This window comes from Ciceribacter sichuanensis, assembly GCF_024055605.1.
GTDB lineage: Bacteria > Pseudomonadota > Alphaproteobacteria > Rhizobiales > Rhizobiaceae > Allorhizobium > Allorhizobium sichuanense.
The window spans coordinates 1-49173 of record NZ_JAMXLX010000015.1 but is presented as its reverse complement, the minus strand read 5'-3'; the positions used below and the strand labels follow the sequence as shown (position 1 = coordinate 49173).

At 58.3% G+C, this 49173-nt stretch carries 44 protein-coding genes and 1 pseudogene; 28 read left to right on the top strand and 17 right to left on the bottom strand.

The window, feature by feature from the left end:
• Positions 1–110 (top strand): annotated as a pseudogene (locus tag NBH21_RS25365) (IS5-like element ISNeu3 family transposase); the annotation flags it as partial.
• Here NBH21_RS25365 and NBH21_RS25360 read toward each other — a convergent pair.
• Together NBH21_RS25360 and NBH21_RS25355 are read right to left on the bottom strand one after the other, a co-directional pair.
• Positions 59–982 (bottom strand): WD40 repeat domain-containing protein, encoded by a 924-nt coding sequence (locus NBH21_RS25360; RefSeq protein WP_250914753.1) that lies wholly within the window; start codon positions 980–982, stop codon positions 59–61. The pseudogene NBH21_RS25365 and the gene NBH21_RS25360 sit on opposite strands and share 52 nt — an antisense overlap.
• A 49-nt stretch (positions 983–1031) precedes the next feature.
• On the bottom strand, positions 1032–1709 hold the full coding sequence (locus tag NBH21_RS25355) for a hypothetical protein (protein WP_250914754.1): 678 nt from the start codon (positions 1707–1709) through the stop codon (positions 1032–1034).
• A gap of 243 nt (positions 1710–1952) precedes the next feature.
• Here NBH21_RS25355 and NBH21_RS25350 point away from each other — a divergent pair, with 243 nt between their 5' ends.
• Positions 1953–3752: an ATP-dependent nuclease gene (locus tag NBH21_RS25350; protein ID WP_250914755.1), complete on the top strand. Its 1800-nt coding sequence runs from the start codon at positions 1953–1955 to the stop codon at positions 3750–3752.
• Entirely contained in the window at positions 3749–5512 is a 1764-nt protein-coding gene (locus NBH21_RS25345) for an ATP-dependent helicase (protein WP_252759597.1), read from the top strand. Before NBH21_RS25350 ends, NBH21_RS25345 begins: the two co-directional genes overlap by 4 nt.
• Before the next feature lie 525 nt (positions 5513–6037).
• On the opposite strand, the gene NBH21_RS25340 is transcribed toward NBH21_RS25345, so the two are convergent.
• The 3 genes from NBH21_RS25340 to NBH21_RS25330 form a co-directional block, all read right to left on the bottom strand.
• Positions 6038–7462 carry an argonaute/piwi family protein gene (locus tag NBH21_RS25340; protein ID WP_250914757.1) on the bottom strand — a complete coding sequence of 475 codons (1425 nt, stop codon included), beginning with the start codon at positions 7460–7462 and terminating at the stop codon, positions 6038–6040.
• Complete coding sequence (locus NBH21_RS25335; protein WP_250914758.1) at positions 7459–9204, bottom strand: SIR2 family protein; 1746 nt, start codon at positions 9202–9204, stop codon at positions 7459–7461. The genes NBH21_RS25340 and NBH21_RS25335 overlap by 4 nt, the downstream gene beginning before the upstream one ends.
• A 319-nt stretch (positions 9205–9523) precedes the next feature.
• Complete coding sequence (locus NBH21_RS25330) at positions 9524–10090, bottom strand: recombinase family protein (protein ID WP_250914759.1); 567 nt, start codon at positions 10088–10090, stop codon at positions 9524–9526.
• Positions 10091–10267: 177 nt separating this feature from the next.
• Here NBH21_RS25330 and NBH21_RS25325 point away from each other — a divergent pair, with 177 nt between their 5' ends.
• The 4 genes from NBH21_RS25325 (at position 10268) to NBH21_RS25310 (ending at position 12109) form a co-directional block, all read left to right on the top strand.
• Complete coding sequence (locus tag NBH21_RS25325; RefSeq protein ID WP_250914760.1) at positions 10268–10621, top strand: hypothetical protein; 354 nt, start codon at positions 10268–10270, stop codon at positions 10619–10621.
• Positions 10621–11361 carry a hypothetical protein gene (locus NBH21_RS25320; protein WP_250914761.1) on the top strand — a complete coding sequence of 247 codons (741 nt, stop codon included), beginning with the start codon at positions 10621–10623 and terminating at the stop codon, positions 11359–11361. The genes NBH21_RS25325 and NBH21_RS25320 overlap by 1 nt, the downstream gene beginning before the upstream one ends.
• A gap of 80 nt (positions 11362–11441) precedes the next feature.
• Entirely contained in the window at positions 11442–11789 is a 348-nt protein-coding gene (locus NBH21_RS25315) for a type II toxin-antitoxin system RelE/ParE family toxin (protein WP_250914762.1), read from the top strand.
• Positions 11786–12109 carry a helix-turn-helix domain-containing protein gene (locus NBH21_RS25310; RefSeq protein ID WP_250914763.1) on the top strand — a complete coding sequence of 108 codons (324 nt, stop codon included), beginning with the start codon at positions 11786–11788 and terminating at the stop codon, positions 12107–12109. The genes NBH21_RS25315 and NBH21_RS25310 overlap by 4 nt, the downstream gene beginning before the upstream one ends.
• Here NBH21_RS25310 and NBH21_RS25305 read toward each other — a convergent pair.
• Positions 12104–13372, bottom strand: a complete 1269-nt coding sequence (locus NBH21_RS25305) for a relaxase/mobilization nuclease domain-containing protein (RefSeq protein ID WP_250914764.1) — start codon at positions 13370–13372, stop codon at positions 12104–12106. The genes NBH21_RS25310 and NBH21_RS25305 overlap by 6 nt on opposite strands.
• Positions 13369–13782 (bottom strand): hypothetical protein, encoded by a 414-nt coding sequence (locus NBH21_RS25300; RefSeq protein WP_250914765.1) that lies wholly within the window; start codon positions 13780–13782, stop codon positions 13369–13371. Before NBH21_RS25300 ends, NBH21_RS25305 begins: the two co-directional genes overlap by 4 nt.
• A 283-nt stretch (positions 13783–14065) precedes the next feature.
• Between NBH21_RS25300 and NBH21_RS25295 the strand changes: the two genes are divergently transcribed.
• The 3 genes from NBH21_RS25295 (at position 14066) to NBH21_RS25285 (ending at position 16992) form a co-directional block, all read left to right on the top strand.
• Positions 14066–14608 (top strand): hypothetical protein, encoded by a 543-nt coding sequence (locus NBH21_RS25295; protein ID WP_250914766.1) that lies wholly within the window; start codon positions 14066–14068, stop codon positions 14606–14608.
• Entirely contained in the window at positions 14605–15258 is a 654-nt protein-coding gene (locus NBH21_RS25290; RefSeq protein ID WP_252759596.1) for a hypothetical protein, read from the top strand. The genes NBH21_RS25295 and NBH21_RS25290 overlap by 4 nt, the downstream gene beginning before the upstream one ends.
• Positions 15259–15354: 96 nt before the next feature.
• Positions 15355–16992: an AMP-binding protein gene (locus tag NBH21_RS25285; RefSeq protein WP_250914768.1), complete on the top strand. Its 1638-nt coding sequence runs from the start codon at positions 15355–15357 to the stop codon at positions 16990–16992.
• 47 nt (positions 16993–17039) lie between these two features.
• Here NBH21_RS25285 and NBH21_RS25280 read toward each other — a convergent pair whose 3' ends face one another.
• The 3 genes from NBH21_RS25280 to secA all read right to left on the bottom strand — a co-directional run bounded on the left by NBH21_RS25280 (position 17040) and on the right by secA (position 22676).
• Positions 17040–18317 (bottom strand): GNAT family N-acetyltransferase, encoded by a 1278-nt coding sequence (locus NBH21_RS25280; protein WP_250914769.1) that lies wholly within the window; start codon positions 18315–18317, stop codon positions 17040–17042.
• 2 nt (positions 18318–18319) lie between these two features.
• On the bottom strand, positions 18320–19723 hold the full coding sequence (locus NBH21_RS25275; RefSeq protein ID WP_250914770.1) for a lipopolysaccharide biosynthesis protein: 1404 nt from the start codon (positions 19721–19723) through the stop codon (positions 18320–18322).
• Between the two features lie 247 nt (positions 19724–19970).
• The gene (secA, locus tag NBH21_RS25270; protein WP_250914792.1) at positions 19971–22676 is read right to left on the bottom strand and encodes a preprotein translocase subunit SecA; all 2706 of its coding nucleotides are present in this window, start codon (positions 22674–22676) and stop codon (positions 19971–19973) included.
• Between the two features lie 242 nt (positions 22677–22918).
• Here secA and NBH21_RS25265 point away from each other — a divergent pair, with 242 nt between their 5' ends.
• The 6 genes from NBH21_RS25265 to NBH21_RS25240 all read left to right on the top strand — a co-directional run bounded on the left by NBH21_RS25265 (position 22919) and on the right by NBH21_RS25240 (position 26943).
• Entirely contained in the window at positions 22919–23779 is an 861-nt protein-coding gene (locus tag NBH21_RS25265) for a peptidylprolyl isomerase (RefSeq protein ID WP_250914771.1), read from the top strand.
• A 63-nt stretch (positions 23780–23842) separates the two neighbouring features.
• Positions 23843–25084, top strand: a complete 1242-nt coding sequence (argJ, locus tag NBH21_RS25260) for a bifunctional glutamate N-acetyltransferase/amino-acid acetyltransferase ArgJ (RefSeq protein ID WP_250914772.1) — start codon at positions 23843–23845, stop codon at positions 25082–25084.
• Positions 25085–25092: 8 nt separating this feature from the next.
• Positions 25093–25872 carry a GNAT family N-acetyltransferase gene (locus tag NBH21_RS25255; protein WP_250914773.1) on the top strand — a complete coding sequence of 260 codons (780 nt, stop codon included), beginning with the start codon at positions 25093–25095 and terminating at the stop codon, positions 25870–25872.
• Positions 25869–26282: an 8-oxo-dGTP diphosphatase MutT gene (mutT, locus tag NBH21_RS25250; protein ID WP_250914774.1), complete on the top strand. Its 414-nt coding sequence runs from the start codon at positions 25869–25871 to the stop codon at positions 26280–26282. The genes NBH21_RS25255 and mutT overlap by 4 nt, the downstream gene beginning before the upstream one ends.
• Positions 26283–26390: 108 nt before the next feature.
• Positions 26391–26708, top strand: coding sequence for a hypothetical protein (locus NBH21_RS25245; protein ID WP_099059441.1), 318 nt, complete (start codon positions 26391–26393; stop codon positions 26706–26708).
• Between the two features lie 61 nt (positions 26709–26769).
• Positions 26770–26943, top strand: coding sequence for a Flp family type IVb pilin (locus NBH21_RS25240; protein ID WP_250914775.1), 174 nt, complete (start codon positions 26770–26772; stop codon positions 26941–26943).
• A 9-nt stretch (positions 26944–26952) separates the two neighbouring features.
• Here NBH21_RS25240 and NBH21_RS25235 read toward each other — a convergent pair whose 3' ends face one another.
• Positions 26953–27834 (bottom strand): methyltransferase domain-containing protein, encoded by an 882-nt coding sequence (locus NBH21_RS25235; RefSeq protein ID WP_250914776.1) that lies wholly within the window; start codon positions 27832–27834, stop codon positions 26953–26955.
• A 92-nt stretch (positions 27835–27926) separates the two neighbouring features.
• On the opposite strand from NBH21_RS25235, the gene NBH21_RS25230 reads away from it, so the two are divergent.
• From NBH21_RS25230 to NBH21_RS25215, 4 genes are read left to right on the top strand one after another with little or no spacing between them, the layout of a single operon-like run.
• A complete protein-coding gene (locus NBH21_RS25230) occupies positions 27927–28688 on the top strand; it encodes a ComF family protein (protein WP_250914777.1) in 762 nt (253 codons plus the stop codon).
• A 56-nt stretch (positions 28689–28744) separates the two neighbouring features.
• Entirely contained in the window at positions 28745–29002 is a 258-nt protein-coding gene (gene grxC, locus NBH21_RS25225) for a glutaredoxin 3 (protein ID WP_250914778.1), read from the top strand.
• Between the two features lie 11 nt (positions 29003–29013).
• Entirely contained in the window at positions 29014–29874 is an 861-nt protein-coding gene (locus tag NBH21_RS25220; RefSeq protein WP_250914779.1) for a carbon-nitrogen hydrolase family protein, read from the top strand.
• The gene (locus tag NBH21_RS25215) at positions 29871–30299 is read left to right on the top strand and encodes a DUF1178 family protein (protein ID WP_250914780.1); all 429 of its coding nucleotides are present in this window, start codon (positions 29871–29873) and stop codon (positions 30297–30299) included. Before NBH21_RS25220 ends, NBH21_RS25215 begins: the two co-directional genes overlap by 4 nt.
• Before the next feature lie 37 nt (positions 30300–30336).
• On the opposite strand, the gene NBH21_RS25210 is transcribed toward NBH21_RS25215, so the two are convergent.
• Together NBH21_RS25210 and ubiG are read right to left on the bottom strand one after the other, a co-directional pair.
• Positions 30337–30888 (bottom strand): DUF924 family protein, encoded by a 552-nt coding sequence (locus tag NBH21_RS25210; protein WP_250914781.1) that lies wholly within the window; start codon positions 30886–30888, stop codon positions 30337–30339.
• Positions 30885–31658, bottom strand: coding sequence for a bifunctional 2-polyprenyl-6-hydroxyphenol methylase/3-demethylubiquinol 3-O-methyltransferase UbiG (gene ubiG, locus NBH21_RS25205; RefSeq protein WP_250914782.1), 774 nt, complete (start codon positions 31656–31658; stop codon positions 30885–30887). Before ubiG ends, NBH21_RS25210 begins: the two co-directional genes overlap by 4 nt.
• Positions 31659–31972: 314 nt before the next feature.
• Between ubiG and NBH21_RS25200 the strand changes: the two genes are divergently transcribed.
• Positions 31973–32692 carry an SH3 domain-containing protein gene (locus NBH21_RS25200; RefSeq protein WP_250914783.1) on the top strand — a complete coding sequence of 240 codons (720 nt, stop codon included), beginning with the start codon at positions 31973–31975 and terminating at the stop codon, positions 32690–32692.
• A 236-nt stretch (positions 32693–32928) separates the two neighbouring features.
• Here the strand turns inward: NBH21_RS25200 and NBH21_RS25195 are convergent, their stop codons facing one another.
• Together NBH21_RS25195 and mprF are read right to left on the bottom strand one after the other, a co-directional pair.
• Positions 32929–34293 (bottom strand): AcvB/VirJ family lysyl-phosphatidylglycerol hydrolase, encoded by a 1365-nt coding sequence (locus tag NBH21_RS25195; protein ID WP_280924285.1) that lies wholly within the window; start codon positions 34291–34293, stop codon positions 32929–32931.
• Positions 34290–36911 carry a bifunctional lysylphosphatidylglycerol flippase/synthetase MprF gene (gene mprF, locus NBH21_RS25190; protein WP_280924975.1) on the bottom strand — a complete coding sequence of 874 codons (2622 nt, stop codon included), beginning with the start codon at positions 36909–36911 and terminating at the stop codon, positions 34290–34292. Before mprF ends, NBH21_RS25195 begins: the two co-directional genes overlap by 4 nt.
• A gap of 290 nt (positions 36912–37201) precedes the next feature.
• Here mprF and NBH21_RS25185 point away from each other — a divergent pair, with 290 nt between their 5' ends.
• From NBH21_RS25185 to clpB, 7 genes are all read left to right on the top strand, one after another.
• Complete coding sequence (locus NBH21_RS25185; protein WP_099059430.1) at positions 37202–38476, top strand: aspartate kinase; 1275 nt, start codon at positions 37202–37204, stop codon at positions 38474–38476.
• Between the two features lie 90 nt (positions 38477–38566).
• A complete protein-coding gene (gene ptsP / locus NBH21_RS25180) occupies positions 38567–40834 on the top strand; it encodes a phosphoenolpyruvate--protein phosphotransferase (RefSeq protein ID WP_250914785.1) in 2268 nt (755 codons plus the stop codon).
• Positions 40835–40859: 25 nt separating this feature from the next.
• Positions 40860–41939: a peptide chain release factor 1 gene (gene prfA, locus NBH21_RS25175; protein ID WP_250914786.1), complete on the top strand. Its 1080-nt coding sequence runs from the start codon at positions 40860–40862 to the stop codon at positions 41937–41939.
• Positions 41936–42829, top strand: a complete 894-nt coding sequence (prmC, locus tag NBH21_RS25170; protein WP_250914787.1) for a peptide chain release factor N(5)-glutamine methyltransferase — start codon at positions 41936–41938, stop codon at positions 42827–42829. Before prfA ends, prmC begins: the two co-directional genes overlap by 4 nt.
• A 103-nt stretch (positions 42830–42932) precedes the next feature.
• Positions 42933–43151, top strand: coding sequence for a hypothetical protein (locus tag NBH21_RS25165; protein WP_250914788.1), 219 nt, complete (start codon positions 42933–42935; stop codon positions 43149–43151).
• A gap of 7 nt (positions 43152–43158) precedes the next feature.
• Entirely contained in the window at positions 43159–43815 is a 657-nt protein-coding gene (locus NBH21_RS25160) for a DUF4167 domain-containing protein (protein WP_250914789.1), read from the top strand.
• Between the two features lie 216 nt (positions 43816–44031).
• Positions 44032–46632 (top strand): ATP-dependent chaperone ClpB, encoded by a 2601-nt coding sequence (clpB, locus tag NBH21_RS25155; protein WP_250914790.1) that lies wholly within the window; start codon positions 44032–44034, stop codon positions 46630–46632.
• A gap of 137 nt (positions 46633–46769) precedes the next feature.
• Here the strand turns inward: clpB and NBH21_RS25150 are convergent, their stop codons facing one another.
• Together NBH21_RS25150 and NBH21_RS25145 are read right to left on the bottom strand one after the other, a co-directional pair.
• Positions 46770–48713: a M23 family metallopeptidase gene (locus NBH21_RS25150; RefSeq protein WP_250914791.1), complete on the bottom strand. Its 1944-nt coding sequence runs from the start codon at positions 48711–48713 to the stop codon at positions 46770–46772.
• Between the two features lie 277 nt (positions 48714–48990).
• Positions 48991–49173 (bottom strand): hypothetical protein (locus NBH21_RS25145; RefSeq protein ID WP_252759595.1); only part of this gene is annotated, 183 nt, incomplete at its 5' end.

The following is a 49173-nucleotide window of genomic DNA, read 5'->3' as shown; positions in this document are numbered from 1 at the left end:
GCTTTAACCGAATGAAGCACTTCCGTCGGCTTTCAACCCGATACGACCGCAGAACCATTCATTTCAAAGGCGTCATCCATCTCGTTGCCGCTATGCTTTGGCTCCGATGAATGTCGATTCGTCCTAGCTGACCATCTTTTGTGCTCCATACCCGTATATGGCCGTCCCAAGCGGCCGTAATCGCGCGTTCGCCGTTTGGCGAAAATGATACCGTCGTTGCGCGATAATCATGGCCGAAGCGTGGATACTGCGGACCATTTTCTATATTAGAGTTTTGCAAACCACCAGCATCATCCCATGCTACGCTTGCTATCATTTCGCCGTTCGGCGAGAAACAACCGTACGCCGGTGAGTTGGGATAAGTGGCTATCTCAAGACGAGAACTGCTGGCACTAAGATTGTGGGTAGGCCAAACAGCGATTTCCCCGCTTTTTGTTGCTGTTACGATCCGGTCTCCTCGCGCCGAAAACTGAACGCACATCACACTTGAGGCATGAGGAAGGCGAATGGGCGCAGATACGGATATTGTACTTGTATGCGCTTCCTGAGCCGATTTGCGTTCGGGCAACTCAACGGGCATTATCGGCCCAGAACGTTTCTTTGCTTTCGCATTCCCGCCGGGCGTTTTTGGATAGAGCCGAAAGGGGAGACCGCAACTGTTATAAAATTGGGTGGCTTCACGCTGATGGTAGTAAGCTAACCATCCGAGTAGGACCGGAATGGTCCACGGTGAAGTTTTCTTGGTACAACCATCCCTCAAATATTCATACAAACCCTGATCATCATCACGAAGACTTTCTACGTGCTCGGGAGCGAAGTCATCCTTTATAAGCCGTATCTGTCTGTACGTCTTCTGCTTTGCAGCGCTGTCTTTGCCATGCAAACCTCTAACGAGGCTCTGTAATGCGTTTAAATTTTCTTTTTTTTTCTTGATATGTTTGGCGTCATTTTCAAAATCTTTCGCGACCGCTTCCAGCTTCACGAGCTTTCTCCAATCGAAGAGCCAAATTTTCGGCGAAGGGCGCTTCCCGCTATGGTTTCGGCCCTGCACGCGAAGATTGATTGAAATCGCGTTGAGAGTCTACTCGGTTCCCCTCGAAAAACATTTCTTCGACCGACGTTATGGCTCCTGTGTTGGGATCGCGGAAAATGACCGCCGGACCGTCTTGTCGATATGATCCACCCGAGGAAAGCCACTCTTCGTGAAAGACCACTCCCGTTTGTGGATCGCGCTTTATAAAAGCGGGACCGTCATTGCGGTCCTGTATTCCGTTCAAATACCAGACTTCATCTGTCGCAATGCCCGTTGCGCCGTCGCGGAAAACCACGGCTGGTGCTCCTTCACGGTGTATATGACCGTCCTTATACCACGCTTCCTGAGTAACGACTCCCGTACGGATATCCACGACTCGGGCCGACGGACCGTCCAGCCGGTGTTGTTTTCCGCGTCTCCAATATTCTTCAGAATGCGTTGCCCCTGATACATCGCGCCAAATTCTGGCGGGGCCTTCATCACGATGCAGCTTACCGTTCTCGTAAAACTCCTCGACAAAAACCTCGCCCGTCTTGCGATCGCGGACGATGACCGCCGGTCCTCCCGAACGGTGTGCCTTTCCGTCCTTCATCCACTCTTCGCGAATGCATTGACCTGAACTGGTCTCAAGCCTTTCATCCTCGGATATTTCAACTGTATAGGTATCTAAAATCATGGCTTCCTGAAATAATGTATTTTTACAATAACATAATACATATGTAAGTTATTACTTACAATATTTCCGTCTATGCCTTTGTTTCAGTTAAAGCTTTCAGCCCTCGAAGTGACAAGCACCGCATGCAATGGCTGTATGGGGAACCCACCCTTTCGCAGACCTAAGGGGCAATTCCGCTATATAGCCAAGATTGCATTTCGGCAGTATATGTCCACTATTGGGTGTCGTCGCGGGGGGAAGAAAATGCAACTTAGCCGTATCGTTGTTAAGGGATTTCGGTCTCTAGGTTTTGTTGATGTACCGGTGGTAGCCCTAGCAAGTTGCGTTATAGGTGAGAATAACACCGGAAAGTCCAATCTGATTCAAGCGCTGCGCTTGTGTCTGGATGTCAACTTACCATCCAGCTATCGTGCCCTCCTGAAGGAGGATGTTCATTGTGCGATCGATCAAAGCAAACCGTTTCAAGTCTTGATTGGCGTTGAGTTTAAGGGATTCGAAGGCGACGATAATGCTGTCGCAACGCTCTACAATGCACGCACGCTCGGCGATCACGCCCGTATCTTTTACAGATTCCGACCGAAACGTCAGGTGCGAGAAGCTCTCGAAACTGGTGAGCGCGCATCCGATAGCTTAACAATCGAGGACTACGGCTGGGAGTTGAGCGGCGGCGGTGATCCATCCAAGGATTTGGCGGATATCGAATGGAATCATGATAATGATTCGTTCGGTGCAACCAGCGTGGGCTTGCAATATTTGCAATCCTATTTGGTGGTCTATCTACATGCGCTTCGAGATGTCGAGACTGATTTGCAACAGCCGCGACGCTCTCCTCTTGCCCGCCTGATCGAAGCCAGCAATATTGATCAGGCTGAACGGCAGACGCTTATAAATGCGATAAAGACGGCCAATGATCAGATTGAGAAGACCCCTACAATTAAGTCGATTGCGCAGGCCGTGGACAGCGCCTTTAAAGAGGTAACGGGGCCTGCATTTAGCTTGGACGTTGATCTCGGATTATCTGCGCCGACATTTGAAGCTATTATTCGAAGCATCAATATATTGATGAGCGGGAACGCCATGAAAAATTTCGACCCTCGGCGAAACGGCCTCGGGTTGAACAACATTCTCTACATTTCGATCCTCATTGAATATTTTCGCAAGCGAGCAGCGGCAGGTAAGGCGGCAGGCGAATTGATTCTGATTGAGGAGCCGGAGGCACATTTACATCCGCAATTGCAATTAACATTGCTGGAAGCGTTACGCGCTTTGCCGTTTCAATCCATCGTGACCACTCACAGCACGCAAGTCACCTCGAAAGCTCCGATGGACGCCTTTGTCCTGCTAACAAACACGGGGGCAGCAGCACCGCACGCATCCACAATCTCGCAAATCCCAAGTCTTACTCCAAATGATGTCTCGGACTTGGAGAGATATCTAGATGCAACAAAATCTAATCTTTTATTCGCCAGAAAGGTTATGTTGGTGGAAGGGCCAGCCGAGGTTTTCCTGATTCCGCCGATGGTCAAATCAATCATGGGAATTGATCTGGATCGCGAAGGTATCTCAGTCGTCGCAATTCACGGCGTCCATTTCGGACCATTTACCAAGCTGTTTAATGAACACGGTTTGCCTAAACGTTGCGCGATTGTGGCGGACGCCGACTTTGTTCCCGCTGATGCAGACATTGCAGACGATGATGAAGATGATGTGGATGAGCCCGCAAAGCCAGACATCACAGCGTTGGAGGGAACTTATGTAAAGGCTTTCTTGGGTAAAACGACTTTTGAGCGAGAAATCACGCTCGATGGAAATGAAAAAATGCTCGAAAAGGCCTGCCGTGAGGTTGGAGCGCCTAAAATTGCGAGCAAGCTCGAATTGGCTGGAATTTTAGGGGTTGATGAGGCCCTTAAGAAAAGTGTTCTGAATACCGCTAAAAGGTTTGGAAAGGCCCGGTTTGCGCAAACTGCTGCGAAACATGCGGGCGATGCAGGCAAGCTTCCAGACTACATCGAAAAAGCCGTCGAATGGTTGATGGAGACATGAGTCTTACGGCGCAGCAGAAAGCAGCCGTTGCGCATGACGGCAACCTCCTTCTCCAAGCTTGCCCCGGAAGCGGCAAAACACGGACGATTGTTCAGAGGCTAATAAAGGATATAGAAGGTATCCGCGAGACGCCTTTCGCGGTGGCGTGCATAACCTATACCAATGCAGCTGTGCAGGAGCTTGAACATAGGATCAGCTCCGATCTTCAGCCCGGCGATGAGCGACACTACGTTATTTCGACTATCCATGCCTTTTGTCTCAATGAGATATTGAGGCCCTTTGCCTTCCGAATTCCTGGCTTCAACGGTTCTATGAAAGTTCTCACTCGCGATCGAGCGGAATTTCAGGAGATCGCAGAATATGCCGCTGACGCCGTGGGGTGGCATAATCTTAACTATTGGGATTTTGAAGGTTTCGCGGGATTAAATCTTGGCGTCAACGGCGAACTTATCGGAACGGCGCTCAATAATGAGCCGTTGAAAGCAGCGGCCCCAATTTTCTGGAGTCGTGCCAGTGATTTGGGATTCATCGATTTCGCTAACATAATTTATAAAACATACTGCTTGCTGCGGGATCAGCCAGAAGTCGTGCGCACCGTTGCTACCCGTTTTCGTGCCTTCCTGCTTGACGAGTTTCAAGACACGACAGAACTGCAAATAGAAATTTTGAAGCTCATTTACCTTGAGCATCGGTCACGATTTTTTATCGTTGGTGATCCCGCGCAGTCAATTTTCGGATTCACGGGTGCAAGGCCTGAATTGATTGATCCTTTTGCCGCTTTTATCAAGGCACGTACGGATATTGTTTTATCCAGCAACTTCAGATCGAATCCTCAAATAGTCGCAGACGCTAACAGGCTCTTCAAACGAATACCGGCAATGACGAGTGAGGGCAAGACTCGCCTCTGTACACAGCAGACGGTTTATCATCGCGTCAACGGGACATTCCCAGCGATAACTGACAATTTTTTACCTTTGTTGACAGACTTGGGTATCCCGTATGGTAAGACCGCAATTCTAGCACGTAACTGGACACCATTATTTCCGCTCTCGCGAAAGTTGCGCGAGTTTGGCGTCCCGGTGGTCGGTCCCGGCGCGCGTCCATATCGACGGTCACGGTTATTTGCGACGCTGGCGGAGCAACTTTGTGGTGCGATTATTGATCGAGCGTCCTTTAATATACGCCAGTTGGAACGCGCTATTTTTTTCGCGGTTCAAGATATTACGGCAAAACCTCGTGCCGAAATATTTAGCTATGAAGGACGGGTCGTCGTGGTCCAGCTAATTCGAAAAGCATCTGCGCTTGCGGAACAACTTGGAGCGATAGACTGGCTGGAGCAAATGTCAGAGGTCACGGGAAAAATTTTGGCCGGGGTCGGTTGGATCGATCAGGGACAGATTATGTCTTTTCGTTATTCTGTCGAGGAAATGAAGCAGGATATGATTCAAAGCAATATCGATCTACCAAACCTTGGAATCGAGGACTTGGGTCTCTTTGCGAGCCCAAGCAAAGCAATGCGTTTAATGACTGTTCATAACTCAAAAGGATTGGAGTTCGATGCAGTTGCATTCATCAACCTGAGAGAGAGAACTTTGCCAGATTATCGCGCTGTCGGTCCGGCGGAAATTGCAGATGAGAAGCGCCTTTTTTATGTTGGCGTGACGAGGGCGAAGCGTCTTCTAATGTACATTTCGGAAATAGACAATTGGAACAATGCACCAACCCGTTTTCTGAATGCCAATGGCGTCGGTAAAATTTGAACTCGTCCATATGACCCATGGCTGCATTTAAGATGAAAGAACCTGCGCACTCTAATATGGGTACTTGCCAGATGTGCGGTGAACCGCCGTGTGCCAGATGTGCGGTAAACCGCCGTGTGCAAGCTGTGTTCTGCAATGCAAATTTGCTCCGCAAATGTCCATTGCAAAACGCTTGGCAAAGGGAAACCCGCTGGCGCGTTTCCCGTTTGCAATCCCTTCCGGCCGTGGCGTTCATCGGCCTTGAGCCTCTTCACGCCATCCAATCGTATCGCCGATTGACCACTCGCACCGTATGGCCGCTGCATCACCAATTAGGGAGCGTTCCTGCTGCCCCAATACCCCATGACCAACCCTGCGCAGATTGGATGCCGCCATCGTCTTTCCGCTGGACCACGCGCAGGCGAGATATCGCTCTCCCTGCACCCATCGACCAATGGGCGTTTTCTGCCCCTTGGAACCCTGACGATTGCGCTCTCATCTCCCAACCGCAGCAGAGACGGCGATGGCTGCATGCTTGTGGGTCCCCTACATAAAAAAACGAAACTGGTATGGCGCTGTTCCGAGCCCCGTCATTCGCTTCACCACCCTTGCCAGCACATGGGCATAGCTCATGGTAACGGGGAGCGGATCGTATAGTGCGTCATTGTTCCAGTTCATTTTTGACAGCGCTAATATTGATCGAGCCGTATCGTCCCAAGCACCATGTCCCGCGTGCCGAACTAATCGGATGGGCTTGGGCGTGCTACGTGCACCTTGGAAATAATTCCCTTTTTCGGTTACCCCGCCGACACTGCCATGCATCCAGAGAAGACATTCTTTTTCCCCAAGAGGTAAAAGGCTTCCTCGCATGACGGGAAAATTTGCCGGATTGCCTTTCCTGCCTCCAGATTGATCTTTATCGATCCGTATGCCGCGCCAACCGACATCTTCCACAATTTGTATCAGATCGACTGTTTCACACAGGTGAAACGCTTCCATGCATCCAGATGTCTCTTCCGGTTTGAACTCCGTCGATTTGTGAACAAAAACTCGCCTCGGTGATTTCCCCGCGTGTCTACGCCTGTAAAGCTCCAGCGACCTTGTCATCACTCGAAACATTTCCGTTCGAGACAGGTAGGGGTTATCGCGCTGCACTTCGACATCATGCGCGTCGTAGGCCACAAATTCCAAGCCCGCACCGTCAGCATCGAAAACCTGACTGCAACATGTCACGAAGCGCGGCTTGTCAGAAGTCGTGGGACGAAGTGCGTATGAAAGTCCGATATATGCTGTTTCAGTGTCAGTTTCAGCGAGTTTCCAAGGAACACCACCGGCCTTTGCATACAGGGCTAACCCTAGTCTCCACATGACGCTTGCTCTATGAGGATAAGAAATGGCCTTGTCTTCTCGAACAAGTTGTATAGGAATTCTTCGAGTGGCAGCGATTGCCTTTAGATGATCATGAAGGTCGAAATCATCGCCGGGGGCACCTGAGTATGCCGGTGCCCATCTGGTCGGAACATAGATGAATACGACATCAAACGATGTCCTGTTGCTTTCGAGACTATGTAGCGCCCTCGTGAGCCTATCCACTAAAAGCAGGTATGGAATTTCGGAGGATGCCACCTCTCTGTCAGCTTCTTTGCCGATTAGCACATGACATGAATTTTCCGCTGCCCGCATATGGACATTAAATACTTTGGAGAAGCCCGGCCACTTTGGGATGAAATCCTTTCTTTCGGTGGGATCTATCTCGGAATTCAGTTCTTTTAGAAACTCGTAAAGCTTTTGGGCGTCTCCATCGGGTGCGATCGTCGCGACGCGAATTGGGTCGGGCACAATCCCCGATGAATATGGCCCATAACGCAGCAATCCCTTTAGTGGATGCGAATGAGTGTCCTCTAACCTCTCCGGATGAAACGCGAGCTTTGGTTCGGCATACCACGCATGAGGGGATAGTTCGCTCGTCATAGTCCACCAGCCCGTCGAGAAAAGGCATTAACTCCGTTGAAGCGAAAGATAGCATCAATGCCGTTCGCTATTCCCAAAGTCCTAATTTCATTACCTTCGTTGAAAAGAATGTTCGTCCAAAACGAAACAAGGTCGTTCAGTTGGCGATTGTAACGCTTTACCGTCCGTTCCCTTGCAAAATCGGTGGTGATCGCACGATTGGCCTCATCGACTTCCTCGAATACGGTGCGCGGTTCGACAAGAAGCCAAAGTTGATCCTTGGCCCAATCCAGCCTGATGCCAACGCCCTCGTGCCATTTCAATTCTGGATGCCCATGAATTGTACCGGAAATTCTCCCGACAAGTTTTTGCAAAGGCTTCCACTTCGCTTCTTCAGGGGTTCGTGGCGCAAGGAGATCCGAACCGCGACGCCTGAAAAGGAGCATATCGTGTTGCCTAGATAACGAACGAGATAACGCATCTCGCAGAAGCCCACGTTCGCCGGAATCGTAACGCAATTTCTTCGTCTCTATGGAATGCAAATCAAATTCTTTGATGCCGAAAGGTGCGAAGACGCTGGTAACATCGGCGTCGGCGCCGAACGCAAGGACACCAGCACGAGTACGTGCAGCAACTATTTCGAGCCCGGATTCTGCAATTGCTTTTGTAACTTCTGAAAATCCGCCAATGCCGCAATTAACCCGCCGACAAACTGAAGGGATTTGCTCGAAGCGAAGACCGTTGAGCCGAATAACTGGAAAGCCTTTACTCAGGCTTGGGGTGCTCGCCGGACTCCAAATGCGGCGATCAGCAGCGAATGCTTCCAGTGGTGCGGTGTCTATGCCATCAATAAGGCGAGTAATATCTCTCAACGTCTCATCAAAGCTTTCGATTCGAACAAGTCCGCCATCGACGCCCACACTTTTCGCCTTAGCAAGAAGGGTTTCCACAGCGGATAAAGGTGGGCTATCTCCACGATACAGCCAAAACAATCCATTTGGAAATGCGTTCGCAGCATCTAGGGCGTCGGCTAGGCTGTTCATTACGGACTCGTCGCGTCCTGAATACCCCGCCACAATAAGTCCCGACCGGTTGCATTGATCTATGAGAGCGCGCCGCAACTTTGAGTCCTGATCACGCAACTCATCACTGGTGTTTTTCAGGCGGCGAGACCGAAAATCGCCGTGCAGCTTGATCTCTGCTGGCCATCGTTCACTTGCGATGACCTGATGCGCTAGGTCAGTGGCGTCCAAGGAAACCGAGGTCAAATTGCCGGTGCTATCGTAAACCTTAGCGCAGGCATCGGCGATTAGCGCATCAAAGTTGGTTGTCCAAATGACCTTTGTATATTGCGCGCGCATAAGTACGGCGAGCGCCATATGTCCGTAAGACGGCTTCGCTCCGGATAACTTTCCGTCAATATATGTTCTTCGATCTCCCTCGCTCGGATATGCGGATTCAAACAAGTCCGCATATTCTTCGGGCGAATCTACTGGAGCATATCGGCCCGTCTCATCGATGAAATTCTGAATTTTCATTCGAATTGCCGGGTTTGAAAGGTCGCTAACCGTTTTTAGCGACACACGCCGTTGGCTCACGTATAGCTGTTGCTTGAATTCCCAAATCATATCCCAAGCTGTGGGAATTCCTGCAGCTGCAGAGGCTCCCGCGCCGAGTAGCCACATCAGGCCGCCTTTACGCATTGAGAAGCGGCGAGCGAAATCGTCCAGCGTTATCTGATTGTAAGGAGAATCGTTGTCCATAGGATAGATAATGCCAGTAAAAATTGCATGATATACTCCGTTCTCTATCTTGTTTGAACTTTTCCTGTGAATATTTGAAAAGGCTAGTTATGACCGTTAACTTAGAGCAAGGGTGTCACGGCGCGGCCAACCGGCTTGCACCTCTGGCGCATTTTCCGGCTTGCCGGAAAACCGCCTATTGCAAGGGCGGACCCTTGCAATTTGTCCGCCTTCCGTGACCAAACGGGCCTATCGGGACGGGGAACATCGTTCCGCCCTCGCGGGCGGGTTCAATCCTGCCTCCGGCACGGATCGAACAGGGAACAGGAGACGGCTCAGTTTATAAGGGGTAGTTCAGCGCATGGGAAAGCGTGCCGCGTCCAACCTTCATTTCCTTGGCAAGAGCCGTAATGGTGGTTTGGGTCGTCTGTAACCGTAGCCGCGCTTCTTCAATCTGACGTTCATTTAGCTTACGCGGACGGCCCAATACCTTGCCTCGCGCCCGCGCCGCCGCAAGCCCTTCTTTGGTCCGGCGTGACAACATTCGCCGTTCAAGCTCACATTGCGCAGACATGACAGTGAAGAAATAATAGCCGTAGTCGGTGTTCACATCGACAGGCAGGTTTATGACCTGAAACCGCACCCCGCGCTTTTGTAAGGAACTGAAGGCGTTCAGGGCATCGCGGGCCGAGCGATAGGCGCGGTCCAAATCCCACACCACGAAAACATCGCCCGCCCTGAGGCGCCGCATGACCTTTTCATAGATGGGGCGGGTTTTGCTGACAGCCGACAGAGTTTCGATGTGGAGTTCGTCGCAGATAGCCGTCAGGCCGTCAATCTGCCTGTCCGGCCTCTGCTCTTCCGTCGAAACCCTTAAATATCCGATTTTTCTCATATTTCCTGCCATTCGGGTAAACTCTTTTCCCCGAACGCTACGCCCTAAAATTGTCCCTTTTTCCCTCGCCCCGAAAGGCTCCCTAACGACTGCGAACCCGAAAGTAATGACAGTCCGAAATTCTTCATCACAACTATAGGGTAACACAATTTAAATATTTATGAAAATTGTGCAAAAATCGGACGTATAATGGTCGCGATAGCAAGCATAAACGGGAAAAATATCCTGAAGAATACGGTCGTGGCATTGCCTTTGATCATAATGCCGATCATTGCGGGCGCGAGCGATTTCACGACGGAAAAGGTCTTGAAAGAAATGGGGACGGAAGAACGCGCCTCCTATCTGGCGGGCGTTGTCGAAGGACTGGCCTATGCACGATATGCTAAGGACGGAAAAAAGACGGAAGGCATGACCTGCATTTATGACTGGTTTTATAAAACGGAAGGCACCCCGAACGCCATTCTCACCGCATTTCAACGCTTCACGGAATACACACCTGGCGCGGTCATGGCGGCGATGATTGAGAAGGAGTGTGGAAGCTAATGGATACCTCGCCACTCAGCCTATATCGGCAGGAGTTTGCCAAACGGGCCGAATGGCGGCGCGAGGATGAGCATCGCTTCCTTGAAAAGCTCAAGCTTGAGCAAGACAAGGAAAAGAAGCTTGAGCGCGACGAACGCGAGCGTCAGGACGAGCAGTTTCTGGACATGGTCGTTGCGGTCCTTGCCACGGAAACTGAAGTCAAAGATTTTACCGTGAAACTCGATGCATATGATACGGCGATCATAGAGGCATTGTATGAGAATGAAGAGAAGATGAAGATCGTCCGGCAGGATTTGAAGGTTCTGCTGGATCAGGCTTATGTTCTGCCTGATGGACGCCGCGTGTTCAAAACCGAGGACGGCACCCGCATATTCGATGAGCATGGAGCCGAAGTCACGGACCTTGATCCTGATCTCATTGACGAAAAACATCCCTATTGGGAGAAATATGAAGGGCCGTTCAAGCAGAAATTTGCATTGGAAGAAGAGCGCAAGGAACTGCTTGAGTTCCAGAAGCGGACCGATGACGCCAGAGCGGAGCTTGATGAGGGCGGCATGACCAAAGACCGTCTGGACGAACTGGAAACGATACTGGCGAAGAATGCGCCGGACGCCGTGAAGCGGCGCATGGGTCATGACGCCGAACCTGCCAATCAGGCTGCACCCACGCCTAAGAATGACGAGCCGCTGCAAGTTGCGCCGTCCCGCGCAGGGGCAAAACTCGATATGCCCGCGCTTTAAAAATCCCAAGTTCGAGGCGACGAGGGTGGAACACGCGTTTTTCCTTGCAAAACGTAGTCAAATTTGACATCATTTAAGAAATGAAAGATACGACACGCCCGATCTCGTGGATCAAAGCCGCCCGTAAAGCCTTCGAGGAGTTTCCCGAGGCTGTGCAGCTTGAGACTTTGCGGGCGTTGACGATCGCCGCAGAGGGTCAGAAATCGGACAGCGCAAAGCCCATGCAGGGTCTTGGTGCGGGTGTGATGGAAATTGCCCTGCGTCATCGGGGAGATGCATGGCGGGTCATTTATGCTTTGCAGATAGGGACCGATATCTGGGTGGTGCATGCCTTTCAGAAAAAATCCAAGTCTGGGATTGCGACGCCGAAACAGGAGATCGACCTTATTCGGGAGAGAATTAAACGCTTACAGGAGATGCTGCGATGAGTGAAGAAATGGAAATTGTGCGCGGCTCCGGCAATGTGTTCCGTGATTTCGGACATCCGAATGCCGACGCCGAACAGCTAAAAGCGATCTTGGCCGCGCAAATTATCCGCGTGCTGGATTCCCGTAATCTGTCCACCCGTCGCGCCGGAGAGTTGACGGGCATTGCCGCCGCTGATTTTTCCCGCATCCGCAAGGCGAAGTTGGACCGCTTCACCATCGACAGGCTGATGACCATCCTGAATCGTTTCGATCAACGCGTGGAAGTGACCGTTGATTTTCAGCCCCGCAACGGCGGGCCGTCGCAGCTTGCGGTATCATAACCGCAGTTGATGCCTTTGCCACTTGCGGTGCTGATCATCTTCCGGCCTTGCCGCCATACCGAATTTCTGTGCGGGCGATAGCTCCCTGTAAATCTTAGTCAACTCGTATGTATGGACACGACGGGCGGCCAGAATTTCTCGCTGCAATCGTTGGCGCTCTTCAAGCTGACGTTCGATGAGAGCCTGCTTTTCCTTGGCGTCTCGTTCGGCGGCACTGGCAACTTCTTGGGCGTTCTGGTCCCGCAATTTGCCATGCTTGCCAATCACGCGGTCCCACAGGCCGCGAATGCCCTTGCGGAATCTGGCGCTGCGTTCAATAGCCTCCTGCGTCCAGCGGTCATCCTGAGCGGTTTGTAGGGCGTTTCTGTCAGTGCGGTGGCGTTCCACCATGACAATTCGCTTGGCCTCGACAGCTTGCGCCGCCTTGGCAAAATCTTCGGTCACAGAATTGGCGAAGCTTTGCAGTTTCTCCCGCTTCAAGGTCGCAACGCGGCTTTGCGCATCGTCCACCGAGGGGAGCATGGCCATATCGCTTATGCGGGCAACGACATCCTTTGTCTTCACGTTCGCCCAACGCGCCACCGCATAGACCTCACCGTGAACATCGACGGCGACCACGGCGCGACGATCACCACGGGCGAGGAAATAGCCGCGTTGCTCCAGTGCCTGTTTGAACGCTTTTCCTGAATCCGAAGAGGCCCAGCATTGCTGAAACAGTTGCTTGATCACGCGCGGGTCCTGTCCCGTGCGCTTCGCCTGAAACCATTCCTTTCGGTCGAAGTTCAAGGGATTTCGCAAGGCCGGATCGATCATGCCTTCCGGCATTTTCCAGCCATGCTCGATGTAAAGCTCGCGGGATATGTCCATCAGCTTGCGTTTGGTATGAGCGAGATTGATGGCCGTCATGCTGTCTGCGTCAATGCGCGACCAGACGCAATGCGCGTGTCTTCTGCCTTCCTTCTCATGAAAGACCAAAACGCGCGGCTGGCCTTCCAGCCCGAGTCTCGTTTCGATCCTGTGCACGGCATCCTCGAAGACGGATACAGGCACGGTTTCATCTTCGGGCGGATTGAGCGAGCAGGGAAACAAGAATTGTTTGCACCGCGTACCCCGACTGACCGCATAGGCTTCCTTGAAGGCACCTGCCACTGTATCCGCGACAAAGCCTTGGATGTCGTGAACCTCGACATGCTCGTTTTCGGGTTTCATCAAATGGCGGGCCAGATCGTCATGGCCCGCCCGCTGGCTTGCTTTCAGGATCATGGACGTTCGCCTCCGGTCAGGCCGAGCGCAAGAAGCAGATCGCGGCGCATGCCGACGACGGCCTTGCAGGCATCGGCAATCTCGCGTTCGGTTTCCGGCGTGACGGGAAGAGCGCCGATATTCACGGCCTTGGCAAGCTGGTTAAGGTTGCTGGACAGGCGAGAGCTGCCAAGCGCGGCCAGAACCCGCGCCAGCGCCGTTTCGTCCATGGCAGGTTTACGGGAAGTCCGGCGCTTGGTCTGGACCTCCGTCCCCAGCAGGACATTGCGGATGAAGGTGCCAAGCGGCACCTTTCCGGCGCGTTCCAGCAGAAGGCGTTTTTCGTCGTCCGTCAGGCGCAGGCAGAAATTCTTGGTTTCCGGCTTCCGCTGTTTCGGACGGGCCGTTTGAGGTTTGGAAATGTCAACCATCGGCCCGCCCTCAAGGTGAAGGTGAGGCCGGACGTGCCAGCGAGGTATCCTTTAAAACTTGCTCCCAATGAGCCAATTCTGTAAAAATCTGGTTTGACGCTTCTCCGGTGAAGCGCACCACTCTCAATAATTGTAAAACGTGGCTTCTTGCGCCGAGGTGCAAGATTTTTTAGCTCGATTTGAGAGAGCCCCTGTTCTTATTCGTTTTCGAAGCATGGTCGCCTTGACTTGTTGTGCATCATCGCTCAACTCTCGCGGGAGTTTTTTATATGTGTGATTCACAATGCGACTGCTTAGTTCTTGGAAGGTTCTGGCATTACTTGCAGGCGTATTTTCCGCAAGTGCCGTAGGTGCAGAACGAGTTGATGGCCGTTATGATATTGATTGCGCTGTCGTGGGGCAGGCCTACAGAGCCACACGCGCTACCTATCATTATCGAGAGACGGTCTATGAACTCGACTCCAATGGCGGCAGAAGACAGTATGCCGAGATCATCTATGGTCCAGTCGATGCTTTCCAGAAGATAGAGGCGACGGGACGTTGGGAGGCGTTCAGTCTGCTGGGCCGGCATGGTGAGGTGAACCTAACCTCGTGTACGTTTGTCGAGGTTTCCGAGGGAAAGCTTCGATATTTTGCTACGTGGCATAGCAATGACAGGAAATACATCGCGTCTGCAGATGTGTGGCTGACTGCCAAGAAGCCACGAAGATTGGAAACCGCAATTCGCAGCTATCCCAAGGACGGTCAGCAGTTTCCGTTTTCTGTGGCTCTCTCGGTTTTTGATTATGAGCCCGATAACGCAAAGGTTCCCGTCTTGAGTGAATGAAGCTCAGCGGCCTTCTTATAGGAAGTGTCCCGAATCATTTGATTGAGGTTCTTAAATTGCAGTTTTTTCCAATCGTTCTTGCCTCGCTGGCAGTGTTGATCCTGTCGTTTTCTGGCTCCTTTGCAGAGAGCGAGCCGGGCGCTGATGCGGTTGGTCGACCTCCGACGGAAGATCCATCGTGCGACTTCGTGAATCGATCCTACCAGAAGACATATCGGTCCGAACGGTTGAGCTTCGTGACGTATGAACTTCCCCAGGAAGAACAGTTGAAGCGCCGTCTGGACGTGCGGTTCATTGACGAAATGGTCTTCCAACGCTTGGAGCCCGGCGGCAGTTGGAGGTCTTGGACAATAAAGGCGCGGCCTTCGATCTTCTCAAGCTCTGGGCCAGTGTTTAACGATTGCAGTCTTCTGCGAGAGGAAGGGGACGGCAGTTCAAAACTGATTGTCTATTCGTCGGAGTGGAAACGGGAGCAATACAGGGCCCTCATCACGATCTGGATTTCGGAGACCGATGGCAGGATCGTGAAAACACGCCGTGATTTTGATTCGGTGGCCCCTCTCGTCAAGCAGTTCAGAACGGCTTCCGTGATCGAAATTTACGAGTATGACGCCGACAAGATAGTTGGGCCCCGCCTCGTCAGTTTCTAGGCGCGAGAGAGGCGGGTCTTGCCAATTCTGCCTGCCTATTGTGCACCCGCGGGAGGAATGGTAGCAGAAAGCCCTTGGTGACACGGGTTTTCCGCCATGTTTCTGCCTGAGCGAGGCACCTACGAGACGCTTTATCGCGATTTCTCGTGGTCCATTCCTGACGATTTCAACATCGGTCGCGCGGTCAGTGACGACTGGGCGTCGCATTCGCCTGATCGGATCTGTCTGCAGCATTTCAATTCCGATGGTCATCATCTTTCGATGACCTATGGCAAGCTAGCGGGGCGTTCAGCGGCTTTTGCCCATGGGTTGCAGGCGCTCGGGGTCGGGCCGGGTGATCGCGTGGCGCTACTTCTGCCGCAGTGCTTCGAGACTGTCATTGCCCATGTGGCGATCTACAAGATGGGCGCAATCGCACTGCCGCTTGCTCTGCTATTCGGTGCCGAGGCGCTCGAATACCGGCTTGCCGCTGCCGGCGCCAAGGTCGTCGTCACCAATGATTTTGGTTTGTCCCGGTTGGAGGAAATTCGGTCCCGCCTGCCGGATCTGCGGGAGGTTGTGACGATCGGGGCGGTTGCGTCGGGTGTGCACGCTTTCGCCGATGTGGAGGCAGGCCACCCGTCCGTCTTCAATGTGGCGAAAACCGGGCCCGATACGCCGGCCCTGATGATCTTCACGTCGGGCACCACCGGTCCGCCCAAAGGGGCGCTGCATGGGCACAGGGTGCTGCCCGGCCATCTGCCCGGCTTCCAGATGGCGCATGAATTTATTCCGCGTGACGGCGACAGGATGTGGACGCCGTCCGACTGGGCGTGGGCGGGCGGATTATTGAACGCGCTCTTGCCTTCGCTCCTGCTGGGCGTGCCTGTCGTCTCCTCTCCCGCACAGAAATTCGATGCGGACACGGCCTTCCGGATCATGTCGGAGATGAAAGTGCGCAACGCCTTCATTCCGCCGACGGCATTGAGATTGCTGAAATCGGTGGAGCGGCCGCGGGAAAAATACGATCTGGTGCTCAGGTCGATCGGTTCGGCGGGAGAGGCTCTGGGTCGGGAGACCTATGAGTGGGTCAAGTCTGCGCTCGGCATTGTTCCCAACGAATTCTATGGGCAGACGGAGTGCAATTTCGTGCTGTCGTCGGCGGCGCATCTTGGCGTCAGCCGTGCGGGTGCCATCGGTCGAGCGGTGCCGGGTCATCGTGTGGCGATCATCGATGGCGAGGGCAGGGAACTCCCACCGGGCAGTGTCGGGCAGGTGGCGATTGCACGGCCCGATCCGGTGATGTTTCTCGGCTACTGGCGCGACGAGCGGGCGACCGCCGCGAAGTTCGTCGGCGACTGGATGAAGACGGGCGATCTCGGCCGGCAGGATGCCGAAGGTTATGTCAAGTTCTTCGGCCGGGATGACGATGTCATTACCTCATCGGGTTATCGCATCGGTCCTGCGGAGATCGAGGATTGCCTCATCGGCCATCCGGCGGTGCGTCTTGCCGCCGTAATCGGCAAGCCAGACCCGTTGCGCACTGAGATCGTCAAGGCCTTCGTGGTTCTTGCCGACGGTTTTTCGCCAAGTGACGTACTGGCTGTCGAGATTCGCGACTGGGTGAAGCATCGCCTGTCGATGCACGAATATCCGCGCGAAGTGGCCTTCATCGAGGAGTTGCCGCTGACCACCACGGGCAAGGTCATCCGCCGCCTGTTGCGGGACCGGGAACTAGCCGCAGCGGCTGAATAGTCCGTCCGGGTCTGGGTATGCCCGATTTCGTCAAAACTACCCTCGCGTCAGTCGTTCAGACGACGCGAGAGGATCTTGTCGCGCAGGATGCGGGCGATGTTGCGGGTGTTGCGGTACATGTGAAGCTGGGCGGCCGCCTGTCGCACGTCGCGGTCGGCATTGGCGCGCAGACCGATGACCAGCGTACCCATCTCCTCGCGTTCCTTCCAGAAGCGGCTCATGATCGGATGGTCCGGCACGGCGCAACTGTCGGTGCGCTGGATGTTGGCGTCGTCGAGGTGCCATTCGGTGAGGTCGGCCATCAGCAGCTTGCCGGGAGAGAACCGGCCATAGCGCTCGTCATAGGCTGTTTTCCAGGTATAGGCTTCGCCGGCCATGATGAAGACCACCATCGAGGCGATGGCCCGGCCGTTGAGGTCGAGGGTGTGAATACGCACGGCATCCACTTCCGCCAGATTGGTGATGGCTTCGCGGGCAAAGGCAGAGCGTAGCCGGTCCATGACCATGGCGGAACGCTTCTGGCCCTTCCAGCCGCTTGCCTCCAGCGCTAGGAATTCTTCCATCCTGACGCGGATCTCCTGCGGCTGGCGGGTGACGTTGTAGGTCAGTTCACCGTGTTCGCTGAGCAGGCGGAACTGGCGGCGCATCTCGCGCAGATGGGGCTTGGCGATCGCCCGCTGCAGATAGGTCTCGCCGTCGTCGAGGCTTTCCAGCATTGGCCGCGTGAAGGTATTGGTGACGGTCAGGGGCAGGTCGCGGCTGATGGCGACGGCCTTCAGGAGCTGGGCGAAGCGGCCGTTGAGCCGTAAGTCGGGCAAGACCAAGACACCCGGCAGGCGGGCATCGGGGCGGGCGAGCGCCTCCAGAAGGTTGTCCAGCGTTTCGGCGGCTTCCTCGGCATCGACGAGCAGTGTTCCCAGCGGGCCGAAGGGGTTTGACCAGACGCGCAGGATCGACGGTCCCATGGAGAAGCCGGGCTTCTCGATGGAATAGGGCATCAGCAGGCGGACACGGCTGCGTCGCCCGTCCTCGTCGCGGATGACACCGAGGCGGATCTGCCTGTCTTCAAGCCGAGGCATGGCCGGGGCGAGGAAGCGGGGCGCAAAGAAGACGTTCGCTTCCATCACGCGATAAGTGAGATAGTCCAGCTCCTCCTGCAGGTCATATCCGACCTTGCCGGGATAAAAGGCGAGATGACGCCCGGGGCGGCCGACCTCGATCGTCTGGTCGGCATTGGGTCGATTGCTCTGCAGGCTCGCAAGGCTGCCCGAGGAGTGGTGGGCGCCGAAGCTGGGGCTTTCGCTATGGATCGGAGCTTCCGTCATGGTCAGGATGCCTTCGTCTTGTTCAGGATCGACAACGGGTCGGCGAATGCAAAGAGGACGATGCCGAGTGCGTGGCGGACCGCGATGTGCAGAAGCAGCGCCTCCGCCATCATTGCAGTTGCCGTCGCGGCTGCCGCGCCGGTCAATCCAAAGAGAGGTATGAGCGTAATGTTGAGGCCGATATTGACGGCGAGTGCGCCGACATAAAGGAAGACGCAAAGTTTCTGGTGGCCCGTCATGGTCAGGAGAACCTCGCCCGGGCCGACAAGCGCCTTGGAAAGGCTGCCGGCGAACAGGATGGTCATCAATACATAGCCGGCTGTGAAAGCGGGACCGAACAGCGCCAGCAGGAACTCTCCGACGGCCAGAACGGTAAGTCCGACCAGAAGCGAGGGCCAGAAGCTCCAGCGGGTCGTCTGACCAGCGAAGGCTGCAAGATGGCGAAGATCATGGGCTGCGACCATTGAGGAAAAGCGCGGGGCGGCGGCGGCCTTCACGGCGAAATAGACGAACTGCACCAGCGCCATCGTCTTTGCGGCGGCAAAGTAGATCGCCACCTGATCGGGGTCGAGGTAGAGGCCGACCACGACGACGTCGGAATTGGTCAGCAAGAAACCGAAGCCCTCGATCAGGAAGATCGGCAGGGCCACCTTGAACCAGGCGAGAAAATCGATCTTGCGCGGACCGGCGACAAAGCGCTTCTGCAAGCGGCGGTCGATCGTCAGGAACTGGGTGAGCGTGGTGACATAGGTCGCTACCAGTGCCGCCTGCATGGCAGTTGTCGCGGTCTGCGGAGCGCCGGCCCACACGGCGGCGATCATGAAGAGCAGAATGAGCAGCGGGCGGACGATATAGGTGGGGCTGAGTGCGGCCACCGGCCAGCTGTTGGCACGCGCCGTACCATCAAGCACATCGCCGAGTGCGATCATCGGAAGCGCGAATAGCCCCAAAAACAGCGGCAAGATGTAATAGGCCTCGATCGCGTCGCCGAAGAGCATGAGCACAGCGAAGCCGATGACAGCGAGCAGGCTTGCCGAGGACATGGCGAAGACCCTGGCAGTCATGGTCAGGCCACGAATTTCATCGTGTTCGTCGCGGGCGTCGTATTGCGGCAGGAAACGGATGACCGTCGTGTGGAAGCCGAGGCAGGAGAGGTTGCCGAACAGCACGACCAGCACCCATACGAAGACGAAGATGCCGTATTCGAATTCGCCCATCATTCGGGCCTGGATAATCTGGGAAACGAAGGCGATAGCCGCGGAGACCACCCGTATGGTGAAGGCTACGAGCGCCATGCGCTGGGCGCGGGCGATTTCATCCGCTCCCGTGAAGGCGGCGACAAGCTTGTGCATCGCCGGATGCAGGCCGGTCGGCAGTATCTTCTCCGCTGTCTGGACAACCGCCATTATCGACACGCACGGCCTATTGAAAACGCAAAACAACAATGCCGCACTGTTGTCAGATCAGAGTTAAGAAACGGTTTGCCGTTGTTCGTCAGTTTCCTTGTGTCAACAGGGCATGATGCACTCCGTCCTTCACGGGAGTGAGTAAATTCCAATGTCTTTTCAGGTGGCTGCGGTCTTTTTCGCCCGCCTTTAAAAAGAAAAGGCGGCCGGAAGGCCGCCTTGACTGTCATTTTGCCTCGTTGCCCGTTCAGGCGTTTTCGAATGTGCCGTGGCAATGCTTATATTTCTTGCCGGAACCGCAGGGGCAAGGCTCGTTGCGGCCGACGCGGCCCCAGGTGGCGGGGTCCTGCGGGTTGCGGTCCTCCGGTGCGACGTAGTTTGCCGCGCCTTCGTCGAAATCGTCCTCGCCGGTGCTTGCATCGACGTGGTGCCCTTCCATGACCGGCAGGGTCGGCGCCGGCGGAGCTTCGCGCACGATCTCGACGCGCGACATCTGCATGGTTACTGCGTCGCGCAGGTTGGCGAGCAGGGCCTGGAAGAGTTCGAAGGCTTCAGCCTTGTATTCCTGCAGCGGGTCGCGCTGGGCGTAGCCGCGGAAACCGACGACGGAGCGCAGATGGTCCAGATTGACGATGTGCTCGCGCCAGAGATTGTCGATGGTCTGAAGCACGATCGAGCGTTCGACATAGGCCGTGATCTCGGGGCCGAAGCGTTCAGCCTTCTCGGCCGCGGCCTTGTCGGCGGCCTCGGTGATCCGGGTGACGATGTCGTCTTCTGCAATGCCTTCTTCCGTCGCCCATTGCTCGATTGGCAGGTCGAGGTTGAGGGTCGTTGCGACCTTCTCCTTAAGCCCTGTGACATCCCACTGCTCGGCATAGGCGCGCTCGGGAATGTGGACGCGCACCATGGTCTCGATGACCTCGTGGCGCATGTCGGCGATCGTGCTGGAGACGTCGGTCGCGTCCATCAGTTCGATGCGCTGCTCGAAGATAACCTTGCGCTGGTCGTTCAGCACGTCGTCATACTTGAGCAGGTTCTTGCGGATGTCAAAGTTGCGGGCTTCGACCTTCTTCTGGGCGCGTTCCAGAGCCTTGTTGATCCAGGGATGGACGATTGCCTCGCCATCCTTGAGGCCAAGCTTCTGCAGCATCGAGTCCATGCGGTCGGAGCCGAAGATGCGCATCAGGTCGTCCTGAAGCGACAGGTAGAACTTCGAGCGACCCGGGTCACCCTGACGGCCGGAACGGCCGCGAAGCTGGTTGTCGATGCGCCGGCTCTCGTGGCGTTCGGTTGCGATGACGTAAAGGCCGCCGGCGGCAAGCGCCTCCGCCTTGAGCTTCTTCACTTCCTCGCGGATGGCCTGTTCCTTGGCGTCAAGCTCAGGGCCGGGCTCCATACCTTCCAGCTCGCGCTCGAGGCGCATGTCGATATTGCCGCCGAGCTGGATGTCGGTGCCGCGGCCTGCCATGTTGGTGGCGATGGTCACGGCGCCCGGTACGCCGGCCTGCGAGACGATGTAGGCTTCCTGCTCGTGGTAGCGGGCATTCAGCACCTGGAACTTGTCGAAGCCGGATTTCTTCAGGAGGTTGGCCAGAAGCTCGGACTTCTCGATGGAGGTCGTGCCGACCAGAACCGGCTGCTTGCGCTCGTGCGCGGCCTTGATCTCGGCGATGATCGCCGTGAACTTTTCCTCGAAGGTCCGGTAGACCTCGTCATCCTCGTCTATACGCTGGATCGGGAGGTTGGTGGGAACCTCGATGACATCAAGACCGTAGATGTTCGCGAATTCCTCCGCTTCGGTCGCTGCCGTACCGGTCATGCCGGCCAGCTTGTCGTACATGCGGAAATAGTTCTGGAAGGTGATCGAGGCGAGCGTCTGGTTCTCGGGCTGGATCTGCACCTTTTCCTTGGCTTCAAGCGCCTGATGCTGGCCTTCCGAGTAACGGCGGCCCGGCATCATGCGGCCGGTAAATTCGTCGATGATGACGATTTCGTCGTTGCGGACGATGTAGTCCTTGTCGCGCTGGAAGAGTTTGTGGGCCTTCAGAGCGTTGTTGATGTGGTGGACGATCGAGACGTTCTCGACATCGTAGAGTGACTCGCCCTTCAGCAAGCCCGCCTGACGGAGCAGATTCTCGAGCTTCTCGGTGCCAACTTCGGAGAAGTTGGCCGAGCGCTGCTTTTCATCGATTTCGTAGTCTTCATCCGAAAGCATCGGAATGAAGGCGTCGATCGTGTTGTAGAGGTCCGAGCGGTCGTCCAGCGGCCCGGAGATGATCAGCGGAGTACGGGCTTCGTCGACCAGAATGGAGTCCACTTCGTCGACAATCGCGAAGGCATGGTCGCGCTGAACCATCTGGTTGCGCTCGTACTTCATGTTGTCGCGGAGATAATCGAAGCCGAGTTCGTTGTTGGTCGCGTAGGTGATGTCGCAGAGGTAGGCCGTGCGGCGCTCCTCGTCGGTCAGGCCGTGGACGATGACGCCGGTGGTCAGCCCAAGGAAGCTGTATAGCTTGCTCATCGTCGTGGCGTCGCGCTTGGCGAGGTAGTCGTTGACGGTGACGACGTGGACGCCCCTGCCGGCGAGCGCGTTGAGGTAGACGGCCAGCGTTGCCACGAGCGTCTTGCCTTCACCGGTCTTCATTTCGGCGATGGCATTGTCGTTCAGGATCATCGCGCCGATGAGCTGTACGTCAAAGGGGCGCATGCCGAGCGCGCGGCGAGAGGCCTCTCGGGCGACGGCAAAGGCCGGTACCAGAATGTCGTCGAGCGTCTTGCCGTCGGCGAGCATCTTGCGGAATTCCCGGGTCTTGCCGGACAGCGCCTCGTCGGAGAGCGCTTTCATCTGGTCTTCGAGCGCGGCAATAGCCGCCACCTTCGGCTGATAAGAGCGAACGCGGCGCTCATTGGCCGATCCGAAGAATTTGCGGGCGAGCCCACCGAGACTGACCATTCGATGGTCCTTTCTGACCTTCGTCATATTCGTTGCGTATCCTGGTCGCCGGCCGAAATTCGGCACGCAGGCACGGGAGGCCCGGAAACGGCTCTGGACGCGCGGTTGCGTGACAGATAAGAGGGGGGTCGAATGATGTCAACGGCGCAGCTTGGCCGCAAACGCTTGGTCTACCGTGCTTTGGACAATTTTTCGCCCGATTCGAACGGTCAAGAAACGGTTCCCCATCCGAAAGGTTTCACATGCTTCGCTTTCATAAACTCGCCCTTGCCGCCTGCGTCGCTCTGATCGGGCTCCAGAACCAGGTTCTGGCCGAAGACGCTGTCGTCGCCAAGGTCGGCGATCTCACCATTACCCAGTCGGAACTCGACCTTGCCGTTGCCAACCTCGATCCGCAGCTTTCCCAGCTTCCTGACGAGCAGAAGAAGGTCGCAGCGCTTTCCGGCGCCATCGACGTCAAGTTGCTCGCAGGTACTGCTGTTGGCGAGGGCCTGAAGGACGATCCGGAATACCAGCGTCGCATGGCCTATATCGCTGATCGGGAACTGCACAACCTCTACTTCAAGAAGCATGTCGTCGACGCCGTCACCGATGCCGAGGTCAAGGCGCGCTACGAGAAGGAAATCGCTGCCCTGCCAAAGCAGGAAGAGGTTCGCGCCCGTCATATCCTCGTCAAGACCGAGGAAGAGGCCAAGGACATCATCAAGCAGCTCGACGCCGGCAAGGACTTCGTCGAACTCGCCAAGGAAAAGTCGACCGACCCGAACAAGTCGGAAGGTGGCGACCTCGGTTACTTCACCAAGGGCCGCATGGTTCCGGAATTCGAGGAAGCCGCCTTCGCCATGGAGAAGGGCACCTATTCCAAGACCCCGATCAAGACGCAGTTCGGCTACCACGTGATCAAGGTCGAGGACAAGCGCGAAGCCGCTCCTCCGACCCTGGAAGAAGTCGGCCCGCAGGTCCGTCAGCTCGTCATGCGTGACAAGTACCTTGAGATCATCGAAAAGGCTAAGGCCGAAAAGAAGGTCGAAATCGTCGATGAAGCCCTGCGCAAGGGCTACGAGGACGTGAACAAGCAGCAGGAAGAGCAGCCGCAGCAGTAATCGCTGCTTCCGTTCAATCCTTGGGCCCGCATCTTGCGGGCCTTCCTGTTACAGGTGGTATCGATGTCTGAAACCGTTTCTCCCCTCGCTCCGAAATCCTATGCCGAAATGCCGGTGATCCGCGGCGTGTCCATGTCGACCGCGGCGGCAGGCATCAAGTATAAGAACCGCACCGACGTCCTGCTGATGTCCTTCGAGCGTCCGGCGACTGTCGCCGGCGTGTTCACGAAGTCGAAGTGCCCTTCCGCTCCGGTCGATTTCTGCCGCTCCAACCTCGGTCACGGCGTGGCGCGCGGCGTCGTTGTCAATTCCGGCAATGCGAACGCCTTCACGGGCGTCAAGGGACGGACGGCGACGGAACTGACCGCGAAGTCGGCAGCAGCTGCCCTTGGTTGCGCTGAGAACGAGATCTATCTCGCTTCGACCGGTGTGATCGGCGAGCCGCTCGATGCGACGAAATTCGCCGGCGTTCTGGGTGACATGGCAAAGGGTGCCACCGGCGATTTCTGGCTGGAAGCCGCCAAGGCCATCATGACCACCGATACCTATCCGAAGGTCGCCACCCGCTCTGCCGAGATCGGCGGCGTCAAGGTGACGATCAACGGCATCGCCAAGGGCGCCGGCATGATCGCGCCCGACATGGCGACTATGCTGTCCTTCGTGGTGACGGATGCCGATATCGCGGCCCCGGCACTGCAGGCGCTTCTTTCCGCCGGCGTCGAGCCGACCTTCAATTCGGTGACGGTCGACAGCGACACCTCGACCTCGGACACGCTTCTGCTGTTTGCAACCGGGGCCGCTGCCGCAGACGGCCAGAAGAAGGTCGAATCCGCTGAGGATCCGGCGCTGTCCGGGTTCACGTCCGCCTTGAACGATCTTCTGAAGGACCTTGCCCTCCAGGTGGTGCGTGACGGCGAGGGCGCTCGCAAGATGGTTGAAGTGACTGTCGTCGGCGCCGAGTCGGATCAGGCCGCCAAGAAGATTGCCCTTTCCATCGCCAATTCACCGCTGGTCAAAACGGCTGTTGCGGGCGAGGATGCCAATTGGGGTCGTATCGTCATGGCCGTTGGCAAGTCCGGCGAAATGGCTGATCGCGACCGTCTGGCGATCTGGTTCGGCGACATCCGCGTTGCCGTCAACGGCGAGCGGGATCCGGCCTATTCGGAAGCTGCGACCACGGCCGTTATGAAGGAGCAGGACATTCCGGTAAAGGTCGATATCGGCCTCGGCGATGGCCGCGCGACTGTGTGGACCTGCGATCTCACCAAGGAATATGTTGCGATCAACGGCGACTACCGGAGCTGACGACCAGAATGCTCGCTGTACCCTTTGAAGACAATCTGCCGCTGGTGCGTCGGCTGGAAGCCGTGGGCTTCCGGGCCTGGCCGGCGGCAAATGTGCAATATGACGGCAGCTGGCAGATCCGGCTCACCGGCGGACATCCGTCCAAGCGGCTGAACTGCATCGTCGCGCTCGATCCCTCCGACAGTCGCGACATCGCGATCCGGCTGGAGAAGGCCGGGCGGAAGTTCGCTTCCTACGGTCGCCCGCTGATCGTTCGCCAGACCCCGCTGGCACCCAAGCAGCTCATCAATCATCTGGAGACGGAAGGCTGGGAGTGCTTCGAGGACGTGGTCACGATGACCTGCGATCTCTCGGAGATCGTGTTGCCGGATACGCTCGATCATCTCCCGACACATGATGTCGGTCGCTATGTCGATGCAAGCCTCGAGCTGCAGGCCGAGGACGCTGCGCTGAAGCCGGCTCTTGCAGAAATCATCGGCGCGATCAAGCCGCCGACCGGCCTCTTCGTTATCGAGACAGCCGAACGTGGGCCGGTCGCGACAACGCTGTGCGTCCAGGACAACGATCTTGCCGGCATCATGTCGCTTGCTGTTGCGGACGACCAGCGGCGCAAGGGGCTTGGCCTTGAGGTGCTGACCGCGGCTTTGCGTTGGGCCCGCATGCGGGGTGCCCGGCGTGCCTGGCTGCAGGTCGTTGCGGATAACGAGCCCGCGCTCGCCCTTTACCGCAAGCTCGGCTTTAAGGAAGCCTATCGCTACCACTACTGGCGCAAGGGGAAAGACGCATGAGCGACGGGAAAAAGCCGATCCTTCTCGTTGCGGCCTGCGCGCTGATCGACAGCGACGGCCGCATCCTTCTGGCCCAGAGGCCGGAGGGCAAGTCGCTGGCAGGCCTTTGGGAATTTCCGGGTGGCAAGGTCGAGCCGGGTGAGACCCCCGAGGAGACGCTGATCCGCGAGATGGAAGAAGAAATCGGCATTACGACCAAGGTGGCGTGCCTCGCGCCGCTGACATTCGCCAGCCATACCTACGAGACATTCCATCTGCTGATGCCGCTCTTCGTCTGCCGTCGTTACGAGGGCATTGCCCATGGCAAGGAAGGGCAGGCGATCAAGTGGGTTCGTCCCCAGGCACTGCGCGATTACCCCATGCCGCCGGCTGACGAGCCGCTCATTCCCTTCCTCCAGGATCTGCTTTAGGATATCCTACAGTTTAAGGACGTTTTAAGGACGTTCTTAACCCAAAGTTTATCACCATCAGGCAAAGCTCGCTTCTGTTCATGCGTTAGAGCGTGCGTGGAGCGTGTCATGGTAAACGAGGATTTCTGGAAGACCGTCCGGTCGAGAGAGCGGTCTTCGCAAAAGTCGGGAAAGACTGGAGTTTTGAACATCGCCTTGCTGTTTGGCACGGCGGTGATTGCCCTGTCGCTTGTCCTGACGCCGATGCTTGCCGGAAAGACGGAGCGAAAGAGCCTCGCTTTCCAGCCGGACGAGTACGACATGCTCAGCACAGGGTCGATCAACCGCTCGGATAACGGCAAGCGTTACACGATCCGTCGCAGCGTTCTTCAGAAAACACCGGGATCGGTTTGCATCGTCGACGGCTATGGCGCCGACGGGTGCTGATTCAATATTTCAGACAAGTCATAATTTCTCGGCCGTTCGGTCATCACTCGCGGGAAACGAAATGCATCTCGTCCGGAAATTCCTTGCAGACCGACAGGGCGCGACCGCTATCGAATACGGCTTGCTGGCGGCAATCATGGGAGCTGCGTTGATCGGTGGTTTCGGCGCGTTCAGCGGTGCGCTTCAGAACATGTTCGGCACGATCGAAACGAACGTGACCGGTACCGGCAACTGAGCCGGTTCCTCATTCCGTAGGCTTGCGGTTCGGATCGAGCGCGTCGGCGAGGCGCATTTTCGCGGATCCCGGCTTCAGCGGCTTCTGCTGGCTTTCATGCGCAGCCCATCCCGAGACATAAATGATGGAGAAGGTGGCGCGGATACGCCCGTCCGGGTCTGAATAGCGCTCCGCATAAAGCTCGGCTGCTCTCATGAAAAACGCCCTGTTTACCGGCTTTTTGCTGCGCCCGAGCAGCGGATTGGTCATACCCATGGCCTTCAAGTCTCGCATGAGCGGGAAGATCGAATCATAGCGGACTGTGTAACTCTCTTCGTCGATGACGGGCAGGGCGAAACCGGTGCGCTGCAGCAGCCCTCCAATGTCGCGAATATCCGCAAAGGGTATGACGCGCGGGCTTGCGCCGCCATAGAGTTCCGCCTCTGCCGCGAGCAGTACGTCGCGCAGTTCGGCAAGCGTGCCGGCGCCGGGAATTGCCGCGAGGAACAGGCCGTCGGGCTTCAGGGCGCGGCGGATCTGCACGAGCACGCCGGGCGTGTCATTGGTGAGGTGCAGCGATAGCGGAGAGAGCACTAGATTGACCGACTGGGGTTCCAGCGGCACCGTTTCCCATGCTGCTTCGCGGACGCTCTCTGCGCCGGAGGTAAGGTCCGGTGCAACCTCGATGCGTTCCAGCCGGTCGATCTTGCCGGTGGCAAGGGCGGCGCGTGCGGTGAGACCTGTGGCGCCATGCAGTTCGACGGCATCTTCGAAGCGGCGCTCGACCAGCGAAAGTCTATCGGCGATTTCGCCTGCGGCGATCTCCAGCAGGAAATCGGCGCCCTCGGTCATGGCCGACAGCGCACGCCTGCGGTTGGCGGCAATCAGCCGATCGTCGAAAAGCCTTTCCATCAGAAGACATCCTCTTGAAATTCACGGTCTGGCAAAGGCGCCGGCAAGCGCCTAATGTCAACCTTATGTCGGGTCGCATAGAGCAAAATTCCATGTCGGTCATCAGGTCGGTCATCGTCGATCTGCCATTGCGTGTGGCGGGCGGCTTGCGTGATACCGTCTTTCCTCCCGGCTGCGCCCACTGTCATGTGCGTACGGGGCGGCATGGCGCGCTATGTCCTTCCTGCTGGTCGGAGCTTCGGCTCATCGAACGGCCGTTCTGCGAGGTGCTCGGCACGCCGTTCGGGCATGATCCGGGCGCGGGCATGGTGTCGGCCGAGGCGATTGCCAATCCGCCGGCATTCGATCGTCTGCGCTCGGTTGCCGTGCATGACGGCATCGCCCGCTATCTCGTGCACGCCCTCAAATATCGCGACCGGACAGACCTCGCGCCGATGATGGCTGGGTGGATGGTGAGGGCCGGAGGAGAAGCCCTTTCCTCCTGCGATTGCGTGGTCTCCGTTCCGCTTCATCGCAGCCGGCTGTTCAGCCGCATGTTCAATCAGTCGGCGGAACTGGCACGGCACGTGGCGCGGCTTTCCGGTCGGCGGTTCGAGCCGCAGGCGCTTGTGAGACGGAAGCGTACCAGCCAACAGGTCGGGTTGACAGCCAATGCCCGCGAACTCAACGTTCGGGGAGCCTTCATCGTGCCGGAACAGTTGTCCCCCGCCGTGTTCGGGCGGCGTATCGTGCTGGTCGATGACGTCTATACGACAGGTGCGACGGTGAGTTCGGCAACGCGAGCGCTCAAGAAAGCGGGGGCTACCAATGTCACAGTTTTAACCTTTGCAAGGGCATTGTCCGGTCCTATATGAGCGTGATCGGGACGGCCCCGTCTCCTTTCATCACGCTTACCTGACCGGAGTATTCCATGGCATCGGTGACCATCTACACGCGACAGTTCTGTGGCTATTGCGCCCGTGCGAAAAGCCTGCTGGAGTCCAAGGGCGTCGCCTATCTCGAGCATGACGCGACGGACAAGCCGGAGCTTCGGCAGGAAATGATTTCCCGCTCCAATGGCCGGATGACATTCCCGCAGATTTTCGTCGGTGACGTTCATGTCGGCGGCTGCGACGATCTTTACGCGCTGGATCGGGACGGCAAGCTCGATCCGCTGCTCGCCAACTGAGGAATATTGACATGAGTTTCAAGGTTGCTGCCGTCCAGATGTGCTCGGGTGTCGACCCGGAAAAGAATGTCGCCTCGATGGTTCGGCTCGTGCGCGAAGCTGCCGCTCACGGTGCCGTCTATGTACAGACGCCGGAGATGACTGGAGCAATCCAGAAGGACCGCAAGGGGTTGCAGGCCATCCTGCGCGACGAGGACACTGACATCGTCGTCAGGGCCGCTTCAGAACTTGCCCGCGAGCTTTCGATCCATTTGCATATCGGTTCGACCGCGATCCTGCTTGCCGATGGGAAGATTGCCAACCGCGCCTTCCTGTTCGGTCCGGATGGCCGCAAGATCACCAGTTACGACAAGATTCACATGTTCGACGTCGATCTCGACAACGGCGAGAGCTGGCGCGAAAGCGCCGTCTATCGGCCGGGTTCGCGCGCCGTGGTAGCGGATCTTCCGTTCGCAAGGCTTGGATTCGGCGTCTGCTACGACGTGCGCTTTCCGCAGCTCTTCCGGGCGGAGGCCTTGGCCGGAGCCGAAATCCTGACGACCCCGGCCGCCTTCACCCGGCAGACGGGCGAGGCACACTGGGAAGTGCTACTTCGGGCCCGGGCCATCGAGAACGGCGCGTTCGTGATTTCCGCCGCTCAGGCCGGGGTGCATGAGGACGGTCGCGAGACCTTTGGCCATTCGATGATCGTCGATCCATGGGGCAAGGTGCTGGCCTCGGCCGGCGGAACAGGCGAGGCCGTCGTGATTGCCGATATCGATACCGGTGCGGTGAAGGCTGCCCGGGCGAAGATCCCCAATCTCAAGAACGCCCGCGACTTCGAAGTCGACATTGTCGCTCCGCTGCTGGCGAAAGGGGGCGTGACCGTTTGATCCGCTACTCTCTCATCTGCGAGAATGCGCACGACTTCGAGGGCTGGTTCTCGGAGAGCGCTGACTTTGACCGCCAGAAGGCAAGCGGGTTCCTGGCTTGCCCTGTCTGCGGTTCGCTCGACATATCGAAGGTGCTGATGGCGCCTTCGATATCGACCGCGCGGCACAAGGAGAAGATTGGCGCCCTGGCGGTCAACGAGGCACAGAAAGAGGCGGCGGCCAAGCTCAAGGAGATCATCGCCTCCATTCGCGCCAACAGCGAGGATGTCGGCGAGCGCTTCCCAGAGGAAGCCCGGAAGATCCATTACGGGGAAACCGAGGCTCGCGGCATCATTGGGCAGGCTTCGTTGAACGAGGTGAACTCCTTGATCGATGAGGGAATCGAGATTGCACCACTACCGATGCTGCCGGACGATACGAACTGAAGCGTGACGGCCCTCTTCGGACGCACTGTTTTTTCAATCAGCCCTTGAAGCCACCATCGTTTAGATAGGCCTGTTCCTCAGGCGTCGTCTCTCTGCCGAGAGCGGCGTTGCGATGGGGAAATCGGCCGAAGTGGGCGATGATATCCCTGTGCTCCAACGCGTAGTTCATGACCAGTTGATCGTTTGTCAGTTCGAAATGCTGGGTGAACAACGAGACGCTGAGTTCCTGGTCCGCCGGATCCTCGGAATGTTCGAAGGGCAAATAGAAAAAGATAGCCAGCGATTGATCGACGATTTCGCCGAACCCCCGATCCAGCGCCCGGCGGGCGACGGCGCGGGCGAGCCCATCGGTTGCAAAGGCATGGCCGCTGCTGCGAAACAGGTTACGGGGAAACTGGTCGAGCAGAATCAGGAGGGCAAGCGCTCCTTCCGCCGTTTCTTCCCATGCGACATATTCGCCGCGTGAAGCGGCGAAATGTGGGGCCAAGTAATCGCTCTGGATGAAGGCATCGAATGCATCATCCTTGGCGAACCATTTCTCCGGTCCAGCCGCGGTCCAGAAGGCGAGAATGTCGCCAGGCGTGGTCATTTCGTGGCCTCGGATGGCGCAGGCTCGGCCGGACGGCGGGTCAGCACCATGTAGTTGACATCGATGTCGGAGGAGAGGTTCCACTGGTTCTGGAGCGGGTTGAAGAATACGCCCTTCATTTCCACCACCTGCATGCCGCTTTTCGACACCGGCGCCTCGATCTCTTCGGGCCGCACCAGCTTTTCGTATTGGTGGGTGCCGCGCGGGAGCCACTGCAGCACATATTCTGCGCCGACGATGGCAAGGGCGGCAGCCTTGAAGGTGCGATTGATGGTGGAGACCAGCATCAGGCCACCGGGGCGAACCATGGAGGCACAGGTCGTCAGGAAGAAATCGACATCGGCGACATGCTCGACGACTTCCATGTTCAGGACGACGTCGAATGTCTCGCCGGCTTCGGCCAGTGCTTCCGCCGTCACTGCCCGGTAATCGACGGTGACGCCGGTCTGGCCGGCATGAGTCATGGCGATCTTGATGTTCTTCTCCGAGGCGTCGGCGCCGAGCACATCGCCGCCCATGCGGGCGACGGGCTCCGAAAGCAAGCCGCCGCCGCAGCCGATATCGAGGATGCGCAGGCCTTCCAGCGGACGGTGCCCCTTCGGGTCGCGACCAAAATGGGCGGACACCTGGTCGCGAATATATGCGAGGCGTACCGGATTGATCTTGTGCAGCGGCTTGAACTTGCCGGTCGGATCCCACCATTCCGCCGCCATGGCGGAAAAGCGGTCGACTTCCGACTGGTCGATGGTGGTGCGGGCCTCAGCGTTCATGAACCGGATCTCCCTCAGTCTTCTGGCAGTTCAAGTCGGACGATCGGGTGCCAAAGTCAAGGGCCGTGAACTCATCTGCCGGAAACGCGAACGTCATGGGGCGTCGTTCAAGATTCATTCATGCGGGATTTTCTAGATCAGTACTGCGACGCATTATTGGGCCGAAAGGCACTGGTGCCGCATAAGTTGCAGCTGGCTGAAGGCACGAGCAATTTGCCGCAATGCCGCCGAAAAGGCGGAACATGGTGGACTGTCCGAGCGTTGATGCGTCAGGAAATAAAAGCCCCGAAAAGGGGACCCGAGGAGTCACCTGAATGAAAAAACTGTCAATTCTGGCGGCTGGACTGCTGGCGGCAATCGTCATACCGGCAGTCGCGGAGGCGGCGCCCGCCTATTCTACCGCCAATGTGAACATGCGGTCCGGCCCAAGCACGCGCTATCCGGCCGTCATCGTTATCCCCTACGGCGCCCGCGTGGATATCAAGGGCTGCATGCAGACCGCCAACTGGTGCGACGTTTCCTATGCCGGATACCGGGGCTGGGTATCAGGTACCTATCTGCAGGCGCTCTACTCGCAGCGACGGGTTTATGTCGGTCCGGAATACTATCGTCCGCTCGGTATTCCGATTATCACCTTCTCGATAGACAACTATTGGGACCGTTACTATCGCAGTCGCGACTTTTATCGTGATCGTGACCGGTGGCGCGACGATTATCGTCCTCGTCCGCCGCGTTATGACGACGGCGACTGGAACCGCCCTCGTCCGCCGCGCTACGACCCCGATTACAACGCTGATCGCTGGGATCGTCCGCCACCGCGTTATGACAGGAATGATGACAACAACTGGAATCGGCCGCCGCGGCGGGAGGAAGAGAACCGGAATCGCCCGCCACCGGCGCGGCATGACGGCGCGCGCGACAATCAGCCGCCTCGCGCCGAGGAGCCTCGTCCGCCACGCGAGCAGGGTGGAGTGAGGCGCAACAGATGCGTCATCCCCGGCTCGTCGGAATGTGGGCGTGAAGGCAGCGATTGATATCAGTTTCCGAAAAACTATCCAGATGGCGGCCGCAAGGCCGCCATTTTTGTACATGCGCTGTCAGCGCAGCGCGCGTGGTGCGGAAGGTTTATACGCGGCATCGGCCGGCAGGTTGCGGGAGAACAGGCATCGCATGCTCTTCGAGTTCCTTAATAACGGCCCCAGGAACCTGAGCATGGCCGTCCGGCTACAATCCCAGAGGCCGAACCTTTGAGAGCGAATGGGGAAGGCCTTCAACCTCCGAGGCGCCGCGCGAGCCCATCGACGATCAGTTTCGTCAAGGCCTCGTAATCGCCATCGAAATGATGACCGCCTTCCAGCCGGATAACCTCGACGGGGGTTCCCTGGAGAGCCGGGCAGGCATCTTCATCGTCGTCTGCGCCGTAAAGGCACTGAACGATCTTTGGATCGATCTTGCGGATGTCATCCACCGGATCGCCGGCTCCCGAGCCGCCGCTGGCGCCAAGCCAGCCGGATACGGAGATTTCCCAGTCGATCTCGTGGGAAAGTCCGAGCAGGCTTAGCTGGATGATGCTGCTCTTCGCCTTGTCGCTGAGGCCGTTGTAGCTTGCGGGCAGGATGTCCGCTCCGAAGGAATAGCCGATCAGGAGAACATGACGGACGTTCCAGCGCTTTTTGTAGGCGTGAATGATGCGTTCGAGATCGGCGGATGTTTCGACAGCGGTGCGCGCCGACCAGAAATAGCGTAGCGAATCGACGCCAACGACCGGAACGCCGCCTTTCTGCAGAAAGCCCGCGATCTCGCTATCGATGTCGCGCCAGCCGCCGTCGCCGGAATAGATGATGGCCATGGTATCGCGTGCCGGCGTGGCATCAAGGATCGAGAGCGGCAGGCCGAGCGGCGATTCGGTTTGGCTCTCGGCGGCGATGAGTTCGTCCAGCGTGGCGCTCAACGCCGTGATGGCATCGTCCTTGCCATCTCTCACATCGATGTCAGGGTGTTTGCTCACCAACGCGCTCACATGGTCGCGTCCATCGGAGGGGGCTGCCGGGGTGAATATCACGGTCGCCGGGTCCGGCAGTTCGCCGTCCGTCAGGCCGTAGATCATATGGTCGCCCTGCGCCGTCTTGTCGGCCGGTGTGCAGAGTTCCTTGATGAGGGGGATACTGGCCTCGGGATCGACGGCTAGGGTCTGTCCGATGGTGGCCTGCGGCGTCTGCGCGAGGATGGCCAGCGCCATGGTGCCGCCGAGTCCGCGACCGGCGACAATCGGCTGCAAGACGGAAGCGTTGCCTGCCTCGCGTTGAACCTGATGGCTGAGCGATTCGATGTCCGAAACCGTGTAGATACAGTCGTCGGTGTCCTTGGCGAGCGACGCGAGATATCTCGGCGTGTCGATGCCGACGACGATCACACCGTTACCGCTCAGTCGTTCGGCCTCCTTCTGGTCCTGGTCCTGCCAGCCGGAAGCGTCCGATAGGAGAAAGATGACCGCTTGCGGGGTGTCTTCCGGCATCAGGATGAGCGGCGCGGGTATCATTCCGGTATCGAACTTTGCATCGTCCGCGAAAACCGGCGCGGAAAGGGTTGCCGCAGCCAGGAGCGCGGAGGCGGTCTTCATCAGCATCGTCTTCATCTCTTCACCACGCCTTTCAATCCGCCGCCGATCAGCAGGGTCGCATCGAGCAATGCGATGATCGGGTTGAGGCCGCCGGATACCGCAAGATAGCGCGGTTGCCACTCGGGATGGAACTTCGACTTGAAGGCACGCAGCCCCTTGAAATTGTAGTAGCGCTCGCCGTGTTCGAAGAATGTGTTGGCGATGCGATCCCAGGCGGGCGCCACCTCGCGCCGCGAAAGGCCGGCCAGCGGCGCCATGCCGAGGTTGAAATGCCTGTAACCCTCGTTCCTCAACTCGGTGAGCAGCTTTACGAAAAGAAGATCCATCGCGCCCTTCGGCGCATCGGGGGAAAAGCGCATGAGGTCGATGGATGCTTCTTCCTTGGTGTCGGTCAGCAGCATGTTGGCGAAGGCGACGATCCGTCCTTCGAAACGTAGCAGCGCGACCGGCTGCGCCAGCATGTATTCGTCGGTGAAGGTGCCAAGTGAAAAGCCCTTTTCCTTGGCGTTATGCTCGTCGAGCCAGGCGTCGGATACCGCGCGCAGATCTTCCAGAATTGTAGGCACCTGTTCGACCGGAACAATCTCGAAGCTCAGGCCGTCGCGTTCGGCGCGCGTTGCCGTCTGGCGCAATGTTGCCCAGCGTCCGCCCTTGAGGTCGAAGCGTTCTAGATCGACGAGTGCGCTTTCTCCGAGCTTGAAGGCCTGCATGCCGGCATCGGCGATGGCGGGCAGGAGAGCAGGGGAAGCCTGATAGAATACGGCGCGGCAGCCGGCAGCGCGCGCCGTTTCCACGAATTGCCACACAAGTTCCGCACGGGCCTTGCGCGGCCCGACAGGATCGAGAAAGGCGATGAAGGAGCGTCCCTGCTTGCCATACATGATGAAGGCGTCACCGTCGGGCGAGAACATCACCGCCTTGTCGCCGGTGCGCACCAGATTGGCGTCTGCGATATCCTGTGTGGCGACGATGGCGATGGCCTTCGCAATGGCGTCCGGGTCCGATGGCGCAACCGGCAGGGAGGCGGGTCGCAGAAGGCCGAAAAGGGCAAGGGTGGAAGACAGGATCGCAAGACCCAGCATGGCGCGCAACGAGCGGGGTGCATCCGCCTCGAATTCGAACTGCCACCAGAGATTATGGCTGTATTCGACATCGCGATAGACGAACAGCATGACCACCACGGCGCCGATGCAGAGTACTGCAATGGCCAGCAGCCATGAAGACGTCAGCGCCTGACGGAAGAGCGACGCGGGCCTTACAAACAGCCGGCGGCTGGCTAAAAGGCCTAAGATCAGAACGGCGAGCATGGATGCCTCGACGATCGCCACGGCCTTCAGGAGAGAAAGCACCAGCGCCGCGCCGGCTGCAATGAGGGTCGTCCACCAGGCTCCATCGAGGCGTTGGGACAGACCGCGTGCTGCGATGACCAGCAGGAGGCCGGTGAGGCTTGCAAGGAAATGCGCTCCTTCCACGATCGGGAGCGGCAGGAAACCGGCGAGGAATTCGAGGTTGTCGCTTGGTGTTGGCGTGACGCTCGACACGATCAGCATGGCCCCCAGAATGAAGGTCAGCGTAGCCAAAAGCAGGGGAGCGATCCTGGAGGCGGTGCGCACCATGCCGGCGGGAAGTTGCTTGTCGGCGACATGACGCAGTTCCGTGATGGTGACAAGAACGATGGCGATCAGCAGCGGCAGTACATAGTAGATCAGCCGGTAGGCAATGAGAGCCGCGAGGATCTGGTCGGTGCCGACCTGGCCGCCGAGCGCCGCAACCATCACGGTTTCGAAGACGCCGATGCCGGCCGGCACATGGCTGACAATGCCGAGACCGATGGCGACGGCGTAGATGGCGAAGAAGGCGGGCCAGGAAATGGCTGCGCCGACCGGCAGCAATGCATAGACCACCGAGGCCGAGAAGGCGATGTCGACGACGGTGACAAGGAATTGACGCGACAGGGTACGGGAATCGACGAAGCGGAAGACGGAGCCAAAGGCCGAATTGCGGCCGATGCGTGCGATCACGAAGGCAAGTCCCAATCCTGCAAGGATGAGAATAGCCAATGTCTGCAGCCAGACCGGATCGAGCCCGACGAGCGGCGCTATTTCCGGTGACATGGGGATCAGGGCAACCGCGGTTATGATCGTCAGGCCGAGCGAAAACGACAGCGTCACGAAAGCGATGATGCGGGCGATCTCGTCCGGGGCAAGGCCTGCGCGTGCATAGGCGCGATAACGGATCGCGCCGCCCGAGAGCGCGCCAAAGCCTGCGACGTTGCCGACGGCATAGGCGCTGAAAGCTGTAAGGGCCACTTCGCCGAGAGGACGCTTCCTGCCAATGAAGGACAGGGCATTCCAGTCGTAGAGGCACAACGTGGCAAAGCTCAGAACCGTGAAGAACACGGCAAGAAGGATCGAGGACGGGCTGGTCGCGGCCAGCCCGCGGACGACGTCGTCGTAACTCACCTCTTCGGTCAACCGGTATATGGCGAAGCCGACTAGTGCGAAGACAAAAACCGTCAGGACCGCCGCCAGAGGCTTCGCATATCGGGCCAGCCGGCCGTGGCGCCGGTCGAGCGCATCCTCGGTTTCGTCCGGTCCGAAGGCTGTATTATCGTCTCTTGCGCTCGAACTCATGGGTCCTCGTTCCGGCCGGTGGCGTTGTCCCTGGAACCGGCTGCCACCATCTTCATCCGGTTCGCAGGCTGCGGGTCGCATGCTTGTCACTGCAATTTGCGCCAAATTATGGCGGCCGCCGCAAGGCTTCCTAAGTTCGCCAGAGGTTCGCCGCGGGCGTACCGTCCAGTTCGAAATGGGCGTTGCGCCAGCTTCGCTTATTCGCTAAAAGCCCCGCAACCAAGAGCCTTTCGGGGCGCAACATCTTTTGCCGGACTTCCGGCGCATGGCAAGGGCATACGGTCAAGGCAATGGCACGCATCGTGATGAAATTCGGCGGAACATCCGTCGCCAATCTCGAACGCATTTATAACGTTGCCCGACATGTCAAACGCGAGGTCGATGCCGGCCACGAGGTGGCGGTCGTCGTCTCGGCCATGTCCGGCAAGACCAACGAGCTCGTCGACTGGGTGCAGAACATGCCGAAAGTTGCCGGTGCTGCATCACCGTTTTATGACGCTCGCGAATATGACGCCATCGTCGCTTCCGGCGAGCAGGTGACGTCGGGCCTTCTGGCCATCGCGCTGCAGTCGATCGGGGTGAACGCTCGTTCCTGGCAGGGTTGGCAGATCGCAATCAAGACCGACAACGCCCATGGCGCGGCCCGCATTCAGGAAATCGACGGCTCCGACATCATTCGCCGCATGGGTGAAGGTCAGGTGGCGGTGGTTGCCGGTTTCCAGGGCATCGGCCCGGACAACCGCATCGCGACGCTCGGTCGCGGCGGCTCCGACACTTCGGCCGTGGCGATTGCCGCAGCCGTCAAGGCTGACCGCTGCGACATCTACACCGACGTCGATGGCGTCTATACCACGGACCCCCGCATCGAGCCGAAGGCTCGCCGCCTGAAGAAGGTTGCTTTCGAGGAAATGCTCGAAATGGCCTCGCTCGGCGCAAAGGTCCTGCAGGTGCGCTCGGTCGAGCTCGCCATGGTCCACAAGGTGCGCACTTTCGTGCGCTCGAGCTTCGAAGATCCCGATGCGCCGGGCATGGGCGATCTTTTGAACCCGCCCGGCACGTTGATTTGCGATGAGGATGAGATCGTGGAACAGGAAGTCGTCACCGGTATTGCCTACGCCAAGGATGAAGCGCAGATCTCGCTGCGTCGGCTCGCCGACCGTCCGGGCGTTTCCGCTGCGATCTTCGGGCCGCTGGCCGAGGCGCACATCAATGTCGACATGATCGTTCAGAACATCTCCGAAGACGGTTCGAAGACCGACATGACCTTCACCGTGCCTTCCGGCGATGTGGACAAGGCGCTTGCCGTGCTTTCCGAAAACAAGGAGAAGATCGGCTTCGACGTCGCCCAGAGCGAAAAGGGACTGGTCAAGGTTTCGGTGATCGGCATCGGTATGCGCAGCCATGCCGGCGTTGCCGCCACCGCTTTCCGGTCGCTTGCCGAAAAGGGCATCAACATCAAGGCCATCACCACCTCCGAGATCAAGATTTCCATCCTGATCGACGGTCCTTATGCCGAACTCGCAGTTCGGACTTTGCATTCCTGCTACGGCCTCGATAAGAATTGATTCCATAAAGCGGAATCGCCATCCTCGCCGGTCTGACCCCGCGGGCGGCGAGAACGCCCGACCAACGATGTATTCGGGAGCATGCCGGCGATGAGAGACCTTTCCGCGGGTCCACGCGTCCTCCTCAAGCGGTTGCGCGAACTTATGGCGGAACCGCTGGAGCCGCAGGAGCGGCTTGACCAGATCGTTCGCCAGATCGCGAGCAACATGGTCGCGGAGGTGTGTTCCGTCTACGTGCTCAGAGCGGACGGGGTTCTCGAACTTTACGCGACGGAAGGTCTCAACAAGCAGGCCGTGCACCTTGCACAGCTCAAGATGGGGCAGGGTCTCGTCGGTACGATTGCCGCTTCGGCGCAACCTCTCAACCTGTCAGATGCCCAGGCGCATCCCGCCTTCCGATATCTGCCGGAGACGGGCGAGGAAATCTATCATTCCTTCCTCGGCGTGCCGATTCTTCGCGCCGGCCGCAGTTTGGGCGTTCTCGTCGTTCAGAACAAGGCGCAACGCAACTATCGGGAGGACGAGCTTGAAGCGCTCGAAACCACCGCCATGGTGCTGGCCGAGATGATCGCGACCGGCGAACTGAAAAAGATCACCCGCCCGGGTCTCGAACTCGATCTCACGCGTGCCGTCACGATCGATGGTGACAGCTATTCCGAAGGCATCGGGCTTGGTCATGTCGTGCTTCACGAGCCGCGCATCGTCGTTACCAATCTTCTCAATGAGGACAGCGAAAAGGAAATCCGGCGTCTCGCCGATGCGATCGGCTCCCTCAGGCTATCCATCGACGACATGCTGTCCCGCCGTGAGGTTTCCATGGAAGGCGAGCATCGCGAGGTGCTCGAGACCTACCGCATGTTTGCGCATGACCAGGGCTGGGTGCGCCGCATGGAAGAGGCGATCCACAATGGCCTGACGGCCGAGGCGGCTGTCGAGAAGGTGCAGAGCGACACCAAGGCGCGGATGATCCGCCTGACGGACCCCTATCTCCGCGAGCGCATGCATGATTTCGACGATCTGGCGAACCGGCTCCTGCGCCAGTTGACCGGCTTCTCGCCGCGCACCGTGGCAGACGGGTTCCCGGCCGACGCGATCATATTTGCGCGTGCCATGGGCGCTGCGGAACTGCTGGATTACCCACGCGCCAACCTGCGCGGACTGGTGCTGGAAGAAGGCGCGGTGACCAGCCACGTCGTTATCGTCGCACGCGCCATGGGCATTGCCGTGGTCGGGCAGTCGGCGGGTGCCGTGGCGCTTGCCGAAAACGGCGATCCCGTCATCATCGACGGTGACGACGGCAAGGTGCATATCCGCCCGATGGCCGATTTGCAGAAGGCCTATGAGGAAAAGGTCAAGCTTCGTGCGAGGCGGCAGGAACAGTTTCGCGCCTTGCGGGATATCGAACCTGTTACCCGGGACGGAAAGCGTATCAAGCTGCAGATGAATGCCGGCCTTCTGGTCGATCTGCCGCAGCTTGCCGATTCCGGCGCGGAAGGCATCGGCCTGTTCCGCACGGAACTGCAGTTCATGATCGCCTCCACCATGCCGAAGGGCGAGGAGCAGGAAAGCTTCTATCGCAGCGTCCTGAAACAGGCGGGTGGTCGGCCGGTCACCTTCCGCACGCTGGATATCGGTGGCGACAAGGTGGTTTCCTATTTCCGCGGCCACGAAGAAGAAAACCCGGCGCTCGGCTGGCGGGCGATCCGCCTGTCTCTCGACCGGCCCGGCCTCCTGCGCACCCAGTTGCGGGCGCTGCTCAAGGCTGCAGCAGGCGCTGAACTCAAGATGATGCTGCCGATGGTGACGGAGGTGGCGGAAATCCGGGCCGTGCGCGAACTCATGCAGAAAGAGGTGCAGCACCTCTCGAAGTTCGGCCACCTGTTGCCCAAGAAGCTGCAGTTCGGCGCGATGCTCGAAGTTCCGGCGCTTCTCTGGCAGCTCGACGAGTTGATGGAGGAAGTCGACTTCGTTTCGGTGGGATCGAACGACCTGTTCCAGTTCTCGATGGCGGTCGATCGTGGCAATGCACGTGTATCCGATCGTTTCGACGTGCTCGGGCGTCCATTCCTGAGGATCCTCAGAGACATCGTTCGGGCCAGCGAGCGGTACCAGACGCCGGTGACGCTCTGCGGCGAGATGGCAGGCAAGCCAATTTCGGCAATGGCCCTGCTCGGGCTCGGTTTCCGGTCGATTTCGATGTCGCCGACGGCGATCGGCCCGATCAAGGCAATGCTGCTCGGGCTCGATATTTCCAAACTGTCGGAGTTGCTGGAGCCTGCACTGGATGACCATCATTCGCAACAGCCGCTGCGCGACCTGCTCGTAAAATTCGCAGCGGATCACAATATTCCTCTCTGACCTTATGAATGTGGAGTGACGAAGGGTGGCGAAGCTTCCTGTCGAGAAAATGCGCGAACTCGAACGCCGTTTCGGCGAGATAGAGGCACGCATGTCCGCAGGGCCAGCGGCTGATGTCTATGTGAAGCTCGCCTCCGAATATGCTGAACTGCAGCCAGTCGTCCGCAAGATCCGCGATTATGAGGGTGCGCTTTCCGAGGTGGCGGGTTTGAAGGCGATGCTGGCGGACAAGGGCACCGACCGCGACATGCGCGATCTAGCCGAAATGGAACTGCCGGAGGTCGAGGAGCGCATCGAGGCGCTGGAGAAGGATATCCAGATCCTGCTTCTGCCCAAGGATGCGGCGGACGAGAGGAGCGCCATCCTCGAAATCCGTGCCGGCACGGGCGGCTCGGAAGCTGCTCTCTTCGCCGGCGATCTTTTCCGGATGTACGAGCGCTTCGCCAGTTCCAAGGGCTGGAAGGTCGAGGTGCTCTCCTCCAGCGAGGGGGAAGCCGGTGGTTACAAGGAAATCATCGCGACGATCACCGGACGCGGCGTGTTCTCCAAGCTGAAGTTCGAATCCGGCGTGCACCGGGTGCAACGCGTTCCCGAGACGGAGGCGAGCGGACGCATCCACACCTCCGCCGCGACGGTTGCCGTGCTGCCGGAGGCGGAGGAGATCGACATCGAGATCCGGCCCGAAGACATCCGCATCGATACGATGCGTGCGTCCGGCGCAGGCGGCCAGCACGTCAATACGACCGATTCCGCCGTTCGTATCACCCATCTTCCGACGGGGCTGGTCGTGACCTCCTCGGAAAAATCGCAGCACCAGAACCGCGCCAAGGCGCTGCAGGTTCTGCGCTCGCGGCTTTACGACATGGAACGGCAGAAGGCGGATAGCGAACGTTCGGCCGACCGCAAGAGCCAGGTCGGCTCCGGCGACCGGTCAGAACGTATCCGCACCTACAATTTTCCGCAGGGGCGGGTGACGGATCACCGCATCAACCTGACCCTCTACAAGCTTGATCGCATGATGGTGGGCGAAATCGACGAGATGGTCGATGCGTTGATCGCCGACTATCAGGCGGGGCAGCTTGCCCAGCTTGGCGAAGTGTCGTGAGCGAGGAAGCAGAAAAGGCCGGTCCTGATACCGTCGGGAGCCTGATTGCCGAAGCAAGGCAGCGGTTCGCCGCAGCAGGTCTTGCCGATCCGGCGACGGATGCGCGGGTGCTGGTCAGTGGATTGTTGAGGCTTTCGGCGACGGCTGTCGTTCTTGGCGCCAATCAGCCGGTGGATGCCGAGCAGGCTATCGTTGTCCGCTCAGCAATTGACAGACGGGCAGTCCGCGAGCCAGTGCATCGCATCCTTGGTGAACGGGATTTTTATGGGCTTACCCTCAAGCTTTCGCCGGAAACGCTCGAGCCGCGTCCCGACACGGAGATCCTCGTCGATGCCATCCTGCCGCATCTCAGGCGTGTTGCGGCCAAGAAGGGCGGGGCGCTAATCCTCGATCTCGGCACTGGAAGCGGCGCGATCGCTTTGGCCCTTCTGAAAGAATGCGAGACCGCCCAAGCAACCGGGACGGATATTTCTGCCGGCGCCCTTACAATCGCCGCAAACAATGCCTATCTTAACGGCGTCGGTGAGAGATTTGAGGTGCTTGAAAGCGCCTGGTTCGAGAAGATCGAAGAACGACACTTCGACATCATCGTGTCAAATCCGCCTTATATACCCACAAAAGTGGTCCAAGCGCTTGAGCCCGAAGTCAGGGATTTTGATCCCGAACGGGCACTTGATGGCGGCCAGGATGGTCTTTTCGCTTATCGCGCGATCGCGGACAACGCGGTCTCGCATCTGGCGGAGGGAGGCGTTGTGGGACTGGAAATCGGTTACGATCAGAAGCAACCGGTCACCCAAATATTTGAGGCTAAAGGATTTTCCTTGCTCGACGCGCGGCAGGACTATGGCGGCAACGACCGGGTCCTGTTGTTTCATCCAAGGCGGACGTAACAAGTTTGCTGCGTATGCTAAGGATATTTTGCCTTTTTAAAGAAAAGGCTTGGTTTTCGCAATGAAGCGTAATAGCTTGCGGGCACGCAACGGGCAGCGGGGAATGAACGAAGATTCGTTCGGGTCTGGGGTCTGCTTCGATTTCCGCTCGTCACAGAGCTTCGCGGGGCGAGCAATCCCGGTGCGTAACTCAGTAAACTTGACTTTCACCAACGGCAAAGAAGCGGTGGCGCAATATGCCCGCGGCAGGCGCAGCCTTGGTCCGGTCCAACCAGAACCAGAAGCGCTGCCTTTTATCAGCACAACAGAAGAATTCAGGTGAATTATCGATGAGGCCAGGACAGCAGAACAAGCGTGGTCGGGGGCGTAACAACGGCGGCGGTGGCGGCGGTGGCGGAGGAGGAAACAACTTCAACCGCAAGGGTGCCAATCCTCTGACGAGGACCTATGACAGCTCGGGTCCCGACGTGAAGATTCGCGGTACGGCACAGCATATCGCCGAGAAGTATTCCGCTCTCGCACGCGATGCCCAGAGCGCCGGCGATCGGGTCATGGCCGAGAATTACCTGCAGCACGCTGAACACTACAACCGGATCATCGCTGCCGCCCAGGCGCAGATGCAGGAACGCTTCCAGCGGGACGACCGGGATGATCGCAATGATTTCGGTGACGACATCGACGGCATGGACGAACCGGTTGCCGTTTCCCAGCCACAGCATCAGCCGCAGCCGCAACAGCAGCGACCGGTCGAAATCGCCGGCTCCGGCCCGCAGCCGGTGATCGAGGAGATCCCCGCCGAAGTTGCCGCTGCCGTAGAGGAAAGCGAAGCGGAGGGAACCGCAGAGCGCCAGCCGCGTCGTCGCAGCGCTTCCAACCGCCCGCGTCGCCAGCCGCGCCGCGCCAACGCCGCCGGCGAAGCTGCCGAAGGCGCGGATGGTGCCGCCGCGGAGGCCGCGCCCGCGCTGGCAGAGGCCGCTTCGGAATAACGATCGCCGGATCTCTATCCAGCAATCTTGACGAATGAGAAACTCCGGTCTCCGACCGGAGTTTTTTCGTTTAAGCGCCTCTTTAAACGGTAAAAACCGCTTACCATATCTCGCTCGAAGGGATCATTCATCGTCCCCACGGCCCGCCTTATAGGGGGCCATCCTCAATCGCCGTCCTGTGCCGGTCCGGGCAGGACGGAAAACGGAGACTGGCTTATGAACATCGAAAAATATTCCGAGCGCGTTCGCGGCTTCCTGCAGTCGGCGCAGACCAATGCGCTTTCCGAAGGCCATCAGCAATTCACGCCCGAGCACGTCCTCAAGGTGCTGCTCGACGATGATCAGGGTATGGCGTCCTCGCTGATTTCCCGCGCCGGCGGCGACCCCAAGGAAGCGCGCATCGCCAATGATGCAGCGCTGTCCAAGCTGCCGAAGGTTTCGGGCGGCAATGGTCAGGTTTACCTTTCGCAGCCGCTGGCCAAGGTTTTCTCGACGGCCGAAGACGCTGCCAAGAAGGCCGGAGACAGCTTTGTCACCGTCGAACGGCTGCTTCTGGCGCTGGCGATCGAATCCTCGGCTTCGACTTCCGCCACACTGAAAAAGGCTGGTGTTACGGCCCAGGCTATCAATCAGGTCATCAACGAGGTCCGCAAGGGTCGGACCGCCGATAACGCAAATGCGGAGCAGGGCTTCGACGCGCTGAAGAAGTACGCTCGCGACCTGACTGCGGAAGCCCGTGAGGGCAAGCTCGATCCGGTGATCGGCCGCGACGACGAGATCCGTCGCACCATTCAGGTCCTGTCGCGGCGGACGAAAAACAATCCCGTACTGATCGGTGAACCGGGCGTCGGCAAGACGGCCATCGCCGAAGGTCTCGCTCTGCGTATCGTCAACGGCGACGTGCCGGAAAGCCTGAAAGACAGGCAGTTGATGGCGCTCGACATGGGCGCGCTGATTGCCGGCGCCAAGTATCGCGGTGAGTTCGAGGAACGGTTGAAGGCCGTTCTGAACGAGATCCAGGCTGAAAACGGCAATGTGATCCTGTTCATCGACGAGATGCACACGCTGGTGGGCGCGGGCAAGGCAGATGGCGCCATGGATGCTTCCAATCTGCTGAAGCCGGCTCTGGCGCGTGGTGAACTGCATTGCGTCGGCGCAACCACGCTTGACGAATACCGCAAGCATGTGGAGAAGGACCCGGCTCTGGCGCGGCGCTTCCAGCCCGTCATGGTCGAGGAGCCCACGGTCGAGGATACGATCTCGATCCTGCGCGGACTGAAGGAAAAATACGAGCAGCACCATAAGGTACGGATCTCCGACTCGGCGATCGTTGCGGCCGCCACCCTGTCGAACCGCTACATCACCGACCGCTTCCTGCCGGACAAGGCCATCGACCTGATGGACGAGGCGGCATCGCGTTTGAGGATGCAGGTGGACTCCAAGCCTGAAGAACTCGACGAGCTCGACCGCCGCATCATCCAGCTCAAGATCGAGCGCGAAGCCTTGAAGAAGGAAACCGATACCGCGTCCGCCGACCGGCTGGCGAAGCTCGAAACCGAACTGACCTCGCTGGAAGAACAGGCTGATGCCCTGACGGCCCGCTGGCAGTCGGAAAAGCAGAAGCTCGGGCTTGCCGCGGATCTCAAGAAGCAACTTGACGATGCACGCAACGAACTGGCGATTGCCCAGCGCAAGGGCGAGTTTCAGCGCGCCGGCGAGCTTGCCTATGGCGAGATCCCTAAGCTCGAAAAGCAGTTGACTGAAGCGGAGGCGAGCGACAGCAATGCTTCTTCTATGGTTCAGGAAGTCGTGACACCCGATGGGATCGCGCATGTCGTATCGCGCTGGACCGGTATTCCGGTCGACAAGATGCTGGAAGGCGAGCGCGAAAAGCTGCTCAGGATGGAAGACGAACTGGCGAAGTCGGTCGTCGGCCAGGGTGATGCCGTGCAGGCGGTTTCGAGGGCGGTTCGCCGTTCGCGTGCTGGCTTGCAGGATCCGAACCGGCCGATCGGCTCGTTCATCTTCCTGGGCCCCACGGGCGTCGGCAAGACTGAGCTGACCAAGTCGCTGGCGCGCTTCCTGTTCGACGACGAGACCGCGATGGTTCGCATCGACATGTCGGAATACATGGAGAAGCATTCCGTGGCCCGTCTGATCGGTGCGCCTCCCGGCTATGTCGGTTACGAGGAAGGTGGTGCGCTGACGGAGTCGGTTCGTCGCAAGCCTTATCAGGTCGTGCTGTTCGACGAAATCGAGAAGGCTCATCCGGATGTCTTCAACGTGCTCCTGCAGGTGCTCGATGACGGACGCCTGACCGATGGTCAGGGCCGCACCGTGGACTTCAAGAACACGATCATCATCATGACTTCGAACCTTGGCGCCGAATATCTGACCGGTCTTCGGGATGATCAGGACAGCGAAGCGGTTCGCGATCAGGTCATGAATGTGGTGAAGGCGTCGTTCCGGCCGGAGTTCCTGAACCGCGTCGACGAAATTATCCTGTTCCACCGGCTGCGCCGGAGCGAAATGGGCGCGATCGTCGATATCCAGCTGAAGCGCCTGACCGCGCTTCTGGCAGAGCGGAAGATCACCATCGACCTGCAGCCGGATGCACGCGAGTGGCTGGCGGATAAGGGCTACGATCCGGTCTATGGCGCGCGCCCGCTGAAACGCGTGATCCAGAAGTTCGTCCAGGACCCGATGGCCGAGCAGATCCTTTCCGGCTCGATCGCCGACGGTTCCACCGTCAAGGTCAGTGCCGGGTCGGACCGCCTGCTGTTCTCGACGGTGCGGAAGGTCAGCGAAGCAGCGTAAAACTGCTCATGGAAGGATGCGAAATACGGATGGCGGCCCTTGTGGCCGCCATTTTCGTTGTCCGCCCGACTTTGGCCTGACCCAGCTGGCTGGCAGTGTGACCCACCAGCTTACTCGAAACGTTGAGAGGGAGAATACTAATTGCTCGCCACTTCGGCGGGCTTGCCGCCCTGGGCCAGAAGCGCGTCGATGCGTTTGCGCTCGTCCTGGAAGCGGGCGAGTGCATCGCCTTCCAGCGATTTGCCGCCCGGCAGGCGAACCTTCATGGCGTCGACCTTGGTGCCGTTAACGATCAACTCGTAATGCAGGTGGGACCCGGTGGATTCCCCGGTCGAACCGACCCAGCCGATGACCTGACCCTGGGTGACCTTGGTGCCCGGGGTGATGCCCTTGGCGATGGCGCTCTGATGGTTGTAGGAGGATTCGTAGCCGTTGGCGTGACGAATGATCGTCTGATTGCCGTAACCCGAAGCCCAGCCCGCCTTCTCGACCACGCCATTGCCCGAGGCGATGATCGGGGTGCCACGCGGCGCGGCCCAGTCGGTACCGGTATGCATGCGCGAATAGCCGAGGATCGGATGCCGGCGCATGCCGAAACCGGAGGTCAGGCGACCGTTCGGAACCGGGCTACGCAACAGGAACTGTCGGACGCTCTTGCCAGTCTCGTCATAATAGTCGACCGAATTGTCGTCGGGGCTCTGGAAGCGATAGAAGGACGTGGTCGTATCCCCGAAACGTGTACGGACGTAAAGCAGTTCGCTTTCGTCGGTAGCGCGGCCGGTATCGTCCTGCACTGAAAAGCAGGCCTCCATCGTGTCTGTCGGCTTCAATTGCGCCTGAAAATCGACGTTTGCGGCCAGCAGGCGGATGACCAGAGACGTCATTTCTCTGCTCATGCCGTAGGAAAGAGCGGCACGATAAATGCCGTCATAGGCGCGAGGCAGGTCGCGGCCGGTGAGAACTGCCGGTGCCTGGTCATTGAATGCGGTTGCGACCGCGTCGAGCTTCGGCGGTTCTTCGCCCTGGACGAGCCGGCCGGCATCGTTGACCGCAAGAGTCACGACGTGGTTGCCCTTCCGGTAGAGGCTGATGCGCACGACGCGAACTTCTTCGCCGCGCTGAATGACGCCGATGCGCAATACATCGCCTTCATTGAGATCCTTCGAGCCTGCATGGGGTTCGAGTACCCGGGCGACATCCTCGGCCTTAGCCTTGGGATAGCCTGCGGCGATCATCACCGCGTCGATGCCCTGAGGGCGGCGGACCGGCAGGACATCGTCGGCATATTCCGGCGTATCCGGCGTCAGGAGTTCCGGTGCGGCGACCGTCATGTTCTGTTCGACGACGCGCGCGGTCAGGCCAGAAGCAATGTCCATCGTATCATCGTCGTCCGTGTCGAAGCGCCGCGGGTCGATGTAGTAGAGCGCGGCCACCTGGCTCGATCCATCCGTCAGCACCGAGCCGTTCGAGCGGACATTCTCCTCGACTTCATCGAAGGACATCTCGCCCGCGAAGGGATGCGTGCTCACGCCGGTGGGGAAGGGAACCGTCTTCAGACTGACTTCGGATTCGACGTCGGAACCGTAGAGCGTTCCGGTCCGGGTTGCGAGGGCTGCGGATTTTTCGTTGGTTGCGAAAATCGTCAGCGGGTCGAAAGGCGGATAGCTTTCCTGAACCTGGTAGTTGGCGGCCAGCCCCATCTTCACATGGGCGAAGGGCTGGCGGCGGACCACCTCGCGTTCGCCATCGTGGGTGACGGTCGGCACTTCAAGGATAGCCTTGTCGACGGGGCGGGCAGCGATCTTCGGACCGAACAGGCGAGAACCGCGCGTAACGGCTTCCGCCTGGGCATCGTCTCCACCGGTGACGGCAAAGGCTTCCGCCGGGATTGCCAGTTGCTGGCGCCCGTCGAGAGCGGCAAAGAGCGCCACACCCATAAGAATGCAGGAGGTGATGCCGGTCAGAAAGGTGCCGGAAAGCCAGCGTAGCGAGATCTCGCGCCGGTCCGGCGCCCGATGTCCATCGGCCAGAATCGGCGCTTCGCTACCTAGCGATCGCAGCATATTGCGGTCCGTCGTCATGCGGTCGGCATCCGTCCGTTCAAGGGGCGAGGTTCCGTTTTTCCAATCGCGGGTACATCTGCATATTTCGTTGCTCCCCGTCAAATCCGGCGGCGAAGCAGCGGGCATGCGCGCCTGTACGTATCTCTAGAACACCCAAATATGGAATTGACGGGACAGAAAGATGGCCAGTCCGTGGCTGCAGGCTCTAGTGCTGGCATCTCGATCCTGCATCGGCTCTGCTTCTCTCTAGAGGAGTTGGCTTTCGAGTGTCGTTTCCGGTGTTTTTGTCTGTGTTTCAGCTTTTGGGTTTGGCAGTATCGGCGGGGTGTTTGTGTGTATTCCAGGATTTTGTTTTATAATCAATGTGTTGTGTGATTTTTGTAATTTTTGTGATAGATGGTGTTGACTTGATTGAGGGGGTGGGATTATACATCCGCTCACTGACGAGGGCGGCGGCGCTGCTGGCGACGAAGTCTCT

What these genes read in the sequence shown, in the direction of transcription:
- NBH21_RS25355 (WP_250914754.1), bottom strand. Translation starts at nt 1,709, where the DNA reads ATGATTTTAGATACCTATACAGTTGAAATATCCGAGGATGAAAGGCTT.
- NBH21_RS25350 (WP_250914755.1), top strand. Translation starts at nt 1,953, where the DNA reads ATGCAACTTAGCCGTATCGTTGTTAAGGGATTTCGGTCTCTAGGTTTT.
- NBH21_RS25345 (WP_252759597.1), top strand. Translation starts at nt 3,749, where the DNA reads ATGAGTCTTACGGCGCAGCAGAAAGCAGCCGTTGCGCATGACGGCAAC.
- NBH21_RS25340 (WP_250914757.1), bottom strand. Translation starts at nt 7,462, where the DNA reads ATGACGAGCGAACTATCCCCTCATGCGTGGTATGCCGAACCAAAGCTC.
- NBH21_RS25335 (WP_250914758.1), bottom strand. Translation starts at nt 9,204, where the DNA reads ATGGACAACGATTCTCCTTACAATCAGATAACGCTGGACGATTTCGCT.
- NBH21_RS25330 (WP_250914759.1), bottom strand. Translation starts at nt 10,090, where the DNA reads ATGGCAGGAAATATGAGAAAAATCGGATATTTAAGGGTTTCGACGGAA.
- NBH21_RS25325 (WP_250914760.1), top strand. Translation starts at nt 10,268, where the DNA reads ATGGTCGCGATAGCAAGCATAAACGGGAAAAATATCCTGAAGAATACG.
- NBH21_RS25320 (WP_250914761.1), top strand. Translation starts at nt 10,621, where the DNA reads ATGGATACCTCGCCACTCAGCCTATATCGGCAGGAGTTTGCCAAACGG.
- NBH21_RS25315 (WP_250914762.1), top strand. Translation starts at nt 11,442, where the DNA reads ATGAAAGATACGACACGCCCGATCTCGTGGATCAAAGCCGCCCGTAAA.
- NBH21_RS25310 (WP_250914763.1), top strand. Translation starts at nt 11,786, where the DNA reads ATGAGTGAAGAAATGGAAATTGTGCGCGGCTCCGGCAATGTGTTCCGT.
- NBH21_RS25305 (WP_250914764.1), bottom strand. Translation starts at nt 13,372, where the DNA reads ATGATCCTGAAAGCAAGCCAGCGGGCGGGCCATGACGATCTGGCCCGC.
- NBH21_RS25300 (WP_250914765.1), bottom strand. Translation starts at nt 13,782, where the DNA reads ATGGTTGACATTTCCAAACCTCAAACGGCCCGTCCGAAACAGCGGAAG.
- NBH21_RS25295 (WP_250914766.1), top strand. Translation starts at nt 14,066, where the DNA reads ATGCGACTGCTTAGTTCTTGGAAGGTTCTGGCATTACTTGCAGGCGTA.
- NBH21_RS25290 (WP_252759596.1), top strand. Translation starts at nt 14,605, where the DNA reads ATGAAGCTCAGCGGCCTTCTTATAGGAAGTGTCCCGAATCATTTGATT.
- NBH21_RS25285 (WP_250914768.1), top strand. Translation starts at nt 15,355, where the DNA reads ATGTTTCTGCCTGAGCGAGGCACCTACGAGACGCTTTATCGCGATTTC.
- NBH21_RS25280 (WP_250914769.1), bottom strand. Translation starts at nt 18,317, where the DNA reads ATGACGGAAGCTCCGATCCATAGCGAAAGCCCCAGCTTCGGCGCCCAC.
- NBH21_RS25275 (WP_250914770.1), bottom strand. Translation starts at nt 19,723, where the DNA reads ATGGCGGTTGTCCAGACAGCGGAGAAGATACTGCCGACCGGCCTGCAT.
- secA (WP_250914792.1), bottom strand. Translation starts at nt 22,676, where the DNA reads ATGGTCAGTCTCGGTGGGCTCGCCCGCAAATTCTTCGGATCGGCCAAT.
- NBH21_RS25265 (WP_250914771.1), top strand. Translation starts at nt 22,919, where the DNA reads ATGCTTCGCTTTCATAAACTCGCCCTTGCCGCCTGCGTCGCTCTGATC.
- argJ (WP_250914772.1), top strand. Translation starts at nt 23,843, where the DNA reads ATGTCTGAAACCGTTTCTCCCCTCGCTCCGAAATCCTATGCCGAAATG.
- NBH21_RS25255 (WP_250914773.1), top strand. Translation starts at nt 25,093, where the DNA reads ATGCTCGCTGTACCCTTTGAAGACAATCTGCCGCTGGTGCGTCGGCTG.
- mutT (WP_250914774.1), top strand. Translation starts at nt 25,869, where the DNA reads ATGAGCGACGGGAAAAAGCCGATCCTTCTCGTTGCGGCCTGCGCGCTG.
- NBH21_RS25245 (WP_099059441.1), top strand. Translation starts at nt 26,391, where the DNA reads ATGGTAAACGAGGATTTCTGGAAGACCGTCCGGTCGAGAGAGCGGTCT.
- NBH21_RS25240 (WP_250914775.1), top strand. Translation starts at nt 26,770, where the DNA reads ATGCATCTCGTCCGGAAATTCCTTGCAGACCGACAGGGCGCGACCGCT.
- NBH21_RS25235 (WP_250914776.1), bottom strand. Translation starts at nt 27,834, where the DNA reads ATGGAAAGGCTTTTCGACGATCGGCTGATTGCCGCCAACCGCAGGCGT.
- NBH21_RS25230 (WP_250914777.1), top strand. Translation starts at nt 27,927, where the DNA reads ATGTCGGTCATCAGGTCGGTCATCGTCGATCTGCCATTGCGTGTGGCG.
- grxC (WP_250914778.1), top strand. Translation starts at nt 28,745, where the DNA reads ATGGCATCGGTGACCATCTACACGCGACAGTTCTGTGGCTATTGCGCC.
- NBH21_RS25220 (WP_250914779.1), top strand. Translation starts at nt 29,014, where the DNA reads ATGAGTTTCAAGGTTGCTGCCGTCCAGATGTGCTCGGGTGTCGACCCG.
- NBH21_RS25210 (WP_250914781.1), bottom strand. Translation starts at nt 30,888, where the DNA reads ATGACCACGCCTGGCGACATTCTCGCCTTCTGGACCGCGGCTGGACCG.
- ubiG (WP_250914782.1), bottom strand. Translation starts at nt 31,658, where the DNA reads ATGAACGCTGAGGCCCGCACCACCATCGACCAGTCGGAAGTCGACCGC.
- NBH21_RS25200 (WP_250914783.1), top strand. Translation starts at nt 31,973, where the DNA reads ATGAAAAAACTGTCAATTCTGGCGGCTGGACTGCTGGCGGCAATCGTC.
- NBH21_RS25195 (WP_280924285.1), bottom strand. Translation starts at nt 34,293, where the DNA reads ATGAAGACGATGCTGATGAAGACCGCCTCCGCGCTCCTGGCTGCGGCA.
- mprF (WP_280924975.1), bottom strand. Translation starts at nt 36,911, where the DNA reads ATGAGTTCGAGCGCAAGAGACGATAATACAGCCTTCGGACCGGACGAA.
- NBH21_RS25185 (WP_099059430.1), top strand. Translation starts at nt 37,202, where the DNA reads ATGGCACGCATCGTGATGAAATTCGGCGGAACATCCGTCGCCAATCTC.
- ptsP (WP_250914785.1), top strand. Translation starts at nt 38,567, where the DNA reads ATGAGAGACCTTTCCGCGGGTCCACGCGTCCTCCTCAAGCGGTTGCGC.
- NBH21_RS25165 (WP_250914788.1), top strand. Translation starts at nt 42,933, where the DNA reads ATGAACGAAGATTCGTTCGGGTCTGGGGTCTGCTTCGATTTCCGCTCG.
- NBH21_RS25160 (WP_250914789.1), top strand. Translation starts at nt 43,159, where the DNA reads ATGAGGCCAGGACAGCAGAACAAGCGTGGTCGGGGGCGTAACAACGGC.
- clpB (WP_250914790.1), top strand. Translation starts at nt 44,032, where the DNA reads ATGAACATCGAAAAATATTCCGAGCGCGTTCGCGGCTTCCTGCAGTCG.
- NBH21_RS25150 (WP_250914791.1), bottom strand. Translation starts at nt 48,713, where the DNA reads ATGACGACGGACCGCAATATGCTGCGATCGCTAGGTAGCGAAGCGCCG.